Origin of the sequence: Pandoraea aquatica (assembly GCF_902459565.1) — a bacterium.
GTDB classification, from domain to species: domain Bacteria; phylum Pseudomonadota; class Gammaproteobacteria; order Burkholderiales; family Burkholderiaceae; genus Pandoraea; species Pandoraea aquatica.
This window is the reverse complement of sequence record NZ_CABPSN010000004.1, coordinates 456,089-513,759: the sequence shown is the minus strand read 5'-3', so window position 1 is coordinate 513,759 and position 57,671 is coordinate 456,089. Positions and strand designations below refer to the sequence as shown.

The window sequence follows — 57,671 nt, the reverse complement described above, 5'->3', positions numbered from 1 at the left end:
CAGAAGATATCAGGCCGGCACGCCCGATTCGTCACCGCGCAATCCGTACCGGCACATGAGGCGGTACAGGGTAATGCGCGAAATTCCCAACTCTGCAGCCACTTCCGTCAGACGGTGACAGTGGCGCAGCAACGCTTGCTCGATGGCCGTTTTTTCGGCCTCCGCGCGAATTTCCTCCAGCGTGCGCACCAACGTCGGCACCCACGGCAGAAGGTCGAGATCCTTGGCCGAAATCATGCGGCTATCGGCCATCACGATGGCCCGACGCACGCGGTTGATCAACTCGCGCACGTTACCCGGCCAGTGATATTCGTACATCGCCTGTACCGCGCATTGCGTGAAACCGCGGATCTTGCGATGGTTGTCGCCTTTGAAACGCTGGAGCACGTGATGGGCAAGAATTTCGATGTCCTGCCCCCGCGCGCGCAGCGGCGGCTCGTCTACGCGCAGCACGCACAGACGATGGAACAGATCCATACGGAAGCGCCCCTCTTTCACGGCCGTCTCGAGATCGACGTGCGTCGCGGAAATGATGCGCACATTGACCGGAATGACTTCGTGACCGCCCAGACGCTCGATCGCGCCCTGTTGCAGGAAGCGCAGCAGACTCGCCTGACTCTCGATGGGCAGATCGCCGATTTCGTCGAGGAACAGCGTGCCGCCGTTGGCGGACTCGACGCGGCCGACTTTACGCGCGTTGGCACCGGTGAAAGCCCCACGCTCGTAGCCAAATAGTTCGGACTGCATCAAATGTGGCGGAATTGCGCCGCAGTTGATGGCGACGAACGGCCCCTTCGCGCGCAATGAGCGCTCGTGGATCGCCACCGCACTCAGTTCCTTGCCGGTGCCCGACTCGCCCGAGATGAACACCGGCGCATCGGTATTGGCGACCTTGCGAATGGTGCGAAAGAGTTGCTGCATCGCTTCGCACGTACCGACCATCTCCTGATCGCCGCCGACTTGCGGCGTGATGATCGGCACTTCACAGAGCGACGCCATGCCCCATGCATGTCCGATCGAATGCGCGAGCTGATCGTTCGTGCAGGGCACGTTGACGTAGTCGAAGCAATAGTCGCGAATGAGGCGACGGATCGATGTCGTCGAAAGTTGTTCGGGATTTGTTGCGGCAACCCAGCCGACAGTTGCCGGCTGCATGCAGGACTCGAATGCGCCCATCTCGCGGTCGCTATAACCGCTCGCCAGGTCGATGAGTGCTGCGCTGGTGACCCCCGGATTGAGAATGCGACCGACGTCGCTGGCGCTCTTGGCCGGCACGACTTGCCAGCCTTGCTCTCCCAAAAACGACAGCAAACCGTCGTTATGCTTTCGGGAAGCGTAAATCAGGGTGCGCCCGGTATCGTTAGCCATACCTTAACTCCCTGCCTAAGCAGTGCCTGTGCGCAAATTATTGGGTCTAAGACCGGGATATGCGCAACAGGTTAAACGGCCCCACGCCGCCCGGGAGTTATGGTGTTCCCCGTGTTGTTGGGTCCCCAAGTCGGCAGATTCAGCATAGAGGACGGGGATATGCCCAGATATAGCGAATAACAGCTAATCCGATTGGATGAGAGTACGAGTACCTACGCGCAAAGGCGCACGACGTCACGTGCGCGTCATGCTCAGAGCGTATGCCTGTCGAGGACGGCGCGGGCGATTGTGCCGGCGTCGACATACTCCAGTTCGCCCCCGACCGGCACGCCTCGCGCGAGCCGGCTGACGCGCAATCCGCGCGCCTTGAGCGTCTGTCCGATGTAGTGGGCGGTGGCTTCGCCTTCGTTGGTGAAGTTGGTGGCGAGCACCACTTCCTTGACCACGCCGTCGGTGGCGCGGCGAATCAGTTGCTCGAAATGGATCTCGCCCGGCCCCACGCCGTCGAGCGGCGACAGATGGCCCATGAGGACGAAATACAGGCCCTTGAAGGTCATCGTCTGCTCAAGCATGTTCTGATCGGCGGGCGTTTCCACCACGCACAACAGGCTTGTGTCGCGCTCGGGATCGAGGCACGTCTCGCAGATTTCCACTTCCGTGAAGGTATTGCAGCGCGCGCAATGGCGAATCTGCTCGGAGGCATGCACCAGCGCCTCGCCCAGCCGCACCGCGCCTTTGCGGTCGCGTTGCAGCAGATGGTAAGCGATACGTTGGGCGGACTTCGGGCCGACACCCGGCAACGCGCGCAAGGCGTCGACGAGTTCCTGAAGGCTCGAGAGCTGGAGCTGGGGCATGCGTCGTCTTTCTATGGAAGCTGACTGGTCAGGCTCAGAACGGCATCTTGAAGCCCGGCGGCAGCGGCAGACCGGCGGTCAGGCCACCCATCTTTTCCTGCGCCGTCGCTTCGGCCTTGCGCACGGCGTCGTTGAACGCGGCGGTCACGAGGTCTTCCAGCATGTCCTTGTCGTCGGCCAGCAGGCTCGGATCGATGGTCAGGCGACGCACTTCGTACTTGCACGTCATCACGACCTTCACGAGACCGGCGCCCGATTGACCCTCGACTTCGAGCAGCGCCAACTGCTCTTGCGCCTTCTTCATGTTTTCCTGCATTTGCTGAGCCTGTTTCATCAGACCCGCGATGTTTCCTTTCAGCATCTTGACTCCTGTAAATCGTGTGGGGTGCCTGTTGGGTGCTTTCCACGCAGCGCGTTCGCGACCTGCCACGGAGACAGGAATACACCAAACGCGCGTTTAGGGCGATGGATTCGAAAACCCATCGTCCTTTTGCGAAAGCGAACTTGCTTATTGTACCGGGCGAATGCTTCCCGGAAGGATCTGGGCGTCGAATTCCTCGATCAGCTCACGCATGAGCGGATCGTCGGCAATCGACTGTTCGGCCGCTCGTTGCCGTGCCGCAGTAGCTTCCGCCGCCAGCGAAGCCGCCGTGGTGCCGACCTGCCCCAACTCGACGTGCAGTTGCACGTCGCCGCCGAAGTGCTCCATGAGTACCTGACGCAGTTTGTCGGAGGTCGCCGCATCGGCCAGTTGGCGCAGCGGCACGCGCAAGTGCAAGGCGCGCCCTGCCACCTCCGTTAGCTCGCTCTGGAAGGCCAACTGTTGCGCAAGACCTCTTGCCGGGATTTCTGCGGCCAGTGAAGGCCATTCACCGGTGAAGACCGGAGCGACGCCGTCGGCTTCACGATAGACGCAGGCGCGCGGTGCCGCCGGGGTGGGTGCTGCGGCTGACGTCCCCGCAGATGCCGCAGGCTCGGGCTCCGGATCGGCACCGGCCGGTGCTTCGTCCGATGCCCGTGCCGTGCCGGCGCGATTGGCGTTGGTGCCGCCACCGGTGCGCCCCGCCGTGCCTTTGCGTCCCGCGTTCAGCGCGGCAAGCGCAGCACGGGCCGGCGACATCGGTGCACCGTCGGTCGGGGCGCTGGTGCGTGCGGCCGGCGTGCGGCGCGCCTCAGGTTGGGCTGCCGGCGCCGCCGATGTTGCTGAAGACGCGGACGGCACAGCCGATGCACGCGGTGCCGGCTCGCCCCCCATTGGGGCGCGTGACGGCGCCGGCGCGGCCGATGCGGATGTGGGCATCGCCCGCGCAGCACCTGCGGCCTGTGGCGTCGGCGGCTCGGCGAGCGTGCCGCCTGCGAGCAGCGGCGTGAACGCCGCCATGCGCAACAGCGCCATCGAGAAACCGGTGTATTCGTCGGGCGCGAGACCGAGTTCGCCGCGCGCACGCGTGGCGATCTGGTAATAAAGCTGAACCGCTTCGGGCGACAGCGCTTCGGCCAGACGTCGCACGTCTGCCGCTTCGGGCCAGTCGTCGGACACGGCCTGCGGCGCGTATTGCGCCAGTGCGATCTTGTGCAGCAGGCTGCCGAGATCCTGCAGCCCCGACGCGAACGAGAAACTGCGCTCGGCCATTTCGTCGGCAATCGCGAGCAGATCCGTGCGCGACTCATCTTTGAGCGCGTCGAGCAAACGCACCAGCACGCTCTGGTCGATCGCGCCGAGCATGCCGCGCACGGCCGTCTCGGTGAGCGGTCCGGCGGCGTAGGCGATCGCCTGATCGGTGAGCGACAACGCATCGCGCATGCTGCCGCCCGCCGCCTTGGCGAGCAGACGCAAAGCCTGCGGTTCGTTCTCGATCCCTTCTTCGCCGAGGATGTTCGTAAGGTGCGACACGATATGCCCTGCCGGCATCTGCTTCAGATTGAATTGCAGACAGCGGGAAAGCACGGTGACCGGAATCTTCTGGGGATCGGTCGTCGCGAGAATGAATTTGACGTGCGCGGGCGGCTCTTCGAGCGTCTTGAGCATCGCGTTGAAAGCGTGCCCGGTGAGCATGTGCACTTCGTCGATCATGTAGACCTTGAAGCGCGCGTCCGCCGGTGCGTAGACCGCCTTTTCGAGCAGCGACGTCATTTCGTCGACGCCACGGTTCGAGGCCGCGTCCATTTCGACGTAATCGACGAAGCGCCCTTCGTCGATGGCCTTGCACGCCTTACAGACGCCGCAAGGTTCCGCCGTAATCCCCGTCTCGCAATTGAGCGCCTTGGCCAGAATGCGCGAAAGCGTCGTCTTGCCGACGCCGCGCGTGCCGGTAAACAGATAGGCGTGATGCAGGCGCTGTTGCTCGAGCGCGTGCGTCAACGCACGCACGACATGCTCCTGGCCCACCAGGGTCGAGAAGCCTTTGGGGCGCCATTTGCGCGCGAGTACTTGATAGGTCATGCCAAATTGTAACAGTTCGGCGTTGGGCTTCCGCACCGATGTCAACGCCCGATCGGACGTCGATCAGGCCCGATTTTCCTGCCGCATCCAGCGAAATCCAGTGGCCTGTTGGCGGGCTATCGGTGCGATAGAAAAAAATGTTGGGCGATTCTACCAAGCCCGTCGATACCACGCGAGACGCGGGATGTGACGAACGCCGTCATCGCAAGCGACATGGCACAACCGACGACCAGTGCGTTCCGTCCATCGACAATGAGGGCAACGGGATGAGGCTTCAAGGGGAATCGTGAATGCGCAGAACGCGCGAGGAACATCGATAAAACAAGGAGGTAGGTGACGAGCCTGACCCTCGGCACTGGTAGAAAACGGCTGTGGCTGCTTCGTTCCCGACCTGACCAGATTGGCCGCGCCACCATGCGAGGAGGCCCGTCAGGGAGAGATTCTACCAGAGTCGACGCGCCAACAGAAGCCCAACATGCAAGAAAGTGGGACGGCAAGCGCTCGCGGGCGCGTCGTCGCGACGTGGGAGCAGCGCGCGCAAGCGTTGGCAATTTCCGCTAAGATGAGCACAAACTGCATTGGCGAGGGCTATTGAAGCCCGCGATTGCAGCCTCCATATGGAGAATGCACGCCCGCGAAAGCTGGGTGACATCTCCAGCGTCGGTGAAAGCAAACGGCGTATGGCGCCATTTTCATCGGACGTTTCCGAATAGTCAGACGAGGCATTAAAACTCATGAGCGAAAATATCAAGCACATTTCCGACGCCAGCTTCGAAGCCGACGTTTTGAATTCCGACAAGCCGGTGCTGGTCGACTTCTGGGCTGAATGGTGCGGTCCGTGCAAGATGATCGCCCCGATCCTGGACGAAGTGTCGAAGGAATACGGCGACAAGCTGCAGATCGCCAAGATCAACGTTGACGACAACCAGGGCGTGCCGGCCAAGTTCGGCATTCGCGGCATCCCGACGCTGATCCTGTTCAAGAACGGCGCTGTCGCCGCTCAGAAGGTCGGCGCCCTGTCGAAGTCGCAACTGACCTCGTTCCTCGACGGCAATCTGTAAAGCGCCTGAGGCAAGTGCCGGGGCCTTTGTCGCCACAGTGCGACAGCCCGGCACCAAGCAGGCGGCGCAGTGCTTGCGCCTGACGCTGCTTGCTATATAATCCGCCCAAAAGCACCCCAAAGTTCTTCGAGCGTTCGCTCACTTTTCCCTGATCATTCACTTGTCGTCCAGCGGACGGCACCTCCGTATGCATTTATCCGAACTAAAGTCCCAGCACGTCTCCGAGCTGCTAGAAATGGCGAACGGTCTCGAAATCGAGAACGCCAACCGCCTTCGCAAGCAGGAGCTGATGTTCGCCATTCTTAAGAAGCGCGCAAAGTCCGGCGAAACCATCTTTGGCGACGGTACGCTCGAAGTGCTGCCGGACGGCTTCGGTTTCCTGCGCTCGCCCGAGACGTCGTATCTGGCCAGCACGGACGATATCTATATCAGCCCGTCGCAGATCCGCCGTTTCAACCTGCATACCGGCGACACGATCGAAGGGGAAGTGCGTACGCCGAAGGACGGCGAGCGTTATTTCGCGCTGGTGAAGGTCGACAAAGTCAACGGCCACCCGCCCGAGGCCTCGAAACATAAGATCATGTTCGAGAACCTCACGCCGCTGCACCCGAACAAGCCGCTGCTGCTCGAGCGCGACATTCGCGGTGAAGAGAACGTGACGGGCCGCATCATCGACATGATCGCCCCGATCGGCAAGGGCCAGCGCGGTCTGCTGGTCGCCTCGCCGAAATCCGGTAAGACCGTGATGCTCCAGCACATCGCCCACGCGATCACGGCCAACCACCCGGAAGCCAAGCTCTTTGTGCTGCTCATCGACGAGCGTCCGGAAGAAGTGACGGAAATGCAGCGCTCGGTGCGCGGAGAAGTGATCGCGTCGACGTTCGACGAACCGGCTACGCGTCACGTCCAGGTCGCCGAAATGGTGATCGAGAAGGCCAAGCGCCTGATCGAAATGAAAGAAGACGTGGTGATTCTGCTGGACTCGATCACGCGTCTGGCCCGCGCCTACAACACCGTGATCCCGGCGTCGGGCAAGGTGCTGACCGGCGGTGTGGACGCCAACGCCCTGCAACGCCCGAAGCGCTTCTTCGGTGCGGCGCGTAACGTCGAAGAAGGTGGCTCGCTCACGATCATCGCCACGGCGCTGATCGAAACCGGCAGCCGCATGGACGACGTGATCTACGAAGAATTCAAGGGTACCGGCAACATGGAAGTGCACCTTGAGCGTCGCCTGGCGGAAAAGCGCGTCTATCCGTCGATCAACCTGAACAAGTCGGGTACGCGTCGCGAAGAGCTGCTGATCAAGCCGGAAATCCTCCAGAAGATCTGGGTGCTGCGCAAGCTCATCTACGATATGGACGAAGCCGAAGCAATGGAATTCCTGCTTGGCAAGATCAAGCAGACGAAGAACAACGCCGAGTTCTTCGACCTGATGCGCCGCGGCGGCTGATCGTTACGATCCCACGCCTGCGCATCACGAAAAAAGCCGCGACACCCCGTCGCGGCTTTTTCATTGCACCGCTACGGCGCGTGCCTCCCCTGCCCCGAACACCCCATCGTGACGCCCACGCATTGCCTCGCGCTGCGACGATGCCGGCTGTCACGATGCCTGTTATATGATGGGACGATACCGCGCACTCGCTGCCGGTACGCCTTCCCCCAAAGCGGTCCCCGAAGGAGAAATTGCAATGTCCGAGAAAGACGAATTGATGGCGGAAGCCTTCGCCCACCTGGAAGCCGGCGATCCCGAAACGGCCCTGGAGATCGGCAAACGGCTTGAGTCGATGCAGTACTCGGGCGCCTATGAGGTGCAGGCAATGGCCTACGCCGACATGGACGAAATGGAACAGGCTGTGACGGTACTCGAAGCCGGTGTCGCCCACGCGCCCGGCGTCTGGCTGCTCTGGCAGTTGCTCGGCAACTATCGCTCCGATCTCGGACGCTTCCCCGCCGCCATCGAAGCCTACGAGGCCGCAGGCAATTGCGCGCCGGACGAAGACCTCGTGATCGTCGACTTTAATCACGCCAACGCGCTCACGCGCCAGGGCGATTTCGCGGCCGCACAAACGCGCCTCGACCGCACGCTCGAAAGCCCGCATCTCGCCCAGACGGGACGCGCCTTCATCGAGAACGCCATCGCACTTCGCATGCACCTGTTCAACGCACAGGGCGAGCCGAAGGCGGCCATCGCCACTTACGAAGCGCTGCGCACGCAGGAGCATGACGAAGAAGGCAGCAACGTCTCCATGGCCGACGTGCTCGCAGAGCTTTCGCACGCGCACAAGCAATCGGGCGACCAGGAAAAGGCGCTCGCGACCGCGCTGGAAGCCGTGCAACACTACAAGTGGAGCGACGCCGCCCTGTGGGCCCTGCGCGCCGCCCGCGACGAGCAGTCGGACACCGCCCGCGCGATGCATCTGATCGTGGAAGGTCAATGGTACGAGCCGCTGGAAGACGAAGATCCGGATGGCCCCGCCCCTGAGTTCGTGACCACCTACGACGTCGTGGCCGACGACGAAGCCGAGGCGCTGCGTCTGATCGCCGAATGCGAGCCGCCGCAGGTGCGCGAGTCGCTTCGCATTGCCGAGACGCATCCGATCGAGACCGATGACGACGAAGACGCGGAAGCCGCATCGTCGACGGCCTACAAGGGCGTCTACGCGACCGGCGATTACCACATGTATCAGCCGGGCGAAGAAGGCGACCTGCTGGAAGAGTGAGCGAGTGGGCGGGCATGACGTCATCGGGCCTTGCACGATCGACGTCATGAGCCACTGTCGCGCCAAAACGAAAACGGGCGCCGGAATCTCTCCGGCGCCCGTTTTCTTTCAGGACGTCACGACTTCACGACGCCCTTCCCATCGCTTCATCACTTATAGCCAGCACGATCGAGAATGCGTTGTGCTTCCGGAAGGTTCTTGGCGATCGTCCCGATGGGCACGTCTTCCGCCTTGAACTCGCCAAGGGCGGCGAGCGCCGCGTTGTCGACCTTCGTCGTCGGCACGGCCGGCCATTCGTTGTTGCCGTTTGCGAAGTATTGCTGCGCTTCGTCGCTCGCCAGATATTCGAGGAACTTGACGGCGTTCGCGTGATTCGGCGCGTGCTTGGCAACGCCCGCCCCCGCCACGTTCACGTGCGTGCCCTTGCCCGCCTGATCCGGCCAGATGAAACCGACCTTCGACATCAGCGCCTTGTCTTCCGGCTTGTCCGAGCGCGCCATGCGCACGTAGTAATAGGAGTTGGCGAGCGCGACACCGCACTCGCCCGTCGCCACGGCCTTGATCTGGTCGGTGTCGCCACCGCGCGGCGCACGAGCGAAGTTAGCCACCATGCCTTCCGCCCATTTCTGCGTGGCCTGAGCCCCTTCACGCGCGACCAGTGCCCCCACCAGCGAGAGCATATACGGGTGCGATCCCGAGCGGGTGCAGACCTGCCCCTTGTGCGACGGATCGGCCAGCGAGGCGTACGACTGCACCGTCTTCGGATCGACCTTGTCCTTGTTGTAGACGATCACGCGCGCACGCGTGGAGAAGCCGTACCAGTCCGTGCCCGCCTTCGAACTCGCGGCGTGCAACTTGGCCGGAATACGCGCGTCGAGCGTGGCCGACTTGGTCGGCTGGAACAGCCCTGCCTCGTCCGCCTTGGCCAGACGCGCCGCGTCGACCATGAGGATGACGTCCGCCGGGCTCTTCGCCCCTTCGCTCTTCAGACGCTCCAGCAGCGCCGCGTCGTCCGCCTCGATGCGATTGATCTTGATGCCGGTCTGCTTGGTGAACGTGCCGTAAAGCTGCTCGTCGGTCTGGTAGTGGCGCGCCGAGTACAGATTCAGCACGCCATTGGTGTCCGCTTGCGCGCCGAATGCCGCGGCCATTGCGGTGCCGAGCACCGTCAGTCGCGCCAGTTTGCCGATCGTCTTCGCCTTCATGGGCTATTCCCCTCGCAGTCATGGTTTTACAGAGAGGAACAGCATAATGAAAAATTCATATCAACGCAAATGATTCCCATTTGCGTTGATTCACATATTCACTATCGAAGACTGGAAATCGAGGGGGGGAAAGGAAAGATGCCGAACGGCGATGAGGAGGAAACGAGGTCGCCGGCGTGGCATTCTGGGCGGCCAGCTCGCCAAAGCTGAAACAGAGGTGACGGGATGCAACCCACCACACAGATAACGGCAGATAAGACGAAGGGCTGCACCAAAGGTTCCGCGTCAGGTCACCTTCCATTGATGACACCCTCGAAAAGTGAACTGATGAGTGTCCTCGACGCTCCAATCGCCGTAAAATTGCGCGTCGACGCACTGGCCACCCCATCACAACGAGTCAAGGTGCCACGTGCGTTTGTCCTGCCCTGCCGGAGTTTCCCCTTGTTGTCGTTGATCTCTATTTTGCGTCGCGCTGTGCTGTCGACAGCCGCCGATGCCCCCGCTGTGTCTTTGCCCGCCCCTATGTCTGCTCGCAAGATCGGCGGCTCACGTACGCCAGGTGCCGCACGAACCGCGCGTACGTCGTTCGCCGCGCTCGCGGTCGCTGCCCTGATTGCCGGCTGTGCCAGCGCGCCGCCGACGGTTTCGCAAGGCGCGTCGACATCTGCGCCGGCCACCACGGCCGTCCCGCCGGTCGCGCAAACACCGACCACGCCCATCGCACCGCCCAAGATCATTCGTCCGCTGAAGATCGGTCTGGCGCTCGGCGGCGGTGCCGCACGCGGCTTCGCACACGTCGGCGTCATCAAGGCGCTCGAAGCCCGCGGCATTCATGCGGACATCGTCGTCGGCACCAGCGCCGGGAGCGTCGTGGGCGCGATGTACGCCTCGGGCCTGAACGGCTTCCAGCTGAACCGTCTGGCCTCGACGATGGACGAAGCCTCGATCAGCGACTGGACGATGCCGTTCCGCTCACGCGGCATGTTGCGCGGTGAAGCGCTTCAGTCGTACGTGAACAAGGTCCTCAAGGACCGCACGATCGAGCAGATGCCGCGTCAGTTGGGCATCGTCGCCACCGATTTGCAGAGCGGCGCACCGATTCTGTTCCGTCGCGGCAATACCGGCCAGGCCGTGCGCGCGTCGAGCAGCGTGCCGGGCGTATTCGAGCCGGTGCACATCGGCAGTCGCGATTACGTCGACGGCGGCCTCGTTGCACCGGTGCCCGCGGAGTACGCGCGCCAGATGGGGGCGGACTTCGTCATCGCCGTCGACATCTCGGCCAATCCGACGGCGCAGGCCACGCAAGGCCAGTTCGACATCCTGATGCAGACGTTCACCATCATGGGACAGTCGATCAAGCAGTACGAGCTGGAGAAGAATGCGGACATCGTGATTCGTCCGTCGCTGGCGAAGATGGGGGCCTCGGACTTTCAGGGGCGCAACCGCGCGATTCTGGCGGGCGAGGAAGCCGTCGCCAAGATGTGGCCGGAGATCCAGCGCAAACTGGCCGAGGCCCAGTCGGAAGCCCCTAAAGGCATGCCGCAGGCCTCACGCTAGGCAGACGCCTCAAACAAAAATGCCGCCCAATGGGCGGCATTTTTGTCTGCATCGAACCCCGCACCGTTCGCGGGAATCGACGACTTACATCGGGTGGTCGTTCTTAAACAGCTGCTCGACGCGCGTGAGTTCGGCGCTGGCCTTGAGCGTCTCGACACGGCGAGCGCCGTTGTAGCGCGCCGACCAGTACGATTCGCGCAGGTCTTCCACGCGGATCTTGCCGCCCGTTGCCGGGGCGTGCACGAACTTGTCGCCACCAATATAGATACCGACGTGGGAGAAGCTGCGACGCATGGTGTTGAAGAACACCAGATCGCCCGGCTTCAGATCGGTCTTGGCAATGCGCTCGCCCACCTGGCTCATTTCTTCCGAGCGGCGCGGCAGCATGAAATTGAGCGTGTCCTGGAACACATAGCGCACGAAGCCGCTGCAATCCAGACCGCTGTCCGGCGTGTTGCCACCGTACTTGTAACGAACGCCGATGTAGTTCAGCGCGCCAAGGACGACGTCCGACGCCTTGTCCGTCACATTCGACAGCAGCTTCTGCGCACGTTGCACACGCGACTCTTCGACGACCGGCTGAGCGGCGTCGGTGGCCACGGTGGTGACGTTGGCGGTGTTCGGGGAAGCGTTGCTGGCTTGAATGGCGGCTGCGGCAGCACGAGCTGCGGCAGTCGGACCATTGTTGTAGTCGTCAGCCTTCGCCGTCAACGAGGCGGTGACGAGGCCAGCGGCAGTGAACGCGAGAAGGAGTGTCTTGCGGGTGCGCGGAGGTTTCGTCTGCATTGGTCGCCGGGTTGGTTGAGTCGGATGGCCGATGAGTAGCTCGTCAGTTGCAACAGGATGCTGCTGTGTTGAAAACCTTCGAGTCACGCCCGGCTGACCCACCGCCGAACTTGTTGTATGCACCGACCTCTGGCGAGACCGGTTAACTCGTTGAATAATCAACTTAATTGGTACGCGATAGTAATGTGAACGTCACATGATGTCAAAAGGTAATAGAAAAAAACAATCAGCGCAATCAGGAAATTTTCATTAACAATCAATCGTTTGCGATTTAGCCGATGTTCTGCGACGTTATGTGACGTTTCACGGTAATGTCACGGACCTACAGCATGGCCGCCGCGACCAGTTCCCGGGTGTAGTCGTTCTGCGGATCAAAAAATACCGATTCCGTATCGCCCTGCTCCACCAGATGCCCGTCCTTGAACACCAGAACCCGGTGCGCCATCGCCCGCATGACCGCCAGATCGTGGCTGATGAAGAGGTAACTCAGGTTGTACTTGATCTGCAATTGGGCCAGCAGATGGAGCACCTGCTGCTGAATCGACACATCGAGCGCGCTCGTCGGCTCGTCCAGCACGAGAATCTGTGGATCGACGATCAACGCCCGGGCAATGGCAATCCGTTGCCGTTGACCACCGGAAAACTCATGCGGGTAACGCGACATGGCACGCGCGTCGATGCCGACTTCGCGCAGCGTTTCCGCCACCTTGGTCCGCCGCTCGTCTTCGCTCATCTGCGGGCGATGTAACGCCAACCCCTCGCCCACGATCTCCTCGATCGTCATGCGCGGCGACAGAGAGCCGAACGGGTCCTGAAACACGATCTGCATGCGCGAGCGCAACGTGCGCTGCTTCGTGCCGCGATACGACGCCAGCGGTTCGCCCTGAAACTCGATCTGTCCCGCGCTCGTGTGCTGAAGACCGAGCATGGCCATCGCCAGCGTCGTCTTGCCCGAGCCCGACTCGCCGACCACGCCCAGCGTCTCGCCCTGACGCAGCGACAAATCGACCGGATGCACCGCCCGGAACCGCCCGCGCCGGAACCAGCCGCGCACGCCCGGCTGCGCCGTCGCGTAGTCCACCGTCACCCCTCGCCCTTCGAGCAACACCGGCGCAATCGGCAGCACCGGATGAATTTCCCGTTGCGGGCGGCTGTCGATGAGCTTGCGTGTGTACGGATGCTGCGGATTCGTGAATAGCGTCTCGGTGTCGGCGCACTCGACTAGCACGCCCTTCTCCATCACCGCCACGCGTTGTGCGAAGCGTCGCACCAGATTCAGATCGTGCGTGATGAGCAGCACCGCCATACCGCGCTTCTCGGCGGCGTCGCGCTGCAACTCCAACAGCAATTCGATGATTTGCGCACGGATGGTGACGTCGAGCGCCGTGGTCGGCTCGTCCGCCAGCAGCAGCTTGGGACGGCAGGCAAGCGCCATGGCGATCATGGCACGCTGCCGCTGACCGCCCGACAACTCATGCGGGAAGTGCGACACGCGACGCTCCGGCTCCGGAATGCCCGTGCGGCGCAGCAGTTCGATCGCGCGCGACTTGGCGTCCTTCTTGGAAAGCCCTTCGTGCAGCTCCAGCGCCTCGGCAATTTGCTCACCGATCGGATAGAGCGGATTGAGCGCCGTCATCGGCTCTTGAAAGATCATGGCGACGTCGTTGCCGCGCAGCCCGCGCATTTCGCGCTCGCTCACCGAGGCGAGATCCACGCCGTCGAGCAGAATGCGCCCGTGAATCTGCACGTCCTGCAACAGACGCAGAATGGCGAGCGCCGTCACGCTCTTGCCCGACCCCGACTCGCCGACCAGCGCGACGCGCTCGCCACGTTCGATGGCAAGGCTCACATCCTTCACGGCTTCGGTGTCGCCGAAGCGCACCGAGAGGTTTTCGATACTGAGGAGCGGCGCGTTCACATCGCCCCCCCGGCCGCAGCCTGCTTGTCTGCGACACGCGTGTCGAGCGCATTGCGCAAGGCGTCTCCCATGAACGTGAGCAACAACAACGTGAGCACGAGTACGACGAACGTCGCCAGCGAAATCCACCACGCGTCGAGGTTCGCCTTGCCCTGATTGAGCAGTTCGCCAAGGCTCGGTGTCGGTGGCGGCACGCCGAGCCCGAGGAAGTCGAGACTGGTGAGCGCCAGAATCGCCCCACTCATGCGAAACGGCAGGAACGTGATGACCGGCGTCATGCTGTTGGGCAATACGTGACGTCGAATGATCTGCCAGTTCGACAGCCCCATCGCCCGCGCCGCGCGCACGTAATCCAGTTGACGATTACGCAGGAATTCGGCCCGTACATAGTCGGACAGGCCGATCCAGCCGAACAGCGACAGCAGCACGAACAACAGCCACAAATGCGGCTCGAAGATCGACGCGAAGATGATGAGCAGATACAACTCAGGCAACGAACCCCAGATCTCGATCAGCCGTTGCAACGTGAGGTCGATGCGTCCGCCGTAAAAGCCCTGCACCGCGCCGGCGAGCATGCCGAGCAGCGTGCCCGAGACCGTGAGCGCCAGCGCGAAGATCACCGACAGCCGGAAGCCGTAGAGCAGCCGTGCGAAGACATCGCGGCCGCGGTCGTCCGTCCCCAGCCAGTTCTCGGACGACGGCGGCGCCGGATTCGGCACCTTCGCAAAGTAGTTGATAGTGTCGTAGCTGTAGCGCACCGGCGGATAGATCGCGAAGTTATCGCCCGCGCGAATGCGGTCTTCGATAAAAGGGTCGAGATAGTCCGTCGGTGTCGGGAAGTCGCCGCCGAAGGTCGCTTCGGGATACGTCTTCACCAACGGGAAGTACCACTGCCCTTCATAGCGCACGACCCACGGTTTATCGTTCGCGATGACCTCGGCAAACAGGCTGATACCGAACAGCACGACGAAGGCGACGAGGCTCCAGTAACCGAGCCGGTGGCTACGAAAGCGCCGCCAGACGCGCCAGCGCGGCGAGCGCGAAGGCGATGCGGCATAGGACGTCGGGCGTTGCGATGGCGTGGCGGATCGGGTCACGTCAGTGCTCCACTCGATCGAATTGAATACGCGGATCGACCAGCACGTAGCAAAGGTCGGAGATGAGCTTGGTCACCAGCCCGATGAGCGTGAACAGATACAGCGAGCCGAGCACGACCGGATAGTCGCGGCGCTGCACCGATTCGTATGACAGCCGGCCCAATCCGTCGAGCGAGAACAACGTCTCGATCAGCAGACTGCCCGCGAAGAATGCGCCGATGAATGCCGCTGGAAAGCCGGTGATGAGCGGAATCAGCGCATTGCGGAACACGTGCTTGAACAGCACCTTGCGCTCGGACAATCCTTTGGCACGCGCCGTCAGCACGTATTGACGGCGGATTTCGTCGAGGAATGCGTTCTTCGTCAGCATGGTGATGACGGCAAAACTACCGACCACGGACGCGGTCACCGGCAACGTGATGTGCCACAGATAGTCAGTGATCTTCGCCGGCCACGACAGATCGCTCCAGTTGTCCGAGACGAGTTCGCGCAACGGGAACAACTGCCAGAACGTGCCGCCGCCGAACAGCACCAGCAGCAACACGCCGAGCACGAAGCCGGGGATGGCGTAGCCCACCAGCACGACCAGACTCGTGAGCGTATCGAAGCGAGACCCGTTGCGCACCGCCTTGGCGATACCCAACGGCACCGATATCAGGTAAGTGAGGAAGAACGTCCATAGCCCCAGCGAAATCGACACTGGCAGCTTCGAGACGATCAGCGACCACACGCTCTGATGATGGAAATAGCTCTGTCCGAGGTCGAAACGCGCAAAGCGTTTGAGCATGAGCCAGTAGCGCTCCATCGGCGTCTTGTCGAAGCCGTAGAGTGCCTTGATCTGGGCGAGCTGCTGCGCATCGATACCGCGACGTCCGCGATAGTCGCTGCCGCCTCCGCCACCACTGGCCTCGCCGCCACCGCCGCGCCCCTTGAGCTCGAGCATCACCTGCTCGACGGGGCCGCCGGGCACGAACTGAATCACCGCGAAGGTCAGCGTAATCACGCCGAGCAACGTCGGAATCATGATCAGCAGTCGTTTGAGAATGTAGGACCACATGATTAACGGGTCACTCCTTTCGAAGCTGCTGAGTCTGCTGAAGCTGCCGAATCGGCTGAAGTTGCCGGAGCAGCCGCGTCTCGCGGCGAACCACTCCCTGCCGTCGCACCGCCGTCCCACCACATCGAGACGAGCCAGCCTTCGGCGGTGAAGTACAGTGGCAATTTTTCCGGGAATTGCAGATTGCGTTTGTACGCCATGCGATGCGTCGACGAGAACCAGTGCGGCACGATGTAATAGCCGTGCATCAGCACCCGGTCGAGCGCGCGCGCGGCGGCTACGAGATCGTCGTACGTGTGCGCACGCACGAGGCTGCCAAGCAGCGAATCGACGGCCGGATCCTTCAGGCCGATCACGTTATCCGAACCCTCCACATTCGCCGACTGGCTGCCGAAACGATCAAGCAGTTCGGTGCCGGGAATCTGCGAATCGGGATAGCGCAGCGAGATCATGTCGAAGTCGAACGTCTCGATGCGCTTTTGATAGAGCGCGAAATCGCTCTGACGGAAATTGAGTGTGATGCCGAGCTTCGCAAGATTGCGGGCATACGCCGACGCCACCGGCCCCATCGCGCCGCCATCGTCGAGAAACTCAAAGACGAACGGCTCGCCCTTCGCATTGCGCAGCGCGCCATCGCGATACGTCCAGCCCGCCTGCGCCAGCAGTTCGCGCGCCTCGCGCAGGTTATCGCGCAGGCTCGCAGGAGGCGTGGTCGTCGGTTGCACGACCATCGGTCCGAACACGGCCGGATCCAGCTTCTTGCGCAGCGGTTCGAGCAGCTTCAACTCCGCCTCGCTTGGCATGCCGCGCGCAGCGAGATCGCTGTTCGTGAAGTAGCTGTAAATGCGCTGATACTGGTTGTAGAACAGTTGACGGTTGAGCCACTGATAGTCGAGCGCGAGATCGAGCGCCTTGCGCACACGCACGTCTTTGAACAAGTCGCGCCGCGTGTTCACAATGAAGCCCTGCATGCCCGCCGCATTGTGGTGCGAGAACTCGCGCTTGATCAACTCACCATCCTTGAAGCGCTTGCCGACGTAGCTGCGCACCCAACTCCGGGCGCGGTATTCGGTGATCGCGTCGAACTCGCCCGCCTTGAAGCCTTCGAGCCGCACGATGTCATCGGAGTAGAGCTTGTAGACGATGCGCTCGAAGTTGTAGGTGCCGCGTCGCACCGGCAGGTCGTTGCCCCAGTACTTCGGATCGCGTCGGAAGGTGATGCGACGCCCGCCATCGTACGATTCGATCAGATAGGGACCGCTCGCCACCGGACGCTCGAAGGTCAGCGCATCGAAGGCCTTTTTCTTACCGTCCGCCCCCACGCTCCACTTGGGCGAGAACACCGGCACCGACGCCACGAGCAGCGGCAGATCGGGGCTCACGCGTTTGAAGTCGAACCGCACGCGGCGGTTGTCGAGCACGCTCACGCCCTTCACGTCAGCCAGCATCACCTTGAAGCCGGGGGCCGACTGAGGACTCATCAGCGTGTCGAAGGAATACTTGACGTCCTGCGCCGTGACCGGGTCGCCGTTGTTGAAGCGCGCGGCCGGGTTGAGGTGGAACGTGACAGAGGCCCCGTCGGGGGCGACGGCGATATCGTCCGCGAGCAGGCCGTAGACGGTTGCGGGCTCGTCGGCGCTGCCGATGCCGAGTGTCTCGAACATGAGTCCGGACACGCCCGGCGCAGACGTGCCGCGCAACGTGAACGGATTGAATTTATCGAAGCTGGTGCGGCGATCCGGGTTCGCGAGTGTCAACGTGCCGCCGCGCGGCGCATCGGGATTGACGTAATCGAAATGCGTGAACCCTTGCGGATATTTCGGCTCGCCGTACTGAGCGATGGCATATTTCGCGTGGGCCGGGGACGTCGCAAGGAGACCGGCAGCCAATGCCGCAGCGACGGTCGCGGCGCGCGACACCACCAGTACTCGGGAGATGCGCCGGAAGCCAAAACGAACGGCGCGAACGGATGAGACGGCGAGATCGGCGCGCGGCGTCGGGACAAGCGCTGACGCCAGAGAGGTCACGAAACTGCGGAGCGAGCCCCGGGTCGTGTGTGGATGCCGTGTTGTGCGCGCGTTCATGCGTCTCCTGTGTTGGTCGGCCAGCGCCAGCCTGCCCCGGGGTCCGGACGCATCCAGCCCCACCCCTTCGATCCGCCCGAAACATCCTGTAACCACGCCCTCACGCACATTTCCCGCATGAGGCTTGGCGTCACGGCCGGACCGCGCGACAATTGTACCCAAAAGCCCGGCGTTCACCGCACTGAAAGACACAGGCTCGCCGGCCTGGTTCCCTCATTTCCGCCCTGGAGGCCGACGTTGAGTGCCACACGATCGCCCGTGCAGAACCCCAACCGTACCCTGCCCCGCTGGCTCGCCAAATTTTTCTTTCAGTGTGTGGAAGCGGCGCAACGCAGCATTGCCCGTCACTCTCTGGTCGGCGACAAGCCGATTTTCGATAACGCCCAGTTCCCCTGGGTCGAAGCGATCGAGGCTCAGGCACCGGCTATCGCCCGCGAACTCGAAGCTGTCCTCGCCACGCCGGGACGTCTGCCCGCGTTCCACGAGATCTCTCCCGACGTCGCCACCATCACGCAAGACCATCAGTGGCAGACGTTCGTCTTCCTCGGTTACGGCATGCGTGCCGAGCGCAACCTCGCACGCTGCCCGGCGACCGCCGCCGCACTCGATGGCATTCCCGGCCTTCGCACGGCCTTCTTCTCGATCCTGTCGCCGGGCAAGAAGATTCCCCTGCATCGCGGCCCGTATAACGGCGTGCTGCGCTTGCATCTGGCATTGAAGGTGCCGCGCGAGCGCGAGAAGTGCTGGATCGAGGTCGACGGACAACGCTATGTCTGGCAAGCGAATCGCGCGGTGATCTTCGACGACGCTTACGAGCATCAGGTGCACAACGACACCGATGAGACGCGTGTCGTGCTGTTTGTCGACTTCGAGCGTCCTTGCAAAGCGCCTGTCTCCTGGCTCAACAAGCTGCTGCTGTCGTTTGCCCCGCTCACCCCCGAGTTGCAGCAAGCCAAGACCAATCACGAGAAGTGGGAACGCGATTACTACGCGACGCCTGCGCCAGCGGCGCCCGGATCACCAACGGCACGGGCCGGGGGCGCGGCGCCAGCTCACCCGTCGACCGACAGCGCAGAGACCCCTGATGCTACAAACGCCGAAACAGTGGTCGACGAACGCGCTCACAGTTGATGCATCACAAAAAAACGCCAGCGAATGACCTTCGCTGGCGTTTGTCGCTTGATATCGAATGCACGGACCGAACAAGTGAACGCGTGTGTCTGAGGGGGCGCTTAAGTCATGAGGAGGACAAGCCCATGCCACGTCTGAAATCGCGTGCTGCCGCGATGGTTTCCTCTTCAGCTTCCTGCACATCGGGCAGCGCCGAACAATAGCGGGACACCGCATCGTCGGCCAGAGGCTCCCACTTTTTCAGCCAGCCCGCGATGACGGGCCGGTTCGCCTCCTGTGTCAACGCCATTTCCACAAGCTTGGCGGCCCAACGTCGATGTCGTTGAGCGTCGGCAAGGTCAGCGTCGATCAACAACCCAAGCAACGTATCACCGTTTTGTCTGGCCGCCTGGCCCAGGCCGCGCAACACTGCACCTTCTACTGCCGGCCTGACCACCAGATTCAGTGCTACAAAGCTCTCGCCCCAGTCCCAGGCAACAAGCGCATGCTCGACAAGCTTGCGCCAGCCCTGCCATGCCGGGCCTTGCTCCCAGTACCGGCGCTCGTCGCTACCGAATCCCATTTCCTTGAACGTGGAGGAAAGCTCCTTGGTTCGGTACGCCGTGTGCGTCAACCAACGCAGGGAGTCGGCGGCCTGAAAGACCGCGCAATTCACAATGGTCGAGGCTGGTGCCATCTGCGCCAGATACGCAGATCCCATCTGCAGGGCATGGAACAAGAAACGTGCCGGGGTGTATAGACGCGCCAGCGTACCGGCCCAGTGGCGCTCAAGCATGACGTCGTGCCCCCGGGCGGAAAACTGGTCCAGCAGGCCAAACACATAGGCTTCCTGTCCGTCCTGGAGCAGATTGTAGGTGCGATACACCAGCTCGTCCGGATCACGAAATGCTTCCCAATCGGGGTGCTTCAACGCTGCGCCATGGCGATATTGCCTGAACCATTGCGCCATCTCCATGTTCGGATCCATCTCGAACGGGGCGTCCGGATTATCTCCGTCATACGTGAGATTGGTCGATACGATTTCGTATTCACTCGGTTTGCGCCGCCGCGACGCCAGATGACTCCAGGTCTTCAACGGCTTCAGGACTTCGGAATCGTCCATTTCCGCCTCGCATCAAAGTAATTGCGTGGATTAGAACCGGACACGATCGTCCGCCGTTTCGATCCGGCCGGTCAAGAGAACAAACTTTCCGGAGTCGCGTGGCCCACTCACTTATCGCAAAAAATGAATTCAAGCGCCTCCATCGGCTTAATGTCCGTTTCGATCAACTTTGCCTCTCGTGGAAAGAACGACTCTTCCCCCTGGCGACGCACCCTCACCACTTTGCCCGGCCGTGGCGCGACGCGCCGGCCAACGGAATGAAATGCGGCCTTGGTAGCCACTTCGTCCATCGTATCTTCGGTGTCAACGGTGACCAACTGCAGCACAAAGTCGTACTGAAAGTTTGAAATTACCGAAAAGTCCGCCATATGCGCGCTCCCATTGCCCCAGCCTCATGCGGCCTTTCGCTCGTAAGGGTTATTGCGGTAGGTTTCAACCCAGCGGTATCCGTGCGCGTCATCGCCCATTTCACCCGGAGCCAGGCCCATATATTTGAAAGCGCCGGCCAAATCGGGCGGGACAATCTTGCCTGCGAGCAAGCGGTCCGACAGACTCAAGTGATCACGGTAACGTGTCGGATCCTGCTCAAACACCCACCGTTCGATTTCCGAATTGAAGTGATAGGTGCGGCCGTTATAGTCCAGAGGATGGTCCTTTACACTCCACCCGTCGCCAGGGATCGCGCAGATCGGCAACTGATTCACGTTGCAGATGATCGGAACCGTCTCGGGCAATGTCAGTTCATGCTTTCCAGCCAGCAGATTCTCGATGATGACGTCCCAGGCTTTACCAAAGGTGTCGTTCCATCCCGGGTATTTTTCCTCGAGCCAGTCGCGACACCCGTGCGTCACGCCGGCCGCCGGATTCCACGACATGGCCGGGCGCCAGAACCATGCGGCAAGCTGATAGGCATGGTGCTGATACTGCGACTCAGCGATCATCTGATCCCAGTACCACGGGCGGGAAAGCCCCATCTCGATCAGCGAACGTTCAAATTGATCGAAAATCCATTCCTGCATGAACTCCCGGAATGACTGCTTTCTGCGATCCAGGGGCATCCCATAATCCATCGACGTCCCGGCAGGCACACAGAACATGCACCAAGCGCGTGCGATGGCGATATCGACAAGCTTTTGTGCCTGCGCCACTTGGCCGTTGTCGATCATGATTCTCAGCACCGAGCCGCCGATCTGGGCATGACGGGCTTCGTCGGTCTGAATGCTGGATATCAGGCTGGAGAAGGTGAAATCCCCGACCTCGACAGCATCGGAGGCCAGACCGAGGAACTGCATATTGGTGAAGCTCGTTTCGAGCCCAAAGCTCAGCATCACTGCGATTTCGGCCGCGCTACGCGAGTGAGCCAGATCATCGGCCCCAGAACGCGCCGCGATACCGGCTAACGAATTGGTGTGGAGAAGCTTGTGCACCCAATCGAACTGTCGGTCTTTCGCACAGTATTCATGGGCGAAATACAATTGAATTTGCGTATGCCGGCTCTCGTCGAGCATGCCGAAGGTCGCCATATTCCGCATACCCGGCGCGCGGCCGAATCGCACCATGCGCGCCTGTACATGCATACCAACGTATTCGACCAGCGCCAGAGTGCTGTAGTGAAGCTTGAGAACCGACAACCACCCCGGGTCCGCGTTCTCGTACATTTGGCTGCGCTCGAGTGCTGCCTTGACAGAATAAACGCCAGCGTCCTTGTCACGTTGTACACGCACATACTCTGGATAACTAATCTTGTACGGTTCGTCGAACGCCTCCCAGCTTTCGACCGCAATACCCATACTACCCGTCATCAGATCCGGGAATAATTCCGACTCTTCTACATACGTCGGAGTCCAATTGGTAGACCGGGCGATGTCGTACCATTCCGAGCGTTCCAATAGCGCCATGACTGAATATGGGCACTTCCCGGCTGAGAAGGAATCCGCGCGCAAGAATTCTGCTTATTTGGTCCGTTCTATTTCTATTTGCACCCGTCTGCCAACGCAACCTTTCGACACCCATCCTTTGCAAGGGTTAAGAAATAACCAATGGCTGCTTCGCCATTAACACTCCCCGCATCCACTCGAACAACGTATCTATTAAGTTCGCAACGTTCATGTGGAGGTTAGTCGAATGGTTTTCTGAACTCTATGGAATGACGGGCTTTTAGGTGATTCGCTGAATTCCGGAATCTGCACTCGATCAGACAGGCCGAATCGCCATCGATTTCGACGTCTTTTGCCGCAAACCGCACGAATGCGAAACTATTGCGGGAAAAGAGATAAGTCGCTGCGACCACTCCGATCATCCGAATCGCTCACGACTTCCGACCCGATTGCGCGAGCGTGTCCTGCGCGGGTGGCGGGACGAAATTCGCCGCAAGCACCGCCACGAGCGCCGCCGCCAGCATCGCACCGATGCCAAGCGCAGCATCGCCGAAATGCAAGTAGGCGAACTTCACCGCTTCGATCACGGCCACCGCAACGACGATGGTGATCATGCTGAGCATGCCTGCGACCGTCGCCCGGTTGGGACTATCGACGGCGAACAGCGACTGGCGATACACCACGCCGTAGCACATGCCCATGCCGAACGCATGCAGCGTCGTGCCGATGAGCAACGCCGGATAGCCCGGTGCGAGGATGGCCGTTCCGATGAGCGACACCGCTGCTCCGATCAGCATGGCCGCCACGCCTGTCGCCAGCAGACGCCCGTTCGACCAACGCCCGACCTGACGCGCGAGCAGCACGTTGCCGAGAATCAGCGCCGCGAACACCGGCACTTGCAGCATGGCGTACTGCATCTGCGACAGCCCGGCACGCTCGATCAGGAACACCGGGCCTAGCGCGATCCAGGAGAGCAACGGCGTCACCGCCAGCCCCGTGAGCACCGCACCGCGCCAGAAACGTCCACTGGACAGCGGCAGCTTATAGCCCGCCCACAGCTGCTTGGCGTTCAGCGCGTTACGATCGTGACGCGACAGCTCGGGCATCGTGCGATACAACCCGACGAACGAGAACACCGCGACGATGGCGATCAGCCAGAAGATGCTGCGCCACGGCCAGAACGACACGACAGCGGCACCAGCGAGCGGCCCGAACAGCGGCGAGAGCAGCGACACGTTCGCCATGAGCGCCATCACACGCACAGCGGTCTTCTCTTCGAACGCCTCATGCACCGTCGGATACCCCACCGTCAGCACGAAGCAGCAGCCCATGCCTTGCAGAAAGCGCAGCGCAATGAACTGCGGCATCGTCTGCACGTAATGCACCGCCAGACACGCGACGATGAACATGGTGAGGCCGGAGAGCAGCACACGACGACGACCGAAGCGGTCGGCGAGCGGGCCGAGCAGCCATTGCAGACTTGCGTTGCCGAGCATGGCGGCGGTCAGCGCCAGCGTGGTCATTTCCGCAGACGCGCCGAACTCGCGCGTCACGAGCGGCATGCCGGGCATGATCATGTCGTTCGAGATGTAGACCGCGAACTCGAAGAGCACCAGCGAGAAGGGGAACCAGAATCGCGAGACAGGGGACCTGGGGGAAAGCGGACTTACAGAGTGAGACACCTCGTAAAGGCTCCTTTGTGCAACCCACGCTCGTGACGTCGGCCCACATGTATTTGAGAACTCCAAAAGACAACACCCCCGGCGCCTTCGAGGCACCGGGGGTGTCTGTTGCTTCGACTGTGCCGCCTCAGTGTGGTTCGGGCGGCGTTTCGATGCTTCAGACGTCCAACAGATCAACCTCGAAGACCAGGGTGGCGTTCGGCGGAATCACGCCGCCTGCGCCGCGTGCACCGTAGCCGAGTTCGGCCGGAATAATGAGCTTGCGCTTGCCGCCGACCTTCATGCCGGCAACGCCTTCGTCCCAACCACGAATGACCATGCCGCCGCCGAGCACGAAGGCGAACGGATCGTTGCGGTCTTTGCTGGAATCGAATTTCTTGCCGTCGGTCAGCCAGCCCGTGTAATGCACGGTCACGGTCTTGCCCGGGGTGGCTTCAGCGCCATCGCCCACTTGCAGGTCTTCGTATTGCAGGCCGGAATCGGTAGTGACAGTCGACATGGTTGTTCTCGCTCGAAGAAGAGAGGATATCGACGCGCGAGGTATCGCCAACGCGCGAACTCGGGAAAGAAAAAACCCCCGGCTCTCCGCGAAGAGCCGGGGGTGTTCCGCCAAGGCGACTTGGCGGAGACGGAGGGATTCGAACCCTCGATCCAGGTTTTGGCCCAGATGCTCCCTTAGCAGGGGAGTGCCTTCGACCTCTCGGCCACGTCTCCCAAACTTGTCGTCGCACCAGGGAGGTGATGCGACGAGACCGTGATACTACCGGCTGTTCTCGATGCCGTCAAACATTATCCGCATCGAAACCCAACTTTTTTTGCGTACCTGTCATGCACCCGACACGTACACGGGAATTTTCCCGCATCGCTGCCCGAAAATTCCGTTGCGCGCCGCATGCATCACGCTCACATGCGGCCCGCTTTTTTTGCCATCCGAAGCGACGGCGTGCGATCGATGACGACCGCTCAGAACCGCTAACGATCGATTACGCCTGATCGAGTTCGAAGGCCTTATGCAGCGCGCGCACGGCGAGCTCCATGTACTTCTCGTCGATCAGCACCGAGATCTTGATCTCGGACGTGGAGATCAGCTGGATGTTGATGCCCTCTTCCGACAGCGTGCGGAATGCCTTGCTGGCGATACCCACGTGCGAGCGCATGCCCACGCCGACGATCGACACCTTCGACACCTTCGGGTCGCCGATGACTTCGGCAGCACCGATATGGCCTTGCACGTCGCTTTGCAGCAGCGTCATGGCGCGCTGGTAGTCGCCACGCGGCACGGTGAACGTGAAGTCGGTCTTCCCTTCGACGCTCAGGTTCTGGATGATCATGTCGACATCGATGTTCGCGTCGGCGATCGGGCCGAGAATCTGGTACGCAATGCCCGGGCGATCCGGCACGCCACGCACGGTGATCTTGGCCTCGTCGCGCTGGAATGCGATACCCGAGATGATGGCCTTTTCCATTTGTTCGTCTTCCTCAAAAGTAATCAGCGTGCCCGAGCGCGCTTCTTCGTCGAGCGCGATCATCGGGTCAGTCAGGCTCGACAACACGCGAGTCTTGACTTGGTACTTGCCGGCGAATTCCACCGAGCGGATCTGCAGCACCTTGGAACCGAGGCTGGCCATTTCCAGCATCTCTTCGAAGGTCACCTTATCGAGGCGGCGAGCCTCGTCGACCACACGCGGGTCGGTCGTGTACACGCCATCGACGTCGGTGTAGATCAGGCACTCATCGGCCTTGAGGGCCGCCGCGACCGCAACCGCCGAGGTGTCCGAGCCGCCGCGACCGAGCGTGGTCACGTTGCCGTTCGGATCGATCCCCTGGAAGCCGGTGATGACGACCACGCGGCCGGCATCGAGATCGGCCATGACGCGCTTGTCGTCGATTTCCGAAATGCGGGCTTTGGTGAAAGCGCTGTCGGTCTTGATCGGTACTTGCCAGCCGGCATAGCTCACGGCATCGACGCCGGCCTCTTTGAGGGCCATTGCCAGCAGGCCAACGCTCACTTGCTCGCCCGTGGCGGCAATGGCGTCGAGTTCGCGCGGATCCGGATTGGCCGAAATTTCTTTGGCCAGGCCCAGCAGACGATTGGTTTCGCCGGACATCGCCGACGGCACCACCACCATCTTGTGACCGGCCTTATGCCACTTGGCCACGCGCTTGGCGACATTCTTGATGCGCTCCACCGAGCCCATCGACGTGCCGCCGTATTTGTGTACGATCAGAGCCATAACATTGCTAACACATTGATTTAAAACCGTTTATGAATCCTGCGCGGATACCCCTTCATGGGCATCGGTGACGTTTCGATTCGCGGAACTTTTGATTATCGCACGAATGTATCGCGTTGGCGTCGGTTTGACGCACATTGCGCTGCGATGAACCCACGAAGCCGCATCCGGCAGCAGGTTATGCTGAATTTCGCGGAAGTTTTGGTCGGTGGTGCCTCGTTGCCGCTTCGGCTCCGCTCAATTTCCTTAGGGCCGAGGAACACGCAGGTTTGTCGCTCCGGCCGCCTCCCGCTCAGCTCTCTCAAGCTTCCGGGCCGCGGGGATTGGCGGCACCCGGCTAGGCTCCACTGAAAGCTGGAACACGCAGGTTTGTCGCTCCGGCCATCTCCCGCTCAGCTCTCTCAAGCTTCCGGGCCGCGGGGATTGGCAGCACCCGGCTAGGCTCCACTGAAAGTCGCTACGCCAGGTGCCGCCAATCCCCGCCACTCAAACGTCCGAATCCCGCTTCACGCCTCGTCGCGCCACTCCATCACCCATCGCTTACCACCCGCTTCTCGCTGCGCGGCGCCGTCAACGCCAAGCCTCGGAACGAAGACGATCACCCCCGCCTGCCACACGACCGGTACGCTTCTTAACCAAGCCGCGACACCTCGACTCTGATACCAATGCTTCAGCGACCGTGAATGCCCCTGCGCATGCTCTCTCCACCGCTCACCACCCGCCCTCGCCTTTGCGACCAATGGCGATGCGCGCAACACGCGCTCGTCGATGCTGCCCGGCATCTCTTCGTCACCCCCCACCGGCGTGAAGACGATGCTGCCCTTCCACTGCGGTAAATGCCACGCTCGTTCGCCCGCCCAGCGCAGCACGACGTCGGACGCCACATCGTCCGGGTCCGCCACCTCGTAAATCGCCGTCCACTGCAATTCATCGCGATACAACCGCAGTACCGCTTCGCCATGCGGCAATTCGATCGACGCCTCCGCCTGCGCATCGCGAATCTGACGTACCCACTCGTCGAGGCGCGCCTCCGGTGGCGTCGCCAGGCCCCGACGTGCGGTCCAGTAACGCAAGAGGTTCGCCAGACGTGCAGCATCGAGGCCCTGCAACTGCGTTCGCTGCAAACGCTCGTCGTCGCCCCGTACATTCGGCACACGCGCCCTCTCGAAGTCGAGCTGCGCCAATTGATCGAGCAATGTCTGCGCCTGCGCAGCATGACGCGCAAATCGCGCCAACGTCTCGCGATACGCAGGCACATGCGACGCAATCGCAGGCATTACGTCGTGACGCAACGCGTTGCGCAAATAGTGACGATCTTCGTTGGACGGATCTTCGACCCACGTCAACGATCTCGCCTTCGCGTACGCATGCATCGTCTCGCGCGAAACGTCGAGCAACGGACGCAATAGACGCAACGAACGCACACGATCCGAGCGACGCCCGACGACCGGCAGCGCGCTTTCCGACGCCATCGCGGCCACACCCGGCAACCCGGCACCGCGCAGCATCTGCAAGAGCACGGTCTCAGCCTGATCGTTGGCGTGATGCGCCGTCATTAACCCGTCGACGCCGTGCGCCAGGCAGATCGACGCCAGCGCTTCGTAGCGCGCCGCACGCGCCGCCCCTTCGATACCTTGTCGCGCATCTCTCGGCACACTCACGCGGCGCGCTTCGAAGGCGAACCCACGCAGGCGCGCTTCGCGCTCGCACACGGCGAGCCAGTCGTCGGCCTGCTCGGAAAGCCCGTGGTGAATGTGGATGGCCAGCGGCTGCGGCGACGTCTCGCCCGCCTCACGGCGCTTTTGCAGCCAATGCGCCAACGCGTCGAGCAGCACCATCGAATCGAGGCCACCACTGAGTGCGAGTGCGAGACGGGGTGCAGGTGATGAGGGGGAATCGCCATGCGACAGGACGTGCGCCGCCATCGCCAGACGTAAAGCGACGTCCACATGTGCAACTGCCGCGTCGCATCGGGCAGATGCGAACGCGGCAGCAGAGGAATCGTGATGAGGCATCGGATTCGGCGTCATCGCCACCACGGGCGACGACGCATCGGAATGCGCTTTACTTCGCGCCGGCTTCCTTGAATTTGCCATAGCTCATCAGGCGCTCGAAACGACGCTCAAGCAGTTCCTTGTGGCTCATGCCCTGGAACTGACGCAGCGAATCGGCCAGCGCACGCTTGAGCATGCCGGCCATACCGAGCGGATCGCGTTGTGCGCCACCCAGCGGCTCGTTGACGATCTTGTCGATCAGGCCAAGTGCCTTCAGGCGATGTGCCGTCAGACCCAGCGCTTCGGCAGCCTCGGGGGCCTTCGCTGCGCTCTTCCACAGAATCGACGCGCAACCTTCCGGCGAAATCACCGAATACGTCGAGAATTGCAACATCATGACCGTATCGGCCACCGCCACGGCCAACGCGCCGCCTGAACCGCCTTCACCGATGATCGTGGTGATGATCGGCGTCTTGAGTTCGGTCATCGCGTACAGGTTGTGACCGATGGCTTCCGACTGACCGCGCTCTTCGGCATCGATGCCCGGATAAGCACCCGGCGTGTCGACGAACGTGAAGAGCGGAAGACCGAACTTCTCGGCCATCTTCATCAGACGCAAGGCCTTGCGATAGCCCTCCGGACGCGGCATACCGAAGTTGCGCATGGCGCGTTCTTTGGTGTCACGCCCCTTCTGATGACCGATGACCATACAGGCCTGGCCGTTAAAGCGTGCCATGCCGCCCACAATGGCGTGATCGTCCGAGAAGGTACGGTCGCCATGAAGCTCATGAAAGTCGGTGAAGATGTCGCGCACGTAATCGAGCGTGTAAGGACGCTGCGGATGACGTGCGATCTGCGAAACCTGCCAGGGCGACAGGTTTGCGTAAATGTCCTTGGTGAGCTGCTGGCTCTTCTTGGAGAGGCGCTCGATCTCTTCGGAAATATCGACGGCTGAATCGTCTTGCACGAAGCGCAACTCTTCAATCTTCGCGTCGAGTTCGGCGATCGGCTGTTCAAAATCCAAAAAGGTGTTCTTCATCAGGTTTCCCCGGAAATGCGGCAGCGTATTGTACCGCCGGTAACGTCTACCCGGATGAGATAGGCAACTTTCATCGCCTGTCGACCCGCAATAGCCGTCAAAAATGACTGGATGAGACGGAATGGACGCGGATTATACGTCCTCGCGTCTATAGATACCGTAAATGATCGCGATCGATCAGCACGATCAGCAATATCAGTACTCGACCGGCACCGGCTCGAGACTCCGCCACATGTACCACGTGGCGACGGAGCGCCAGGGCTCCCAGTTGGCGGCGACTTCGCGCGCTTCGCTTCGCGTGACAGGCTCACCGCTGAAATAGTTGACGCTGATGGCGTTGATCAGCCCGACATCGTCGAGCGGCAGAACGTCGGGACGCAGCAGGTTGAACATCAGGAACATCTCCGCCGTCCACCGGCCGATGCCACGGATACCGGTCAGCTCGGCAATGACGGCCTCGTCGTCCATGCTCGCCCACGCGTCCACGTGCAGCGCGCCGGACTTGAAATGCGTCGCCAGATCGAGAATGTACTCGGCCTTACGGCGCGACAGCCCACAACCGGCGAGCGCGTCGTGCCCCGCCTTGATGAACTGCGACGGCGAAAGCTTCGGGCAGATCGCCACAACGCGATCCCACACGGCCTGCGCCGCCTTCACGGAAATCTGCTGGCCGACGATGGAGCGCGCAAGCGTGACGAACGGCTCACCGCGCCCGGTCAGATGCGCCGGGCCAAACTGGGGAATCAGCTTCTTGAGGATTCGGTCGCGCTTCATGAGATCGGCACACGCCTGATCCCAGAAGTCGGGACGCGTTGCGCCCGGCGCAACCGGCAAGGGCACAACGCCCGTCACCGCCTGCTCGACCACCTCATGTTCGAGACGTTCGATCTCCGGCGTGACGATGCGCGTCTCGCCATCGCGCTTGGCGATAACGCGCCGCGTGGTGGCAACGCTGGACGCGTCCGGCTTCGCTTCCGCTCCCGATTTCGCGGCAGATTTCGCGGCAGTCTTGCGCGGCGTCTTCACCGGCACCTTGGATGCCGCCTTCTTTGCGACGACCGGTTCGGCCTTCTCAATCTTCCCGGCCTTGGACACCGAAGCCTTGCGGGCTGCGCCCACGCCGGACGACTTCGCAGGCGCCTTCGCGGTCTTGCCCGCCGCCGCCTTGCCGGCCGGCTTGATTTTCGACTTAGCTGCCGGCTTAACCGTCGGCTTAGCTGTCGACTTGACGGCCGCCGTTCGCGTCGCGGTCGAACCGATCGAGCCGGTCGACTTCAGCGGGCTGCGGCGCGCGCCGTCGACCGGTGCCGACACGGGCTTCGCCGTCGTCGAACCTTTTGCCGAACGCTTGGCCGCCGGGGTCGCGGTTGCGACCTTCGCGGCTACGGATTTACGAGTCACCATGAGTGTTTTGCCTCGATGCGTCGCGCTCAGGCACGACGCCATTCGGTGGCGCCTCCGGGACGGTCTTCCAGCACGATCCCCTCGGCCAGCAACTCGGCACGAATGCGATCGGCTTGCGCAAAATTACGATCACGCTTGGCCTGAGCACGCGCTTCGATACGCGCCTCGACCGACGCGCGCAGTGCATCGCCATCGCCGGCATCCTCATCGCCCGCCGCCCCTTGCAGGAACGACTGCGGATCGCGGCCGAGCAGGCCCAACGTCGCCGCCAGCCCCTGCAACTGGCGCACCAGCACAGGATCACGCTGCTTGTTGATTTCGCCAGCCAGCTCGAACAACACCGAAATGGCAACCGGCGTGTTGAAGTCGTCGTTCATCGCCGCGGCAAATCGCTGCGCGAACGGCTCGTTCCAGTCCAGCGGCGCACCGTCGCTCGCTGCATCCTTGAGCGCCGTGTACAGACGCGTCAGTCCGCCGCGCGCATCGTCCAGATGGACATCGCTGTAGTTGAGCGGACTGCGATACTGGGCGCGCAGAATGAAAAAGCGCACGACTTCGGCGTCGAACTTCGCCAGCACTTCACGGATGGTGAAGAAGTTGCCGAGCGACTTGGACATCTTCTCGTTGTCCACGCGCACGAAGCCGTTATGCATCCAGTAATTGACGAACGTCTCGCCCGTCGCCCCTTCGCTCTGCGCAATCTCGTTCTCGTGATGGGGGAATTGCAGATCCGCACCGCCACCGTGAATGTCGAAATGGTTGCCGAGCAACTGGCAGCTCATGGCCGAGCACTCAATGTGCCAGCCCGGACGGCCAGCGCCCCACGGCGATGCCCACTTCGACTCTTCCGGCTCGGTGTCTTTCGCGCGCTTCCACAACACGAAATCGAGCGGGTCCTGCTTTGCCGTATTCGCCGCCACGCGCTCGCCGGCGCGCAGGTCTTCGATGGACTTGCCCGACAACTGGCCGTACGTCGAGAACTTGCGCACGGCATAGTTCACGTCGCCGTCTTCGGCCTGATAGGCGTAGCCGTTGCGTTGCAACGTGCCGATCATGTCGACCATCTGCGGAATGAAATCGGTCGCACGCGGCTCATGGTCGGGACGCTGAACGCCGAGTGCATCGGCGTCTTCGTGCATCGCAGCAATGAAACGCGTGGTCAGTTCGCGCATCGTCTCGCCGTTCTCGACCGCGCGTTTGATGATCTTGTCGTCGATATCCGTGATGTTGCGCACGTACGTCACGCGATAGCCGAGCGTGCGCAACCAGCGCTGCACCATGTCGAACACCACCATCACGCGCGCATGACCAATGTGACAGTAGTCGTACACCGTCATCCCACAGACATACATGCGAACTTCGCCGGGAACGAGGGGTGCGAACGACTGTTTATCTCGCGCGAGCGAGTTGTAGACACGGAGTGAATCCATAGATATGCGCTTGACCGGGCGGCAACAGCGCTGGACGCTGCGACGATATCCCCGTGTGAAACGAGAGCGATATCGCGAGGCGGGCTGCGCGCCGTGCGGTAGAAAAAACGAACCTGCGAACCGCCTCCACCGCCACATCGAGAAATGGCGCGGGCCGGGCGCAGGTGTTTTGTTAGAATGCGGCCGAGTATAGCATCTCTTGCGCACCTCTCAGGTATCCCAAGCACCCACTATGACGCAACGAAGCCGGTCACTTTTGTCTCCCCTGACGCACGTTCCTTCGCGCCTTCTTTCCCACGTGCGCCCGGTCGCCGCCGTCACGCGCAGCGCGCGCGCACTCACGCTCGCGGCAGCGACGCTCGGCGTAGCCAGCGCGCTCTTCGCGCTGCCCGCCGGCGCGCAGGCCATCACCGATCCGCCCCCGCCCAAACCGCTGCAAACGCCGCAGCAAGCGAGCGAATCGGCCATCAACAAGCTGGTCGAGGCGGACAAGTTCAACGACGCCCTGACCAAGATCGACGAGCATCTGAAGCAGTACCCGCGCGACGCGCAGGTGCGCTTCACACGCGGTCGTGTGCTGATGGAAATGGGCCGTAATGCGGAAGCCATCGACGTCTTCACGGCACTCACGCAGGACTTCCCGGAACTGCCCGAGCCGTTCAACAACCTGGCCGCGCTCTACGCGCAGGCCGGCGAGTACGACAAGGCACGCGCCGCGCTCGAGAGCGCGATTCGCAACAACCCGAACTTCGCCGTCGCATATTCGAATCTGGGCGACATCTACGCCAAGCTCGCGCAGCAGGCTTATCAGAAATCTCTGAAGCTCGCGCCGACGGCTCGCGTATCGAACCGCGAAAAGCTGCTGTCCAACATGCTGACCCCGCAACGCGCCGCGCCTGTCAGTCAGACGCCGTCGCCGCAAAAGCCCGGTGAGGACGCCGCCGTGAAAAACATCGGCAAGTCGGGCAACTAAGCCCGGGCTGGCGACTCGAACTCCGTTCCACCTTCCCCCTTCTCATCGATACAGGGAGACACGCATGTCCTTTCCGAATCGCCTGCGTCGCGCCATGCTCGGCGGCGTTGCCACCGTGGCAGCGGCCGCAGCTCTGACGGGTGCGAGCCTGCCGGCCTTTGCGCAAAACGCGCAGCCCCAGGTGCAATTCAAGACCTCGCTGGGCAATTTCGTGGTCGAAGTCAACCCGAAGGCAGCGCCGAAGACGGTCGAGAACTTCCTTCAGTACGTCAACGATGGCTTCTACAACGGCACGATTTTCCATCGCGTGATCAACGGCTTCATGATTCAGGGCGGCGGTTTCACCCCGAACATGGACCAGAAACCCACGCGCGCCGCGATTCCCAGCGAATCGAAGAACGGCCTGAAGAACACCATCGGCACCATCGCCATGGCCCGCACGTCCGATCCGAACTCCGCGACCGCGCAATTCTTTATCAATGTGAAGGATAATGCGTCACTGGATTACCCCAACCCGGACGGCTTCGGCTATACGGTATTCGGCAAGGTGGTGTCCGGCATGGACACCGTCGAGAAGATCAAGGGTGTGGCCACGAGCCGCAAGGGCATGTATTCCGACGTGCCCGCCACGACGGTCGTGATCGAATCGGCCAGCGTCGTCAAACGCTGAAAATCCTCCGGCCCGCCGGGATCATTTCATTAGAAGGAAAGCATCATGGTTGAACTGCACACCAATCACGGCGTCATTCGCATCGAACTCGACGCAGCCAAGGCACCGAAGACGGTCGAGAACTTCCTGAACTACGTCAAGAACGGCTTCTATGACGGCACGGTATTCCACCGCGTCATCAACGGCTTCATGGTTCAGGGTGGCGGTTTCGAAGCCGGCATGAAGCAAAAGGCGACCGAAGCGACCATCGAAAACGAAGCCAACAACGGCCTGAAGAACGACAAGTACACGCTGGCCATGGCCCGCACGAACGATCCGCACTCGGCCACGGCTCAGTTCTTCATCAACGTGAACGACAACGACTTCCTGAACCACAGCTCGCCCACGCCGCAAGGCTGGGGTTACGCCGTGTTCGGCAAGGTCGTCGAAGGCCAGGAAGTGGTCGACGCCATCAAGGGCGTGAAGACCGGCTCGAAGGGCTTCCACCAGGACGTGCCGGTTGAGGACGTCGTGATCGAGAAGGCTGTGATCGTCGCCTAAGCGCCCTCAAGCGAGCTGCGACACTCGATGCCAGTATCGACTGCGCGGTGCCCGCAATGCCCCGTGACACCACGGGGCGACGGGCCCGCGCTTTTCATTTCCGATCTTCACCTGTCGCCGGCCCTGCCGCAGACGGTGCAAGTCTTCGAAGACTTCCTGCGCGGTCCCGCGCGTGAAGCGTCCATCCTTTTCATCCTCGGCGATCTGTTCGAATACTGGATCGGCGACGATATGCTCGATGCCGACCGTGGCTCCGAAACGCCCCCTGCGTCGACCGCCCCTGCCAGTGAACCGCTCGGTGTATTTGCGCGTCGCATGACGGCCGCGATGGCGGAACTCTCGGCCAGCGGCGTGCCCATCGCGGTGATGCGCGGCAATCGCGACTTCCTGCTCGGCAAGCGCTTCGCACAAGCAGCGGGCGCGGTCATGCTCGACGATCCCTGCGTATTCTCGTTTCTCGGTCAGGCGCTCGTGCTCAGCCACGGCGACCAGTTGTGCACCGACGACGTGGGCTACCAACGCTTTCGCCGCGTTGCGCATTCGCCGCTCGGCAAAGCCTTCTTCCTGACGTTGCCGCTGCGCGTGCGCATGGGGATTGCGGATCGCATCCGCCGACGCAGCGCCGCCAAGGGCGCGCATCGCATGGCCTACGCCGACGCCAATGCAAACGCCATCGCCGCACTGCTCGACGCTGCCGGCGAGCGCACGCTGGTGCACGGCCACACGCATCGTCCGGCACGCCACGTCGACGGGCGACGCGTGCGCTGGGTGCTGCCCGACTGGGAGTTCGACGTGGACCCGCCACGCGGCGGCTATCTGCAATGGGACGCCCACGGCCTGAGGGCTGTCGACCTCGCGCCCTCTGCGACGTAAGCGCCTCGTCATATGAAAACGGCTCGTTGCTAACGAGCCGTTTTTGTTTGAATCCCTAATGCCGACGTGATGCCGACGTGACGTCCTGTCGCATTACATGTCCTGAATTTCCTTGCCCAGCTTGCGCAGTTCTGCCGTGTCAGTCTTGCTCGCGCCGAGCGCCTCCAGATGCGCGCCGAGCTGGTTAAGCGCCGCCACCATGACATCGATTTTGTGCGACTGATCCGTGGCGTTCTCAATCAGTCCGTGAATCGCGAGCGAGACGGGGTCATCGGCGTTGGGCGTGATGCCGTACGCCGAGAACTCCGGCTTACACTCGCCCTCGCCAACCTTTGTGCCTTCGCGCGGCGCACCGGGACGCACGATGCGCGCCGGATTGCCCACCGCCGTGCCACCCGCCGGCACCGGTTTGACGACCACCGCGTTCGAGCCGATCTTCGCGCCCTCACCCACCGTAAAGCCACCGAGCACCTTCGCGCCCGCACCGACGATCACCCCCGCCTCCAGGGTCGGGTGACGCTTCGCGCCGCGCGTGAGCGACGTGCCACCGAGCGTCACGCCCTGATAGATCGTGCAGTCGTCGCCGATCACCGCCGTCTCCCCGATCACCACACCCATGCCATGGTCGATGAACACGCGCCGGCCGAGCGTCGCCCCCGGATGAATCTCGATGCCGGTAAGAAAGCGCGCGTATTGCGAGATGTAGCGTCCGCTCCACTTGAAACCCGACGTCCAGCAGCGATGGGCCACCCGATGCAGCATCACGGCATGCAGGCCGGGATAGCAGGTGAAGACTTCCCAGTTGCTACGGGCAGCGGGATCTTTTTGCCGGATGGCGGCGATATCTTCGCGAAGACGAGTGAACATAAGCCTGAGTCTGTCCTGTCGTGCGGCGTCCGGCCGTCTTGGGGACGGATCGTCGCGTAATAGCGGGTGATTCCGGGAGTGCAGGAATGCAGCGATGTGCAGCGCGGCGGCCGTGGCAGGCGCCGCATTGCAAAATGGCGAAGCGGTGACGCACGCCGACGAGGCAACGCGTCACGCGGGTCAGCGCAGGGCTAACAACAGTGGACGTGGTAAGGCAGAGAGGCGGCGCAACGCTGGCGCAAACGATTCATATCCGCGAAAGGCGATAAGTTTATGACGGGCATATGACTACCGATTGTAGGGCCTTTTCACGATATTTGCAGCAATCAGCGGCGCACCTTGCGCTCCAGGATGTGCTTCGAGATGCCGCGCAGGATGTTGACTTCCTCGCGCTCCAGATGGCTCTTCGCGAACAGACGGCGCAGTCGCGTCATCAGCTTCTTGGGATTGTCGGGGTCGAGAAAATCGAGTTCGACGAGTGCGCGCTCCAAATGCGTGAGCATGCCTTCGACGTCGTCGCGTGTCGCCAGCGCGTCGTGCGAAGCGGCATCGGTCACCGGTGTCGCTACCGTCACGACCTGTGGTGCATCACCACGCGCCTGCGCCAGACACGCCATGCGCATTTCCCAGGCGATCAGTTGCACAGCCTGCGAAAGGTTGAGCGAGCTATAGACCGGATTCGCAGGGATGTGCACAAGCGCATTGCAACGGTCCACGTCCGCGTTCGACAAACCGGTGCGCTCGCTGCCGAACACGAACGCCACGGCCTCCCCCTGCCCCGCATGTTGCACAGCGATGGCCGCACTCTCGCGCGGCTCGGCGTTCGGCGGCCCGTACTCGCGCGAGCGCGCTGAGAGCGCCACTGCCCAGCTCACGCCCTGCAAAGCCGTCACGAGATCGGGCACGATCAGCGTGTTGGCGAGCACGTCGTCGGCACCGCTGGCAAGCGCGATCGCCTCGGGATCGCGCAGAACGTCCGACCCGGCGCGCGGCGCGGCCAGCACCAGCCGCCCAAACCCCATCGTCTTGATCGCTCGCGCGGCCGAGCCGACGTTGCCGGGATGACTCGTCTCGTTGAGCACGAAACGCACCTGATCGAACAACGGCGACGAGGAATGGGTAGCAGACGGAGCAGACTGGGACATGAGACGGCGATGGACGGGAATCGGGAGCGGGAGCGGAAACGACAGCAACAGCGACAGCAGACAGACAGCGCAGCACAGGAACCTGCGACGGCGCACAACGGCGCTATTTTGCCTGATTCGGCGCGGTGCCGGGCCAACACCGGATGGAATGCCCCCGAAACGCCCGGCAAACACCCGTCGACAGCGCTGCGAACGGCGCATCGCGTGCGGCAAAATCAGCAAAAAGGGTCAGAATCGACAGGTTCCGAAGCGCACCGGCCGCATTTTTGCTAAAATACGCGTTTTCGCCCCTGCAAACGAGCCGCCACACTGTGCGCGGCGCTTGTCGGGGCATCGCTCTTGCTCAATTTGTTCGCTTTGTCTGCCACGCTTGCCGACCGGCCCAATGGGGGTCGTGCGTCACGCCAGCGATGGCCTTAACAGGAATCTGTCATGCAGCATCCCATGCTCAATATCGCGGTGAAAGCCGCGCGCCGCGCCGGCTCCATCATCAGCCGAGCCTCCCTCGACATCGATACCGTCAAGGTCAGCAAGAAGCAGCACAACGACTTCGTGACGGAAGTGGACAAAGCGGCAGAGCAAGCGATCATCAGCGTCCTCCTCGAAGCCTATCCCGACCACGCCATCCTCGCCGAAGAATCGGGCGAAGAGCACGGCAATGCCGGCTCGGAATTCCAGTGGATCATCGATCCGCTCGACGGCACCACCAACTTCATCCACGGCCTGCCCTACTATTGCACGTCGATTGCCCTCGCGCACAAGGGCATCGTCTCGCAAGCCGTGATCTACGATCCGACCCGCAACGAACTGTTCACCGCTTCGCGCGGCCGCGGTGCGTTCCTCGACGGCAAGCGTATCCGCGTCTCGCGTCGTGACCGTCTGGCCGACGGCCTGATCGGCACGGGCTTCCCGTTCCGTGATCTGCAAGGCGTGGAAAACTACCTGAAGATGTTCGGCACGATGACCGAACATTGCGCCGGTATCCGCCGCCCGGGCGCTGCCGCACTGGATCTGGCCAACGTTGCCGCCGGTCGCATGGACGGCTTCTTCGAGCAAGGCCTGAACCCGTGGGACATGGCCGCAGGCAGCCTGCTGATCACCGAAGCCGGTGGTCTGGTCGGCAACTACACGGGCGAGTCGGACTTCCTGTTCGAAGGCGAAATCCTCGCGGGCAACCCGAAGATCTACGCACAGATGGTCAAGCTGCTCGAAGGCTATTCGCTCACGAAGCGCCCGGCCCCGTCGGCCAAGTCGGGCACGCTCTCCGTCTCCGCGGAAGGCAGCTCGCAGGCGTAAGTCTCTGCAAGGCATCAGGGACGCGGCACTTGCGGCGTCCCAAACAAAAAACCCCGGCGATGCTCACGCATCCCGGGGTTTTTTGTTTTCGGTGCCGCCGTCGCTGCGCCGGAATTTCGTGCCGTGACGTCGAACCGGTCAGGCAGCCAGACGCGCCAGCACCGCGTCGCGGCCCAGCAGTTCCAGCACGGCGTCGATGGCCGGCGTGTGCGTGGTGCCCACGACAAGCAGACGCACCGGCATCGCGAGTTGCGGCATCTTCATGCCGTGCTGCGCGAGCGTGGCCTTGAACGCCGGCGAAATGGCCTCCTTCTTCCATTCGGGCAACGCGGCCAGCGCAGCCGCCAGATCCTTCACGGCGGCGCGTGCGGCATCGGTCATGTGCTGCGTCATATCTTCGGCCGACGGGGCGGGTGCGCGGTAGAACATCTCGGCGCTCGCCGCGATGTCCTTGATCGTGTTGGCGCGATCCTTGAAAAGACCGACCACACCGGCCAGCGACGGACCACCCTCGATCGACACGCCCGCCTTTTGCAGGAACGGCTCGGTCAGCCCGGCCAGACGATCGTTGTCCGCCTGCTTCAGATACTGATTGTTCAGCCACTGAAGCTTCTCCGGGTTGTGTTGCGCGGGCGACTTGCCGAGGTGCTCCAGATCGAACCACGCCACGAACTGCTCACGCGAGAACACTTCCGCATCGCCGTGCGCCCAGCCCAGACGCGCCAGATAGTTCACCACGGCTTCCGGCAGATAGCCTTCCTCGCGGTACTGCACGACGCTCATCGCGCCGTTGCGCTTCGACATCTTCTCGCCCTGGTCGTTGAGCACCGTGGGCAAGTGCGCATACACGGGCCACTTCTTGCCCAGCGCTTCGAAGATGTTGATCTGACGCGGCGTGTTGTTCACGTGGTCGTCGCCACGAATCACGTGCGTGATGTCCATGTCGATGTCGTCGACGACCACGCAGAAGTTATACGTCGGCGTGCCGTCCGGACGCGCGATCACCAGATCGTCGAGTTCTTCGTTCGAGATTTCGATGCGGCCCTTGACCGCGTCTTCCCACACGACGCTGCCGGTCAGTGGATTCTTGAAACGCAGCACCGGCTGCACGCCGGCCGGCGGCTCGGGCAGCACCTTGCCCGGCTCCGGACGCCAGCGGCCGTCGTAACGCGGCTTCTCGCCACGCACGCGTTGCTGCTCGCGCAGTTCGTCCAGTTCTTCCATGCTCATGTAGCACGGATAAACGTGACCGCCCGCCTTCAGTTGCTCCAGCACTTCGCGATAGCGATCCATGCGCTGCATCTGATAGAACGGACCTTCGTCGTAGTCGAGACCGAGCCATTCCATGCCTTCCAGAATGACGTCCACGGCCTGCTGCGAGGAGCGCTCGAGATCGGTGTCTTCGATGCGCAACACGAACGCGCCGTTGTTGTGACGCGCGAAGGCCCACGGATAGAGAGCGGAACGGATGTTGCCCAGGTGGATGAAACCGGTCGGGCTAGGCGCAAAGCGGGTGCGGACAGTGGTCATGGTTTGGCTTCGGTGCATCGCGTCGGCGACAAACAAAAACGCCCGCAGCGGAGGGATTCGCGCAGGCGGGTCGCCAACATTTGGAAGCCGTCATTATATCAGCCGAGTGCGTGCATTCGCGGCACAGTCCGAGACGGGACTCGGAATTTCCTGCAACCTGCATCGGACGACGCCCCCGCGCGCGTCCGATGCAGGCGTCCTGCACAGGAAAATTGGCACGGATAGCGCGTCAGAGCTTGGCCAGCGACACCTCGGTGGCCTTGACCAGCGCCACGACCTCGGATCCGATATCCAGACGCAATTCGTCGATCGAGCGCGTAGTGATGACCGACGTGACGATACCGCTCGGCGTCTCGACGTCGACTTCCGAGAGCACCGGGCCGCGCAGAATCTCGCGAATACGGCCCTTGAACTGGTTGCGCACGTTAATAGCAGTGATACCCATGATGAACTCCTGTGTCCGAAAAGATATGATCGATGAATCAGTGAGAAGCCGTTAGATCGCCCATCGCACGGCCGCGGCCGGCCATAGCGGCTCGGATGCCGGGACATGCGACGACGGGGCCACTTCGGTTTGCAACACGCGCGCCAGCACCTGGGCTTCGAGCCCGGCAAATTCGGCGCTGCCGCGCGCACGCGGACGCGCCAGCGACACCGGTTGATCCAGCCCCAGTTGTCCTTCTTCGATGAGCACGACGCGATCGGCCAGCGCTACGGCTTCCTGCACGTCATGCGTCACCAGCAGTGCCGTGAAGCCGTGCGCGCGCCACAGGCGTTCGATCAGTGCATGCATTTCAATGCGGGTGAGCGCATCGAGCGCACCGAGCGGTTCGTCGAGCAGCAACAGATCGGGCTGATGCACCAGCGCCCGCGCCAGCGCCACGCGCTGACGCTGACCGCCGGAGAGCTGACTCGGCCAGTCGTCGGCGCGCTCGGCCAGCCCCACTTCGCGCAGCACCTCAAGCGCCTTCGCGTGCGACGATTTCGGCAGCCCGATAGCGACGTTCTCCAGCACGGTACGCCACGGCAGCAGACGGGCGTCCTGGAACATGATGCGCGTGGCCACCTTGCCGGACGCATCGCCCAACGCATGACCGTCGAGCGTGATATGCCCGGCGTCAGGCGTCTCCAGCCCGGCGATCAAACGCAGCAACGTCGACTTGCCGCAACCGCTGCGCCCCACGATGGCCGCGAAGCCGCCGCGCGGAATCGTCAGCGAGAAGTCGGACAGTACCGAACGCGCGCCGTAACGTTTGCCCACGGCATCGACACGCAATCCATCGGAAGTCGGGGCCGTAAGCGCTTGCGCGTCACTCGCCGGATGCACCACTTTAAGATTCGTCCCCGCACCCCACGAACCATTACGTTGCGCTGCGACGTTCGCATCCAGCGGCAACTGCGTGCCGAATGGATCGACGTGGGGATCGAGCGACAGCCGATGTGCGTTGCCGGTGGCGCGCTGCTCGGCCGTCCATTCGGCTTCGATGTCGGCACCCGCGACCGGGGCCAGTTGTTGTGCGCTCATGCGGCGGCTCCTCGTTGAAAGGCCGGATGCCAGCGCAACCAGCGAAATTCCAGTTCCTTGGCCAGCACGTCGGCCAGCTTGCCCAGCAGCGCGTACAGCAGAATCCCCACGAGCACGATGTCCGTTTGCAGGAACTCGCGAGCGTTCATCGTCAGATAGCCGATGCCCGACTGCGCCGAGATGGTTTCCGCCACGATCAGCGTCACCCACATCAGGCCGAGCGAAAAGCGCACGCCCACCAGAATCGACGGCAACGCCCCGGGCAGAATCACGTCGCGATACAGCGCCCAGCCGCGCAATCCGTAGCTGCGCGCCATCTCGACCAGCGCCGGATCGACGGCACGAATCCCGGCGTAAGTATTGAGATACATCGGGAAGAACACACCGATGGAGACGAGGAACAGCTTGGCTTTCTCGTCGATGCCGAACCACAGAATCACCAGCGGAATCAACGCCAGATGCGGGATGTTGCGCAGCATCTGGAACGACGAGTCGAGCGCCGTTTCCGCTACGCGCGACAGCCCCGTCAGCATGCCCAGCAGCAGCCCGAGGCCGCCACCGATGAGAAAGCCGATGACGGCGCGCCCGGTCGACACACCGATGTCGCGCCAGATCTGTCCCGTAATCGCGAGTTGCCACGCGGCTTCCACGACGGCGGACGGTGCGGGCAGCACCCGCGTCGACAACCAGCCCTGCTCTGCGGCGAGTTGCCAGAGCGCGACAAGCACGACAGGCACGGCCCACGGCGCGAGGCGGCGAGCAGCGATGCGACCGTAGCGTTGTAACGCGCCGGGTGCCGCAGCACCGGTGACGGACAGGCCGCCATCGGTGGTGACTTCGGTCGGCGACGTCGTCAGCGTAGATTGGGTCATGCGAATTTCCTCCGGAGCATCACGGCCCCGCTTCCTTTCAATCCAATGAAATCGATGTGTTCTGGCGGCTCAGCTTTGCGACGCCTGCGGCACGATGTTGTTGGCCATCACTTCGCCAATCGGGCCCGACAACGGCGTGTTGCCATGGCCCAGCTTCTCGCGCACCTCACGCGGCAGATGCGGGAACACCAGTTCGGCAAAGCGATACGCTTCTTCGAGGTGCGGATAGCCGGACAAAATGAACGTGTCGATGCCAAGATCCGCGTATTCGCGCAGCCGCTGCGCCACCGTCGGGCCATCGCCCACGAGCGCTGTGCCGGCACCGCCGCGCACGAGTCCCACACCGGCCCACAGGTTCGGTGCGATCACGAGCTTGTCGCGACGTCCGCCATGCAGCGCAGCCATGCGTCGCTGTCCTTCTGAATCCATCTTCGCGAACTGCGTTTGCACACGTGCGATGGTCTCGTCGTCGAGCTTGCTGATGAGCGAATCGGCAGCGCGCCACGACTCGTCTTCCGTCTCACGAACGATCACGTGCAGTCGCAACCCGAAGCGCAACGTGCGGCCGAGTTTGGCGGCGCGCGCACGCACGTCCGCGATCTTCTCGGCGACATCGGCCAGCGGCTCGCCCCACGTCAGGTAGACGTCGAGCTGCTCGGCAGCAATCTGGCGCGCCGCCTCCGAAGATCCCCCGAAATACAGCGGCGGATGCGGCGTTTGCACCGGCGGGTACAGCAGCTTTGCGCCCTTTGCGCGCAGATGTTCGCCCTCGAAATCGACGCTCTCGCCGTGATGCGATTTCTCCAGAATCGAACGCCAGATGCGCAGGAACTCATCCGTCACTTCGTAGCGTTGCGCGTGATCGGCAAAGAAGCCGTCGCCTTCGAGTTCGCCGGCGTCGCCGCCCGTGACGACATTGATCAGCAGCCTGCCGCCCGACAGTCGGTCGAACGTCGCCGCCATCCGCGCGGTGAGCGCAGGCGATGCGATGCCAGGACGAATGGCGACGAGAAACTTCAGGTTGCGCGTGGCACCAATGAGGCTGGACGCCGTCACCCATGCGTCTTCGCAGGAGCGCCCGGTGGGCAGCAGAACGCCTTCGTAACCCAGGGTGTCGACGGCGCTGGCGATCTGACGCGCGTAGTCGAAATCGAAGACGCGTCCGCCGTCGGACGTGCCGAGATAACGTGCGTCGCCGTGCGTCGGAATAAACCAGAAGACTTGCATACGGACTCCGGCACTCAGGCAGCAAGCGTGGCGCCGGCTGCACGCGCACCGCGTGCATTGCGGATGCCTTCGGCGACCTTGCCCGGCCACTGACGGATCACCTCGCGCTCATGCAGCCATTGCGAGAGTTGATCGACGGTCGCGCCCAGACGTTCGGCGATGCCCGCGTCGAGCGTCGCGCCCTCTTCCTTCGGCACTTGCAGATCGACGGCGAACACGCCTCGCAGAATGTGCTGCGCGCCGAGCGCCGAAAGCACCGGCTTGAGCGCGTAGTCGAGTGCGAGCAGATGCGCGGGGCTGCCACCGGTCGCGAACGGAGCGACGAGTTTGTCCGCAAGACCGTCTTGCGGCAGCACGTCGAGAAAGGCCTTCAGCAGGCCGCTATAGGCCGCTTTGTAGACGGGCGTGGCGACGACGACCGCCTGTGCACCGGCCACCTGGGCGAGCGCATGACGCAGATCGTCGTGCGAGGTATCGGCGGCGAGCAGCGCAGCGGGCGAGAGCGCACGGATGTCGATGCGGCGCACCTCGATGCCGGCCGCAGCCAGATCGGATTCGACGAAACGCAGCAAGCGGGCGCTGCGTGAGGCAGCCGACGGGCTGCCCGAGATCGTGACGGCGTATGTCATACTTCCCTGCCAAAGACGGGCCGCGGCCCTGTGGAATCGAAGCGCGCCACAGACACCCTAGCGGTGCCCGCGATGCCGACCGGGACGTCGATGAGGAAGCGCCGCCGGCCACTGGTGAACCAGTGTAGCGAGGCGTCCCACGCACCCGAACCAATCAATCCGGGATAGCTTTGCGCGTTTTCTCATAACCTGAAGTCATGCACCTTTGCCGCCTTATTCCATCTGGCGGTAATAACCGCCTCACCCATTGCCATGTCCGCCCCGATTCTCGAACTTCGCGAGTACCGTCCCACCGATAGCACCGACACGCACGACTTCCATCAGGTCGTAATCGGGCTGTCCGGACGCATGTCGCTTTCGCTCGACGGCGACGCCACCCAGCGCGGCCGCGTGGGCGCGCGCAATGGCGTGGTCATTCCGGCGGGCGTACGGCATGGCTATCGGGGCGATGGACCGAACCGGCAGATCGTGCTGGATGTCCCCACCGCGATTGCCGACGCCACCGGCACAGCGCGCGCCTTTGCGCGGGAAGCGTTCTTCGCGCTGGATGCCGGGCTGCTGGCGCTGGTCCATCGGGTAAGCGCCAGCGTGAATGACGGACGTCCGCTCGATGCCGACGACCCGGTGGTGCGGGAATGGCTCGCAGCCCTCGCACCTCGGCTCGCGCCGGCACGTCACGCTTCGCGTACCGTGCGGCTGGATCTGGCGCAGGTCGATGCCCGGCTTCAAGCCGACCTCGCCACACCGCTCGACACCGCCACCCTCGCGCGGGAAGCGGGCATGAGCGTGCGACATTTCCACGATTGCTTCGTAGCGATGACTGGCGAGACACCTCACCGGCACCTCATACGCCTGCGACTCGCCCGCGCGGCATCGCTGCTGCTCGATGAAGACGCCCCACTCGCCGACATCGCACTCGACGTCGGCTTCAACGACCAGAGCGCCCTCACCCATGCCTTCCGTCAGCACTTCGGCCTGACGCCTGCTGCGTGGCGGCGCGCCCGGACCGCCGACTGACTCCTCCGGCGCGCGATCTACCGTCGGCCTTCACCGCCTACCGTCCACAGCTGCCAGTCCGCTGTCTGCCGAATTTCACAAGCCAACCCGACACCCGGCGCATTACGCTCTCCCCTTTCCTTCCCCTATGCCGCGATCCCCTTTGGCGTCGCGAACGGAGCAGCCAATGACGGATTCCGAGAACAAGCCCGACACCGCAAACCTCATCGAATGGCAGGACTTCGAGAAGATCGAGCTGCGCGTGGGCACGGTCGTGTCGGCACGCGTCAACGAGAAAGCGAAGAAGCCCGCCTACGTGCTGGAAGTCGATCTGGGTGAGTTGGGTGTCAAGACCTCCAGCGCGCAGATCACGGTGCACTACACGCCGCAAGACCTCGTCGGCCGCCAGGTGCTATGCGTGTGCAACTTCGGCCCGAAGCGCATCGCGGGCGTGGTGTCGGAGGTGCTCGTGACAGGATTTGCCGACGCCGACGGGGCCATCGTGCTCGCGGGCGCGGAACGCAAAGTCCCGAACGGCGCGCGCTTGCACTGACCCGCACTGACCTTCGGTGCAACAAGTTCCTGAGTCATTCCGGAATACCGAACGGGATTCGTCCCAAAAATAGCCTCCCCACGACACCAAATACGCAAACTGCGGTCGAAGCTGCGATCCACTTGCTGCCATGGACGGACGGCCACCCAAGGCCCTCCCGGCAGCAATCGACAGACACGCCCCGACGTGTCGGCAGCTTTGGGGGATGACCATCTTGAAATCACTGCTTTACCGCCTCGGGCTCGGGCTCGGCGGACTCGCCCTGTTCTGGGCGCTCGGCATGCTCAGCACGAACGAGTTCGGCAAGAGTGCTGCCATCATGGCAACGGCCCTGCCGGGACTCGGCGGGCTGTGCCTGTTGCTGCGCGCAAGACCCGCGTGGCTCAGCACGACCACGCTCGCTGTCATCGCCGTCTTCTTTCTCGACGCGGCGACCAAGGGATTCCTGCGCGATTACTTCGGCCTGCGACCGAACCATCTGCTGGTGTTGCAGGCGGTGTTCAACACGAATCCCGCTGAGACGGGCGAGTTCTTCCGCCACAACTGGCGCGACGTGGCCGAAGCCAGCGCCGTCTTCACGATCCTGATGACGGCGGTTGTCGTGCTGGAGCGCCGCCTGTCGCGCGCCGAGGCCTCGCGCGTGCTTTCCCCGTTGCGACGCCGCAGCAAGATCGCGGTGGCCACGCTCTTCACCGGCTTCGTCGCGCTGCATCTGAACCCGACGATGGCCAAAGAAAATCCCGTCCTCTACTGGCCGATTCGCTATCTCGATTACAAGGGACAGCTGGCACACGCCGACGAATTGCAGCGCCAGCTCGATCGCAACATGGCGCAGCGTGCCGACTGGCAGGTGAGGTATCACGGACCGGCGCAAAAGACGGTGGTGTGGGTGATTGGCGAGAGCCAGAACCGCAACAACATGTCGCTCTACGGCTACGCGCGCAACACCACGCCGATGCTCGACACGATGCGCGACGACCTCACGGTGTTCCGCGATGTCGTGTCGTCGGAGCCGGCGACGATGGCCTCGCTCATGAAGATGCTCACGCCCGCGCATCTGGACGACCCCGACGCGTGGACGAGCAAACCCGACTTGCTGATGCTCGCCAAAGAAGCCGGCTATCGCACGTACTGGATCTCGAATCAGATGCCTAACGACGGCTGGCTGGGGCTGGTCGCCAATCGCGCGGACGAGCGCGTCTTCATCAACAAGGGATCGGGGCGTGGTGAGAACAATTTCGACGGCAATCTGCTGCCGGACTTCGAAGCAGCGCTCGCGAGCGACGCCCCGCGCAAGCTCATCGTCGTGCATTTGCTGGGCGCGCATCCGACCTACGATATGCGTTACCCGGACGAATTCGCGCGCTTCGACAATACCGACGACAGCGTGATGGCGACGCTCGAGGCGCAGGGACGCTCGCCCTGGGTGCGGCATGCGCGCAACGACTACGACAACGCCATCGCGTACAACGACTATGTCGTCTCCAGTTTGATTCGCAAGACGATGGCCGCAACCGGCGCGTCGGACGCGAGTCTGCTGTTCAGCTCGGATCACGCGCAGGAAGTCGGTCACACGCGCAATCACTCAGGCCAGTCGGTCGCCGACGCCTCCGGTTACGAGATCCCGATGCTGGTATGGTCACGCGATGCCGTCGACGCGAGGGCACGCGCGGCGCTGGAGCAACGCCCCTACCAGACCGACCGTCTGGACCACACGATGCTCGGCCTGCTCGACATCGACACGTCGTACTACAACGCGTCGCACGACGTGCTGAGCGATGCGTTCGTTCCAATGCCCCGTCGCATCAATGGGCGCGCGTACTCGCCGTCGGGTCACGCGGTGCTACCCGCCGAGGCCGGGTGATGTAACGACGGTGTCGCCGCACGGCTCCGTCGCTCTCCTACGTTTTCGCCGAACTGCACCTGTCAAGGTTGTCAGTAGATGGCGAAGACATCCGATGCAACCCTATCCAAAGGCGCTAGCACTTGCCGGCCGCGACGCGGCCGCACAGCGCCGGTTCGCGGCGGTCGACGTCACGTCGGCACCGCGCCCCTCTTTGGAAGGAGAGCACATCATGTCCGAGAAGACACGCAGTGGAGAACTCGATCCGTCGTTCGGATCCAATGGGATTGTCGAGATCGTCAACCCCCGAAGCACTCACAGAATCACAAAACGTCTGCCAGACAACAGACTCTGGACTGTCGTGAGCGAGAGAGGGCTCATGGGCGTCAGGATGTATCGCCATTTGGCAGACGGAGGTCCTGATCCTGTATTCCGGCCTGACGGCGTCGTCGTACCGCTGTCCGGTGTGACGGGCCACGCCTTCGAGCTGACAAACTTCGAAGAAACGACGACCGGGCGGCTCATCATCGCGGGCTCGGTGCGGGTTCAGGCAAACGAGACACCGACCCTCATGGCCGTCATGTCGGTTGACGAAGACGCCGAGCTCGACCCGGATTTCGGCACGGGTGGCGCGACCGTGATCGAATTACCCGACGCAATTAGCACGTTCACGCACGACATGCATCTGTCGGACGACAGAGCGGTCATGCTGGGACGCTTGCTCGACACCAATGACCGTGGCTTCACCCTCATGGTGCGTCTCACTCCCGCCGGACAGCGTGATCCCTCGTTTGGTTTGAACGGCGTTTCGCGCGACTTCCCCACCTACGCAAACTTCCGGACTTTGCACATTCTCCCCGACAGAAAGCTGGCCCTTGCCGGGGAGTCGACGAGGAGCGGCGTCACCGGACTGGTAGCCCGCTACACGAGCGCGGGCGTGCCGGACACCACCTACGGTACCGAGGGTTTCACAGATATCGATTTCTCGTCGGAGTTTCCCGGTGCTGCGTGGTCTGTGGTCAGTTCCGCGGTGTCACCCGATGGCAGCCATGTCGTGCAAGGCAATTCGAATGAGGGAGGCGGCCAGGGTGTGTGGCTATCTCGGCTGACGCCGAACGGACAGTTCGATAACACATTCAATGGCGGCAAACCCGTCGTGACTTACCTGGACGGTCATGGCTATACGGGATTGCATCTTGCCGTGCAGGCGGACGGAAAAATTGTGTCGGCGGGTCAGACACAGAGCTTCTCCGAGCTTGTCCTGCTGCGCCTGAATGCCGATGGTCAGCACGATGCAAGCTTCGGCAATGGCGGTGTGGTAATTGTGACGTCCATCCCTCCCGGAAGCAGGGAGGTCATGGCCAGCCTCGATATTCAACCGGACGGAAAACTGTTGGTCTGCAGTGTCAGCCGCTCCGAATTTGATCCAGAGCCATTTGGGATAGTCCTTCGTCGACTCCTTGCATAACCGTGTGCTCGCGCAGTCGGCCATCATTGGCCGACTGCGCGACGCCTCGATTCAATAGCAAGAACCGGAGCGTTTTCGCCGCGGGATCTACCTAGACTCTCTTCGAGATAACGACCTCGAAGGGACCTTCATGTCAGACGCTCGCCCGCCGCTTTCGCCCTGCTCGCCGTCCACTACGGTAGAGGCGACATCCTCATCGCCGCACGACACGGCATCACCGGACGCCGGCGTCGTCTCGCTCGTCACATCGTTATCGCGCGCGAATCTCGCCGCGCAGTTCAGCGAGCAAATGACGTTGGCTGTCATTCCCATCGTGGCCGTGATCGCGTTGCGCGCATCCGCAGAACAAACTGCCTCGTTGCAGGCCGCCACGACGCTGCCCTTCCTGCTGCTCTCGTTGCCTGCCGGTGTGCTCGCCGACAGATATCGACGCAAGCCGTTGATGATCGCCACGGAACTGCTGCGCGCTGTGGCACTACTGCTGCTATTCGCGTTGTTCCAGATGAAGTGGTTGTCGCTCACGGCGTTAGGCGTGCTGGGCTTCGCTATGGCCTCGGGGACGGTCGTCTTCGGGGCGGCTGCTCCGTCGCTTGTGGCGATGCTCGTCGGCCCGGCCCATCTGCTCACCGCGAACCGGCGGCTTGAAACGGCTCGCAGCATCGCCTTCACTGCGGGACCTGCGATTGGTGGCGTGCTCGCCGGCGTCGCCTCGGGCACATTCGCATTTGCAGCGGCCTTCGCGTTATCGCTCGGCAGTGCGTTCTGGCTGTCGCGTCTTCCCGCAGAAGCGCTGCGCGCCCCAACACGTCGCGACTTCAAGCGTGAACTCGCGGAAGGTGTTCGCTTCATCGCGACGAACACCTATCTGCGATCAATCGTCGCGACGGCCTTTGTGTTCAACACGTCGTGGTATCTGCTGCTGGCGATCTTCGCGTTCTACGCCATCGACGCGCTCGCTTTCTCCGCGCAGGCGGTCGGCGCGGCACTGGGCGTTTACGGCTTCGGGATGGTGTGCGGCGCAATGGGTTATGCGCGCATCGCTCAGGGACTGACGTTCGGACGTCAGATTCTTCTGGGGCCGGTTTGCGCAGCGCTCGCTGCCGTATTGATGGCGTCGACATCGATGCTGCTGGACGGTGCCAGGCACAGCGCGGCCTATGCGCTGGTCTTTGTCGCGTTCTTCCTGTTCGGCTTCGGCCCGATTGTATGGACGATTTCGACGACCTCGTTGCGACAGGTCGTGACACCGGGCGGACTCATTGCACGCGTTTCGGCCGCCACGATGACGGCGACCTTCGGCGCACGTCCGCTCGGCGCGTTTCTTGGCGCGTGGATTGCGTCGTCGCTCGGCATTCGCGCCTGCCTGATCGCCATGGCCGCAGGCTTCGCGCTGCAATTCGCGATCATCGTGCGCTCGCCAGCGGCACGAATGAAATCACTCACCGCACCTGTCAAGGTTGACAGTTGATGCCGGAGGTACCAGATGCAACGCTGTCCGAAGACGTTGTCGTGTGGCGCAGTGTAACCCTGATCTTTCTGCCGCCCGGAGAACGATAACGCCGCCCCCTTTGGAAAGGAGAAAACACCATGTCCAAATCACCCCGCAGTGGCGAGATCGATCTCACGTTCGGTAACAACGGTCGGGTCGACATCGTCACCGATGCCGAAATCATAGGAAAGGCTAAGCGACAACCCGACGGAAAAATCCTGACCGTAGCAAGTCGAGAGGGGCTTCTCGGCGTCCAGACCTTTCGTCATCTCGAAAACGGATCGCCCGATCCGTCGTATCCGGCCGAAGGGGTCATCACGCCACTGCCCGATGTGCCGGGCATCAGATTGCAGATGCAAGACTTCCACCGGGCGACGGACGGCAGGAACGTGATCGGCGCTTCGCTGCAACGTCAACAAACCTCGTTCCATACCGTCATGGTGTTCTTCGCCGTGTTCACCGACGGCAAGCTTGACCCGGATTTCGGCACGAATGGCAGAACACTGCTCGAAATCCCGGGCGTGATGAGCACGCAAACGACCTCCATGGTGCTGATGCCCCTGAACAAACCCACCGCGCTCGGACGCGCGATGAACACGCAGACAAGTGGTTTCAGTTTCGCGGTACGCTTCTCCCCGTTCGGCCGCCTTGACCCGAGCTTCGGCGTCAACGGCATTTCGCGCGACTTCCCCGAAACCGCAACGCTGGATGTACTGCACGCGCTGCCCGACGGTCGCATGGCGATTGCCGGCTCATTGAACAGGACTGAAACCCTGGGTATGGTGTCTCGCTATACGGACGCCGGCTCGCCCGATACCACCTACGGAAACAACGGCCACGTCTACCTGGACTTTTCGGGACAGTTGCCGGGTACGGAGGAGTGGCCTATCACTGTTTCCTCGCTGTCTCCCGACAGCAGTCATGTCGTCGCGGGATATACGGTCGACGGCGGCAAGTCCGTAGTCTGGGTTTCTCGCGTCACGCCTGAAGGTCGTCCAGATGCGTCGTTCAATGACGGCAATCCGGTCGCCTCAAGCCATGGTCCCTTTGGTCACACGCTGGCGTCGATTGCTGTGCAAGCCGACGGCAAGGTCGTCACTGGCGGCACTACAGTACTGGATCTGCGCTCAACGCTTGAACGTCTGACCGTTGACGGCAAGCCCGATGCGACCTTCGGTGAGAACGGCGTGGTGATTGTCCCTTCAGACGACGGGGGGGAGCGGTTGCGGCATATCGAAGTTCAACCGGACGGAAAGCTTCTGGTCACCACGTCCGCTGACTCGAGCATCCGTATCCGGCGCTTCCATATGTAGCAGGTCCCTAATTGCGTCGTGTTAGCGACACCGATGTCGAATGGCGAAGGACGTGCACCGATGCCCTTCTTTCGCCCGCTGCGCTGTGGCACAACTGATATCTCTCACCGCACCTGTCAAGGTTGTCAGTTGATGCGCCTCATCGGCACTGAGATGCTGTCCGCGCGGATTGTCGAGGTGCGATATCGGTCCCCTCCTGTCGATTCGCATTCGATTTCTCATCCGATTGTTTCTGACACCTGCGGGCCCTGCACGGCCCTCCCGGGAGATCGCATCATGTCGAAAACTTCACGCAATGGAACGCTGGACACCAGCTTCGGTACACAAGGACAGTTAAACATCGACATCGCCAGCGGCGTCGCCCAACTGCTGCCGGACGGCAAGCTTCTCGTCTTCGGCACGGAGGAACTGCTCAACCACGGCGTCCACGCTTACCGGTATCTGGCGGATGGTCAGACCGACGCCAGCTTTGGCACCGGCGGGAAAATGTACATCCCGTTCGGCAATACCAATGGCGAGTCGTTCTACCCGGAGATGTCCGCCCTCACCGTGGACGACAAGATCATCCTCGCGAACCGTATCAACAGCCGTCGAGGCATCCACCTGATACAGGTGGTCCGTATCGATCAGGACGGCGAGATCGACACCGAATGGGGTGCAGACGGCAAGTACGTGATCCATTTGCCACCCGGCACGCGCGACAGCCTCGTTGGCATGCGGCCATTGAACAACGGCAAGATCATCGTCCTCGGCAATGCGTCGCAGTCGTCGACCGCGCCCGAAGCGTCGACGTTTGCCCGCGTCAATACCGACGGCTTGTGGGACAGCTCGTTCGGCCCGGAAGGTTTAGTCCCGTACCCGGTCGCCGCCGGCAAGGCAACCGCATTCGTCGCCCTGCCCGACGGCACGATGTTCGCCGGGGACAGCATCGGTGTCTCCCGCTTCGGTCCGGATGCAAAACCCGATCCGGCGTTCGGCAACGGCGGCCACGCACCGATCGACCTGTCCGGTCCGTATCCGAACCTGCGTTACTGGAACGTCGACCAGATTGCGGTGCAGAGCGACGGTAAGCTTGCCCTTGCGGGTACCGTAAGCGAATTGTCCGCTGAGCCGGGGTCGACGCGCATCGTCTGGTTCTTCCGCCTGTTGCCCAATGGCAGCAGCGATCCCGGCTTCAACGGCGGCGTGCCGCTGCTGTCTCGCGTGGGCAGCACGAATCACGCGCCGTTCGGCATGGTCATTCAGGCGGATGGAAAGATCGTCATCGCCGGATCGACTTACGGGGCGTCTCGTCTCACGCTGGAACGCCTGAACGTGGACGGCACGCGCGACGCGACGTTCGGCGACAACGGCATCGTCATCGGACCGGAACATCCGAGCGGCCAACTCCTGCTGACCCAAGGCGTGGCACTTCAACCGGATGGCAAGATCCTCACGACGGAACGGTCGTTCGGCGTCGAGCCGCCGCGCACCCGGATCAGTCGGTATCTGGCTTAACGCGCATCGCTGGCGCAGATTGCATCATGCAGACGGGCCTCGAACGAGGCCCGTTTTGCCGTGCGCGGGCGTCGCCTGTGCTCAGGTGAGTACCCGGCTCAAACGCATCGGCGTGGGATAGATAAAGGTATGGGCCAGCATCAACAGCTTGCCGTCCGCCTGAGCCAGCAACGTCGACGGCACCCAAATTCCGTCGGGAGACGGCAGCTCGGCGATCACGACACCGCCGTCGCCAAACGTCGGATCGGCGGCACCGTTGGGTTCGAGGCGCTCAAGCACCGCCTTCGACTTGCCTGTCGTATAGCCGGCCGCCACGACCTTGCCGTCGCCCGCGACCACCATCGAGCCTAGGAACCACTCAACCCCTTCGGCGCGAGAGAAAACGAGTTCGCCGCCGTTGAACGAAGCGTCCGAAGTGCCGTCGGGCAACAACCTCGTGTACCAAGTCAACGAATCCCCAAACTGACCGGCAGGAAGATCGCTGCAAGTCCCGACGAGCATGATCCTCCCGTCCGGTTGCACGGCGAACGCGGCGGCTTGCCAGAAAGAGAAGTCAGGAAAAGCCTCCTGATAATCGAGATAAGCGTAGCCCTCCGATCCGAACGACGGGTCGGGCTGTCCATCGGGCAGGAACTGCGCGACAACCGCCTGCAACTTAACGGGATCCGGATAGGACGCACTTCCGGCCAGCACTATCTTTCCGTCGGGCAGAAGGCTGGAACGCGGAAAGTTCGCGCCATCGGCAATCGTGTATGCGAACCCGCCTTCACCGAACGTGTAATCGAACGTGCCATCGGCAGCAAGTCGGACTAAAACCTCGATCACGTTGTTAGGGGCGATCACGCATTCCATCACCAGCGCGATCTTGTCGTCCGGCAACATCATTGCGCCCCGAATCGAGTCGCCGAGGCCCTTTGGCACATCGACGACCGTGACGCCCGCGTTACCGAACGTGTCGTCCAGACGGCCGTCGGGATGCAATCGCAAAACAAGCCCCCAACTGATGTCACTGCTGATGGTCAATGTGCTCGCCACCACGATCTTGTTGTCGGACTGCCGCATCGGTACGAACGATGCCATGCGTCCGATGAAGGGGTGCGGAAGACGAACATCGACACCGTTCTCGCCGAAAGCCGGGTCCGGGCGACCGTTGGCGAGGAGTCGCGTCACCTTCATGCCAACGCCGTCCTGCAACGTACTGAAGATAAGGATCTTCTGATCGGGAAGCAACATCATCCCCGGCGTTACCAACGTCGTTTCCACGTGACCGCCCTGACCGAAGGTCAGATCGAAATCGCCACTACGCAGTGCCTGACTCATGATGATCCCCACTGGAGAAAGGTGAAGGTGCCGCCGCCAGCCACGCCCACTTCGCGACTAACGGCAGCGGCACCATGAGACGCCACGCGTCCCGGCATCATCCTGACCCGCGCGCTTTAGGGGCAACAACTGTCAAGGTTGACAGGTGCGGGTGCGCAGAAATGCAAATGGGGGAAAGACGCGATATCGCATCCTTCCCCCGTCGTTTCGTGCAGACGGCGCGTGTGCCGTCGAGCGACTAAGTCCTCAATCGCTCAAGCGCCGAGGACTTCCTTCAATGCTTCCGTCAGTGCCTGACACTCGCTCTCCGTCCCCACGGTAATTCGCAGGAACTGCGCGATGCGCGCGTGCTTGAAGTGACGCACGATGATCGAGCGCTCACGCAACGACGCCGCCAACTGCGCAGCATCATGCGACGGATGACGCACGAACACGAAGTTCGCCGTCGACGGCAGCACGTCGAAGCCGAGTGCCGACAGTCGCGCCGTCAGTGCATCGCGGCTTGCGATCACCGCCTGACGCGTCTCGTTGAAATACGCTTCGTCCTCAATCGCAGCGACGCCTGCCGCTTGCGCGAGACGGTCGAGCGGATAGGAGTTGAAGCTGTTCTTCACACGCTCCAGCGCCTCGATCAGATCCGGATGCCCAATCGCGAAGCCCAGACGGAGCCCCGCCAACGAGCGTGACTTCGAGAGCGTTTGCACGACCAGCAGATTCGGATATTTCGCGATCAGCGTCGCTGCCGTCTCGCCACCGAAGTCGATGTACGCCTCGTCGATCACCACCACCGAATCCGGATTGCCTGTCAGCAGACGCTCGATCTCGCCCGACGCCAGCGCACGCCCGGTCGGCGCGTTCGGATTCGGGAAGATGATGCCGCCGTTCGGCTTGAGGTAATCGTCGACATCGATCTCGAACGTGTCGGTCAACGGTACGTTCTCGAACGCCACACCATACAGCCCGCAGTACACGGGATAGAAGCTGTACGTGATGTCCGGATACAGGATCGGCTTGTCGTGTTTGAGCAGGCCCTGAAACACGTTGGCCAGCACTTCGTCCGAGCCGTTGCCGACGTGAACGTTGGCGACCTCCAGACCGAAACGCGTGGCGATAGCCTGCTTGAAGCGGCGTGCATCCGGGTCCGGATACAGCTTCAGCGCATCGGCGTCTGCACCGAGTGCGTCGCGAATGGCGGCGAGCACACGCGGCGACGGGCCGTACGGATTCTCGTTGGTATTGAGTTTGATGAGCCGCTGCATCTGCGGCTGCTCACCGGGGACATAGGGCGTCAGATCGGCGACACCCGCACTCCAGAATTTGCTCATGACGTGTCCGATCCGCTCAGCTCACAAAACCGCGTGCCAGATCGGCCTGAATGTCGGCAGGCGATTCCAGACCGACGGCCAGACGGATCAGCCCTTCGGTGATGCCCGCCGCCGCACGCGCTTCCGGCGTGATGCGGCCGTGCGTGGTGCTGGCCGGGTGCGTGATCGTCGTGCGCGTATCGCCGAGGTTGCCGGTGATCGAACACACGCGCGTGTTGTCGATCAGACGCCATGCGTTCTCGCGCTGCTCGGCAGGCGTCGCACCCTTGAGTTCGAACGCGACAATCGCACCGCCCGCCTTTTGCTGACGCTTCGCGAGTTCGTATTGCGGATGCGACGGCAGGCCCGGATAGTACACGCGGCCGATCTGCGGCTGCTTCTCGAGCCATTGCGCGAGTTCCAAGGCGTTGGCCGATTGCTTCTCAACGCGCAACGACAGCGTTTCCATGCCCTTGAGCAACACCCACGCGTTGAACGCCGAGAGCGTCGGTCCGGCGCTACGCACGAACGTGAACACCTTGCCCATGATGAAGTCTTTCTTGCCGACGATGGCACCGCCCAACACACGGCCCTGACCGTCGAGATACTTCGTTGCCGAGTGCACCACGACATCCGCACCGTACTCGATCGGACGCTGCAGCACCGGCGTGCAGAAACAGTTGTCGACGACGAACAGCGCGCCCGCCTCCTTCGCGATCTTGCCGATGGCTTCGATGTCGGCGATGTCGGTGAGCGGGTTGGACGGCGTCTCCAGGAAGAACATCTTCGTGTTCGGACGGATCGCGGCGCGCCAGGCGTCGAGATCGGTCGGATCGACGAAGGTCGTCTCCACACCGAAGCGGCTGAAGATTTGCGAGAACACGTTCAGCGTCGAGCCGAAGATGCTCTGCGAGCTGACGAGGTGATCGCCTGCCGACAGGGCCGTCATCACGACCGAGACGATGGCGCTCATGCCCGACGCCGTCGCCATGCAAGCCTCGCCGCCTTCGAGCGCAGCCAGACGGTCCTGGAACATCGATACGGTCGGGTTGGTGAAGCGCGAGTACGTGAACCCTTCTTCCGAATGGGCGAAGCGCTCGGCGGCTTCGGCCGCGCTCTTGAAAACGAAGCTCGAGGTCAGGAACAGCGCCTCGGAGTGTTCACCAAACTCGGAGCGTTGCGTGCCCGCGCGCACCGCCAGGGTATCGAAGTCGAAGGAATCCATCGTGTGTCTCGTCATTGGGTCGGCGCTCCCGCCGGCCAAAAAAAGAAAAGCCCGTTTCGCTTGTCAGCAAAACGGGCTCGAAATCCATCTGTCTAGGCCTCGCTTTAGCTGTTTCGGGGATATTCCCCCACGTCCGCAAGCTGAAATCAAATCGACGTGAGATGCAGTTTAGCACGTTGCCAGCGGAGAAGGAAAAACTCCACTGGCACACCCGGCGGCCGCGGCCCGACCCGCCTTCCGGCCATGTCAGACCCCGCCGCGCAGGGCTTAAAGGCCCAGTTGCGCGCCGCGCGGCTCGCCGTCATCGCCTTCGCTCGCTTCCGCGACCGGCGCCTTCGGCGCCTTGCGCTGCTGCTCCAGGCGGTTCAGGTACTCGGGCGTGATGTCGCCGGTGACGTATTTACCGTCGAAGCACGAGGCGTCGAAGTCGGAGAGCGCCGGGTTGATGTCTCGCACCGCCGCCTTCATGTCCT

At 62.4% G+C, this 57,671-nt stretch carries 49 protein-coding genes, 1 tRNA gene and 1 other RNA gene (1 of these 51 cut by a window edge); 17 read left to right on the top strand and 34 right to left on the bottom strand.

The genetic code is table 11. The features are described 5' to 3' along the window. Nucleotides 1-9: 9 nt before the first annotated feature. The 5 genes from PAQ31011_RS16615 to ffs form a co-directional block, all read right to left on the bottom strand. A complete protein-coding gene (locus PAQ31011_RS16615; RefSeq protein ID WP_039399105.1) occupies nt 10-1,368 on the bottom strand; it encodes a sigma-54 dependent transcriptional regulator in 1,359 nt (452 codons plus the stop codon). 251 nt (nt 1,369-1,619) lie between these two features. Beyond that, on the bottom strand, nt 1,620-2,222 hold the full coding sequence (recR, locus tag PAQ31011_RS16610; protein WP_039399107.1) for a recombination mediator RecR: 603 nt from the start codon (nt 2,220-2,222) through the stop codon (nt 1,620-1,622). A gap of 34 nt (nt 2,223-2,256) precedes the next feature. Next, complete coding sequence (locus PAQ31011_RS16605; protein ID WP_150576844.1) at nt 2,257-2,583, bottom strand: YbaB/EbfC family nucleoid-associated protein; 327 nt, start codon at nt 2,581-2,583, stop codon at nt 2,257-2,259. Nucleotides 2,584-2,730: 147 nt separating this feature from the next. Then, nucleotides 2,731-4,665 (bottom strand): DNA polymerase III subunit gamma/tau, encoded by a 1,935-nt coding sequence (gene dnaX, locus PAQ31011_RS16600; protein ID WP_150576843.1) that lies wholly within the window; start codon nt 4,663-4,665, stop codon nt 2,731-2,733. A 332-nt stretch (nt 4,666-4,997) separates the two neighbouring features. Continuing rightward, nucleotides 4,998-5,096, bottom strand: an RNA gene (gene ffs / locus PAQ31011_RS16595) — signal recognition particle sRNA small type. Between the two features lie 303 nt (nt 5,097-5,399). On the opposite strand from ffs, the gene trxA reads away from it, so the two are divergent. From trxA to PAQ31011_RS16580, 3 genes are all read left to right on the top strand, one after another. Then, the gene (gene trxA / locus PAQ31011_RS16590) at nt 5,400-5,726 is read left to right on the top strand and encodes a thioredoxin TrxA (RefSeq protein WP_150576842.1); all 327 of its coding nucleotides are present in this window, start codon (nt 5,400-5,402) and stop codon (nt 5,724-5,726) included. A 187-nt stretch (nt 5,727-5,913) separates the two neighbouring features. Next, complete coding sequence (gene rho / locus PAQ31011_RS16585; RefSeq protein WP_039399112.1) at nt 5,914-7,176, top strand: transcription termination factor Rho; 1,263 nt, start codon at nt 5,914-5,916, stop codon at nt 7,174-7,176. A 238-nt stretch (nt 7,177-7,414) separates the two neighbouring features. After that, nucleotides 7,415-8,446, top strand: a complete 1,032-nt coding sequence (locus tag PAQ31011_RS16580; RefSeq protein WP_150576841.1) for a tetratricopeptide repeat protein — start codon at nt 7,415-7,417, stop codon at nt 8,444-8,446. Nucleotides 8,447-8,595: 149 nt separating this feature from the next. Here the strand turns inward: PAQ31011_RS16580 and PAQ31011_RS16575 are convergent, their stop codons facing one another. Beyond that, nucleotides 8,596-9,651 carry an extracellular solute-binding protein gene (locus tag PAQ31011_RS16575; RefSeq protein ID WP_150576840.1) on the bottom strand — a complete coding sequence of 352 codons (1,056 nt, stop codon included), beginning with the start codon at nt 9,649-9,651 and terminating at the stop codon, nt 8,596-8,598. A 522-nt stretch (nt 9,652-10,173) separates the two neighbouring features. Here PAQ31011_RS16575 and PAQ31011_RS16570 point away from each other — a divergent pair. After that, the gene (locus PAQ31011_RS16570; RefSeq protein ID WP_150576959.1) at nt 10,174-11,208 is read left to right on the top strand and encodes a patatin-like phospholipase family protein; all 1,035 of its coding nucleotides are present in this window, start codon (nt 10,174-10,176) and stop codon (nt 11,206-11,208) included. A gap of 84 nt (nt 11,209-11,292) precedes the next feature. Here the strand turns inward: PAQ31011_RS16570 and PAQ31011_RS16565 are convergent, their stop codons facing one another. The 5 genes from PAQ31011_RS16565 to PAQ31011_RS16545 form a co-directional block, all read right to left on the bottom strand. After that, complete coding sequence (locus PAQ31011_RS16565; protein WP_150576839.1) at nt 11,293-11,994, bottom strand: C40 family peptidase; 702 nt, start codon at nt 11,992-11,994, stop codon at nt 11,293-11,295. A gap of 322 nt (nt 11,995-12,316) precedes the next feature. Then, nucleotides 12,317-13,912 (bottom strand): ABC transporter ATP-binding protein, encoded by a 1,596-nt coding sequence (locus tag PAQ31011_RS16560; protein ID WP_150576838.1) that lies wholly within the window; start codon nt 13,910-13,912, stop codon nt 12,317-12,319. Next, nucleotides 13,909-15,009 (bottom strand): ABC transporter permease, encoded by a 1,101-nt coding sequence (locus tag PAQ31011_RS16555; RefSeq protein WP_150576837.1) that lies wholly within the window; start codon nt 15,007-15,009, stop codon nt 13,909-13,911. Before PAQ31011_RS16555 ends, PAQ31011_RS16560 begins: the two co-directional genes overlap by 4 nt. 1 nt (nt 15,010) lies before the next feature. Further along, nucleotides 15,011-16,066, bottom strand: coding sequence for a microcin C ABC transporter permease YejB (locus PAQ31011_RS16550; RefSeq protein WP_039399120.1), 1,056 nt, complete (start codon nt 16,064-16,066; stop codon nt 15,011-15,013). Between the two features lie 2 nt (nt 16,067-16,068). After that, nucleotides 16,069-18,150 (bottom strand): extracellular solute-binding protein, encoded by a 2,082-nt coding sequence (locus PAQ31011_RS16545; protein WP_246179613.1) that lies wholly within the window; start codon nt 18,148-18,150, stop codon nt 16,069-16,071. 237 nt (nt 18,151-18,387) lie between these two features. Here PAQ31011_RS16545 and PAQ31011_RS16540 point away from each other — a divergent pair, with 237 nt between their 5' ends. Continuing rightward, complete coding sequence (locus tag PAQ31011_RS16540) at nt 18,388-19,281, top strand: aspartyl/asparaginyl beta-hydroxylase domain-containing protein (RefSeq protein ID WP_246179612.1); 894 nt, start codon at nt 18,388-18,390, stop codon at nt 19,279-19,281. Between the two features lie 106 nt (nt 19,282-19,387). Here the strand turns inward: PAQ31011_RS16540 and PAQ31011_RS16535 are convergent, their stop codons facing one another. The 11 genes from PAQ31011_RS16535 to cysS form a co-directional block, all read right to left on the bottom strand. After that, on the bottom strand, nt 19,388-20,383 hold the full coding sequence (locus PAQ31011_RS16535) for an aromatic/alkene monooxygenase hydroxylase subunit beta (protein ID WP_150576836.1): 996 nt from the start codon (nt 20,381-20,383) through the stop codon (nt 19,388-19,390). 107 nt (nt 20,384-20,490) lie between these two features. Further along, entirely contained in the window at nt 20,491-20,751 is a 261-nt protein-coding gene (locus PAQ31011_RS16530; protein WP_150576835.1) for a toluene-4-monooxygenase system B family protein, read from the bottom strand. Between the two features lie 24 nt (nt 20,752-20,775). Beyond that, nucleotides 20,776-22,281 carry a ferritin family protein gene (locus PAQ31011_RS16525; protein ID WP_150576834.1) on the bottom strand — a complete coding sequence of 502 codons (1,506 nt, stop codon included), beginning with the start codon at nt 22,279-22,281 and terminating at the stop codon, nt 20,776-20,778. 410 nt (nt 22,282-22,691) lie between these two features. Beyond that, nucleotides 22,692-23,942, bottom strand: a complete 1,251-nt coding sequence (locus PAQ31011_RS16520) for an MFS transporter (RefSeq protein ID WP_150576833.1) — start codon at nt 23,940-23,942, stop codon at nt 22,692-22,694. Nucleotides 23,943-24,099: 157 nt separating this feature from the next. Further along, nucleotides 24,100-24,441 (bottom strand): FKBP-type peptidyl-prolyl cis-trans isomerase, encoded by a 342-nt coding sequence (locus PAQ31011_RS16515; protein ID WP_039399124.1) that lies wholly within the window; start codon nt 24,439-24,441, stop codon nt 24,100-24,102. Nucleotides 24,442-24,562: 121 nt separating this feature from the next. Next, nucleotides 24,563-24,656, bottom strand: a tRNA-Ser gene (locus PAQ31011_RS16510). Nucleotides 24,657-24,925: 269 nt separating this feature from the next. Beyond that, on the bottom strand, nt 24,926-26,176 hold the full coding sequence (locus tag PAQ31011_RS16505) for an aspartate kinase (RefSeq protein ID WP_150576832.1): 1,251 nt from the start codon (nt 26,174-26,176) through the stop codon (nt 24,926-24,928). A gap of 506 nt (nt 26,177-26,682) precedes the next feature. Continuing rightward, entirely contained in the window at nt 26,683-28,125 is a 1,443-nt protein-coding gene (gene tilS, locus PAQ31011_RS16500) for a tRNA lysidine(34) synthetase TilS (protein ID WP_174990159.1), read from the bottom strand. A gap of 115 nt (nt 28,126-28,240) precedes the next feature. Beyond that, a complete protein-coding gene (locus PAQ31011_RS16495) occupies nt 28,241-29,209 on the bottom strand; it encodes an acetyl-CoA carboxylase carboxyltransferase subunit alpha (RefSeq protein WP_150576830.1) in 969 nt (322 codons plus the stop codon). Nucleotides 29,210-29,404: 195 nt separating this feature from the next. Continuing rightward, nucleotides 29,405-30,469: a DNA-3-methyladenine glycosylase family protein gene (locus PAQ31011_RS16490; RefSeq protein ID WP_425495115.1), complete on the bottom strand. Its 1,065-nt coding sequence runs from the start codon at nt 30,467-30,469 to the stop codon at nt 29,405-29,407. A 170-nt stretch (nt 30,470-30,639) separates the two neighbouring features. Continuing rightward, complete coding sequence (cysS, locus tag PAQ31011_RS16485; RefSeq protein WP_150576828.1) at nt 30,640-32,043, bottom strand: cysteine--tRNA ligase; 1,404 nt, start codon at nt 32,041-32,043, stop codon at nt 30,640-30,642. A 256-nt stretch (nt 32,044-32,299) separates the two neighbouring features. Between cysS and PAQ31011_RS16480 the strand changes: the two genes are divergently transcribed. The 4 genes from PAQ31011_RS16480 (at nt 32,300) to PAQ31011_RS16465 (ending at nt 35,099) form a co-directional block, all read left to right on the top strand. Further along, entirely contained in the window at nt 32,300-33,016 is a 717-nt protein-coding gene (locus tag PAQ31011_RS16480) for a tetratricopeptide repeat protein (RefSeq protein ID WP_246179611.1), read from the top strand. A 64-nt stretch (nt 33,017-33,080) separates the two neighbouring features. After that, the gene (locus PAQ31011_RS16475) at nt 33,081-33,686 is read left to right on the top strand and encodes a peptidylprolyl isomerase (protein ID WP_425495112.1); all 606 of its coding nucleotides are present in this window, start codon (nt 33,081-33,083) and stop codon (nt 33,684-33,686) included. Between the two features lie 45 nt (nt 33,687-33,731). After that, on the top strand, nt 33,732-34,226 hold the full coding sequence (locus PAQ31011_RS16470; RefSeq protein ID WP_150576826.1) for a peptidylprolyl isomerase: 495 nt from the start codon (nt 33,732-33,734) through the stop codon (nt 34,224-34,226). A 63-nt stretch (nt 34,227-34,289) separates the two neighbouring features. After that, nucleotides 34,290-35,099, top strand: a complete 810-nt coding sequence (locus PAQ31011_RS16465) for a UDP-2,3-diacylglucosamine diphosphatase (RefSeq protein ID WP_150576825.1) — start codon at nt 34,290-34,292, stop codon at nt 35,097-35,099. Between the two features lie 93 nt (nt 35,100-35,192). On the opposite strand, the gene cysE is transcribed toward PAQ31011_RS16465, so the two are convergent. After that, entirely contained in the window at nt 35,193-35,966 is a 774-nt protein-coding gene (gene cysE / locus PAQ31011_RS16460; protein ID WP_150576824.1) for a serine O-acetyltransferase, read from the bottom strand. Between the two features lie 326 nt (nt 35,967-36,292). Continuing rightward, nucleotides 36,293-37,111, bottom strand: a complete 819-nt coding sequence (locus tag PAQ31011_RS16455; RefSeq protein WP_150576823.1) for an RNA methyltransferase — start codon at nt 37,109-37,111, stop codon at nt 36,293-36,295. A 432-nt stretch (nt 37,112-37,543) separates the two neighbouring features. Between PAQ31011_RS16455 and PAQ31011_RS16450 the strand changes: the two genes are divergently transcribed. Next, nucleotides 37,544-38,407: an inositol monophosphatase family protein gene (locus PAQ31011_RS16450; RefSeq protein ID WP_150576822.1), complete on the top strand. Its 864-nt coding sequence runs from the start codon at nt 37,544-37,546 to the stop codon at nt 38,405-38,407. A 138-nt stretch (nt 38,408-38,545) separates the two neighbouring features. Here the strand turns inward: PAQ31011_RS16450 and gltX are convergent, their stop codons facing one another. From gltX to ssuE, 6 genes are all read right to left on the bottom strand, one after another. Then, the gene (gltX, locus tag PAQ31011_RS16445) at nt 38,546-39,937 is read right to left on the bottom strand and encodes a glutamate--tRNA ligase (RefSeq protein ID WP_150576821.1); all 1,392 of its coding nucleotides are present in this window, start codon (nt 39,935-39,937) and stop codon (nt 38,546-38,548) included. 229 nt (nt 39,938-40,166) lie between these two features. Further along, nucleotides 40,167-40,382, bottom strand: a complete 216-nt coding sequence (locus PAQ31011_RS16440; RefSeq protein ID WP_039399140.1) for a TOBE domain-containing protein — start codon at nt 40,380-40,382, stop codon at nt 40,167-40,169. Nucleotides 40,383-40,433: 51 nt separating this feature from the next. Further along, nucleotides 40,434-41,462 (bottom strand): ATP-binding cassette domain-containing protein, encoded by a 1,029-nt coding sequence (locus PAQ31011_RS16435; protein WP_150576820.1) that lies wholly within the window; start codon nt 41,460-41,462, stop codon nt 40,434-40,436. Continuing rightward, complete coding sequence (gene ssuC / locus PAQ31011_RS16430) at nt 41,459-42,334, bottom strand: aliphatic sulfonate ABC transporter permease SsuC (protein WP_150576819.1); 876 nt, start codon at nt 42,332-42,334, stop codon at nt 41,459-41,461. Before ssuC ends, PAQ31011_RS16435 begins: the two co-directional genes overlap by 4 nt. Nucleotides 42,335-42,403: 69 nt before the next feature. After that, nucleotides 42,404-43,561, bottom strand: coding sequence for an FMNH2-dependent alkanesulfonate monooxygenase (gene ssuD, locus PAQ31011_RS16425; protein ID WP_150576818.1), 1,158 nt, complete (start codon nt 43,559-43,561; stop codon nt 42,404-42,406). A gap of 14 nt (nt 43,562-43,575) precedes the next feature. Beyond that, nucleotides 43,576-44,190 (bottom strand): NADPH-dependent FMN reductase, encoded by a 615-nt coding sequence (gene ssuE / locus PAQ31011_RS16420; RefSeq protein ID WP_150576817.1) that lies wholly within the window; start codon nt 44,188-44,190, stop codon nt 43,576-43,578. Nucleotides 44,191-44,442: 252 nt separating this feature from the next. Between ssuE and PAQ31011_RS16415 the strand changes: the two genes are divergently transcribed. The 7 genes from PAQ31011_RS16415 (at nt 44,443) to PAQ31011_RS16385 (ending at nt 53,349) form a co-directional block, all read left to right on the top strand. Further along, the gene (locus PAQ31011_RS16415) at nt 44,443-45,207 is read left to right on the top strand and encodes an AraC family transcriptional regulator (protein ID WP_150576816.1); all 765 of its coding nucleotides are present in this window, start codon (nt 44,443-44,445) and stop codon (nt 45,205-45,207) included. Between the two features lie 166 nt (nt 45,208-45,373). Further along, nucleotides 45,374-45,739, top strand: coding sequence for a tRNA-binding protein (locus PAQ31011_RS16410; protein ID WP_150576815.1), 366 nt, complete (start codon nt 45,374-45,376; stop codon nt 45,737-45,739). Nucleotides 45,740-45,953: 214 nt separating this feature from the next. Further along, nucleotides 45,954-47,603, top strand: a complete 1,650-nt coding sequence (locus tag PAQ31011_RS16405) for a phosphoethanolamine transferase (protein ID WP_150576814.1) — start codon at nt 45,954-45,956, stop codon at nt 47,601-47,603. A 94-nt stretch (nt 47,604-47,697) separates the two neighbouring features. Beyond that, nucleotides 47,698-49,050 carry an NHL repeat-containing protein gene (locus tag PAQ31011_RS16400; RefSeq protein ID WP_174990158.1) on the top strand — a complete coding sequence of 451 codons (1,353 nt, stop codon included), beginning with the start codon at nt 47,698-47,700 and terminating at the stop codon, nt 49,048-49,050. 130 nt (nt 49,051-49,180) lie between these two features. Continuing rightward, nucleotides 49,181-50,518: an MFS transporter gene (locus PAQ31011_RS16395; RefSeq protein ID WP_150576812.1), complete on the top strand. Its 1,338-nt coding sequence runs from the start codon at nt 49,181-49,183 to the stop codon at nt 50,516-50,518. Nucleotides 50,519-50,637: 119 nt separating this feature from the next. Further along, nucleotides 50,638-51,852, top strand: a complete 1,215-nt coding sequence (locus PAQ31011_RS16390; protein ID WP_150576811.1) for an NHL repeat-containing protein — start codon at nt 50,638-50,640, stop codon at nt 51,850-51,852. A 276-nt stretch (nt 51,853-52,128) separates the two neighbouring features. Next, nucleotides 52,129-53,349, top strand: a complete 1,221-nt coding sequence (locus tag PAQ31011_RS16385) for an NHL repeat-containing protein (RefSeq protein ID WP_174990157.1) — start codon at nt 52,129-52,131, stop codon at nt 53,347-53,349. An 81-nt stretch (nt 53,350-53,430) separates the two neighbouring features. Here the strand turns inward: PAQ31011_RS16385 and PAQ31011_RS16380 are convergent, their stop codons facing one another. The 4 genes from PAQ31011_RS16380 to purF all read right to left on the bottom strand — a co-directional run. Continuing rightward, nucleotides 53,431-54,669: an NHL repeat-containing protein gene (locus tag PAQ31011_RS16380; RefSeq protein ID WP_150576809.1), complete on the bottom strand. Its 1,239-nt coding sequence runs from the start codon at nt 54,667-54,669 to the stop codon at nt 53,431-53,433. 254 nt (nt 54,670-54,923) lie between these two features. Then, nucleotides 54,924-55,994 (bottom strand): histidinol-phosphate transaminase, encoded by a 1,071-nt coding sequence (gene hisC, locus PAQ31011_RS16375; RefSeq protein WP_150576808.1) that lies wholly within the window; start codon nt 55,992-55,994, stop codon nt 54,924-54,926. A 16-nt stretch (nt 55,995-56,010) separates the two neighbouring features. Continuing rightward, complete coding sequence (locus PAQ31011_RS16370) at nt 56,011-57,198, bottom strand: O-succinylhomoserine sulfhydrylase (RefSeq protein WP_052252956.1); 1,188 nt, start codon at nt 57,196-57,198, stop codon at nt 56,011-56,013. 267 nt (nt 57,199-57,465) lie between these two features. Beyond that, on the bottom strand, nt 57,466-57,671 hold the 3' portion of the coding sequence (gene purF, locus PAQ31011_RS16365) for an amidophosphoribosyltransferase (RefSeq protein ID WP_150576807.1). The gene runs 1,315 nt beyond the window's last position; the window shows 206 of its 1,521 coding nt (coding positions 1,316-1,521); the start codon falls outside the window, past its right edge; the stop codon is at nt 57,466-57,468.

Coding starts and splice junctions, on each gene's coding strand:
- PAQ31011_RS16545 (WP_246179613.1), bottom strand. CDS start 18,150: ATGAACGCGCGCACAACACGGCATCCACACACGACCCGGGGCTCGCTC.
- PAQ31011_RS16395 (WP_150576812.1), top strand. CDS start 49,181: ATGTCAGACGCTCGCCCGCCGCTTTCGCCCTGCTCGCCGTCCACTACG.
- ssuE (WP_150576817.1), bottom strand. CDS start 44,190: ATGACATACGCCGTCACGATCTCGGGCAGCCCGTCGGCTGCCTCACGC.
- PAQ31011_RS16380 (WP_150576809.1), bottom strand. CDS start 54,669: ATGAGTCAGGCACTGCGTAGTGGCGATTTCGATCTGACCTTCGGTCAG.
- PAQ31011_RS16450 (WP_150576822.1), top strand. CDS start 37,544: ATGCAGCATCCCATGCTCAATATCGCGGTGAAAGCCGCGCGCCGCGCC.
- rho (WP_039399112.1), top strand. CDS start 5,914: ATGCATTTATCCGAACTAAAGTCCCAGCACGTCTCCGAGCTGCTAGAA.
- PAQ31011_RS16390 (WP_150576811.1), top strand. CDS start 50,638: ATGTCCAAATCACCCCGCAGTGGCGAGATCGATCTCACGTTCGGTAAC.
- dnaX (WP_150576843.1), bottom strand. CDS start 4,665: ATGACCTATCAAGTACTCGCGCGCAAATGGCGCCCCAAAGGCTTCTCG.
- PAQ31011_RS16475 (WP_425495112.1), top strand. CDS start 33,081: ATGTCCTTTCCGAATCGCCTGCGTCGCGCCATGCTCGGCGGCGTTGCC.
- PAQ31011_RS16575 (WP_150576840.1), bottom strand. CDS start 9,651: ATGAAGGCGAAGACGATCGGCAAACTGGCGCGACTGACGGTGCTCGGC.
- ssuD (WP_150576818.1), bottom strand. CDS start 43,561: ATGCAAGTCTTCTGGTTTATTCCGACGCACGGCGACGCACGTTATCTC.
- ssuC (WP_150576819.1), bottom strand. CDS start 42,334: ATGACCCAATCTACGCTGACGACGTCGCCGACCGAAGTCACCACCGAT.
- PAQ31011_RS16435 (WP_150576820.1), bottom strand. CDS start 41,462: ATGAGCGCACAACAACTGGCCCCGGTCGCGGGTGCCGACATCGAAGCC.
- cysS (WP_150576828.1), bottom strand. CDS start 32,043: ATGGATTCACTCCGTGTCTACAACTCGCTCGCGCGAGATAAACAGTCG.
- PAQ31011_RS16415 (WP_150576816.1), top strand. CDS start 44,443: ATGTCCGCCCCGATTCTCGAACTTCGCGAGTACCGTCCCACCGATAGC.
- PAQ31011_RS16535 (WP_150576836.1), bottom strand. CDS start 20,383: ATGGACGATTCCGAAGTCCTGAAGCCGTTGAAGACCTGGAGTCATCTG.
- recR (WP_039399107.1), bottom strand. CDS start 2,222: ATGCCCCAGCTCCAGCTCTCGAGCCTTCAGGAACTCGTCGACGCCTTG.
- PAQ31011_RS16515 (WP_039399124.1), bottom strand. CDS start 24,441: ATGTCGACTGTCACTACCGATTCCGGCCTGCAATACGAAGACCTGCAA.
- PAQ31011_RS16470 (WP_150576826.1), top strand. CDS start 33,732: ATGGTTGAACTGCACACCAATCACGGCGTCATTCGCATCGAACTCGAC.
- PAQ31011_RS16400 (WP_174990158.1), top strand. CDS start 47,698: ATGCAACCCTATCCAAAGGCGCTAGCACTTGCCGGCCGCGACGCGGCC.
- PAQ31011_RS16370 (WP_052252956.1), bottom strand. CDS start 57,198: ATGGATTCCTTCGACTTCGATACCCTGGCGGTGCGCGCGGGCACGCAA.
- PAQ31011_RS16530 (WP_150576835.1), bottom strand. CDS start 20,751: ATGGCGGACTTTTCGGTAATTTCAAACTTTCAGTACGACTTTGTGCTG.
- PAQ31011_RS16570 (WP_150576959.1), top strand. CDS start 10,174: ATGTCTGCTCGCAAGATCGGCGGCTCACGTACGCCAGGTGCCGCACGA.
- PAQ31011_RS16580 (WP_150576841.1), top strand. CDS start 7,415: ATGTCCGAGAAAGACGAATTGATGGCGGAAGCCTTCGCCCACCTGGAA.
- PAQ31011_RS16550 (WP_039399120.1), bottom strand. CDS start 16,066: ATGTGGTCCTACATTCTCAAACGACTGCTGATCATGATTCCGACGTTG.
- PAQ31011_RS16565 (WP_150576839.1), bottom strand. CDS start 11,994: ATGCAGACGAAACCTCCGCGCACCCGCAAGACACTCCTTCTCGCGTTC.
- PAQ31011_RS16385 (WP_174990157.1), top strand. CDS start 52,129: ATGTCGAAAACTTCACGCAATGGAACGCTGGACACCAGCTTCGGTACA.
- PAQ31011_RS16615 (WP_039399105.1), bottom strand. CDS start 1,368: ATGGCTAACGATACCGGGCGCACCCTGATTTACGCTTCCCGAAAGCAT.
- gltX (WP_150576821.1), bottom strand. CDS start 39,937: ATGACCACTGTCCGCACCCGCTTTGCGCCTAGCCCGACCGGTTTCATC.
- PAQ31011_RS16605 (WP_150576844.1), bottom strand. CDS start 2,583: ATGCTGAAAGGAAACATCGCGGGTCTGATGAAACAGGCTCAGCAAATG.
- cysE (WP_150576824.1), bottom strand. CDS start 35,966: ATGTTCACTCGTCTTCGCGAAGATATCGCCGCCATCCGGCAAAAAGAT.
- PAQ31011_RS16495 (WP_150576830.1), bottom strand. CDS start 29,209: ATGAAGAACACCTTTTTGGATTTTGAACAGCCGATCGCCGAACTCGAC.
- PAQ31011_RS16505 (WP_150576832.1), bottom strand. CDS start 26,176: ATGGCTCTGATCGTACACAAATACGGCGGCACGTCGATGGGCTCGGTG.
- PAQ31011_RS16440 (WP_039399140.1), bottom strand. CDS start 40,382: ATGGGTATCACTGCTATTAACGTGCGCAACCAGTTCAAGGGCCGTATT.
- trxA (WP_150576842.1), top strand. CDS start 5,400: ATGAGCGAAAATATCAAGCACATTTCCGACGCCAGCTTCGAAGCCGAC.
- PAQ31011_RS16525 (WP_150576834.1), bottom strand. CDS start 22,281: ATGGCGCTATTGGAACGCTCGGAATGGTACGACATCGCCCGGTCTACC.
- PAQ31011_RS16455 (WP_150576823.1), bottom strand. CDS start 37,111: ATGTCCCAGTCTGCTCCGTCTGCTACCCATTCCTCGTCGCCGTTGTTC.
- PAQ31011_RS16410 (WP_150576815.1), top strand. CDS start 45,374: ATGACGGATTCCGAGAACAAGCCCGACACCGCAAACCTCATCGAATGG.
- hisC (WP_150576808.1), bottom strand. CDS start 55,994: ATGAGCAAATTCTGGAGTGCGGGTGTCGCCGATCTGACGCCCTATGTC.